This window comes from Candidatus Wallbacteria bacterium, assembly GCA_028687545.1.
Lineage (GTDB): Bacteria > Muiribacteriota > JAQTZZ01 > JAQTZZ01 > JAQTZZ01 > JAQTZZ01.
Window position 1 is genome coordinate 1 of sequence record JAQTZZ010000019.1, and the last position, 57,671, is coordinate 57,671.

Annotated in this window: 59 protein-coding genes (1 of these 59 running past the window's edge); 41 read left to right on the forward strand and 18 right to left on the reverse strand. The window is 46.5% G+C overall.

All coding sequences use genetic code 11. The annotated features are described in order from the left end of the window. The coding region (locus tag PHW04_09505) for an ATP-binding protein (protein ID MDD2716118.1) at positions 1 to 380 on the reverse strand (380 nt) is incomplete at its 3' end. A gap of 219 nt (positions 381 to 599) precedes the next feature. After that, positions 600 to 1,880, reverse strand: coding sequence for a class II fructose-bisphosphate aldolase (locus tag PHW04_09510; protein MDD2716119.1), 1,281 nt, complete (start codon positions 1,878 to 1,880; stop codon positions 600 to 602). Positions 1,881 to 2,196: 316 nt separating this feature from the next. Between PHW04_09510 and hisC the strand changes: the two genes are divergently transcribed. Both hisC and PHW04_09520 read left to right on the forward strand, forming a co-directional pair. Further along, a complete protein-coding gene (gene hisC / locus PHW04_09515; GenBank protein MDD2716120.1) occupies positions 2,197 to 3,252 on the forward strand; it encodes a histidinol-phosphate transaminase in 1,056 nt (351 codons plus the stop codon). A 2-nt stretch (positions 3,253 to 3,254) separates the two neighbouring features. Further along, a complete protein-coding gene (locus PHW04_09520) occupies positions 3,255 to 3,575 on the forward strand; it encodes a hypothetical protein (protein MDD2716121.1) in 321 nt (106 codons plus the stop codon). Between the two features lie 107 nt (positions 3,576 to 3,682). On the opposite strand, the gene PHW04_09525 is transcribed toward PHW04_09520, so the two are convergent. The 7 genes from PHW04_09525 to PHW04_09555 are packed head-to-tail and all read right to left on the reverse strand — an operon-like array spanning position 3,683 to position 9,178. Further along, entirely contained in the window at positions 3,683 to 5,035 is a 1,353-nt protein-coding gene (locus PHW04_09525; protein MDD2716122.1) for a hypothetical protein, read from the reverse strand. 9 nt (positions 5,036 to 5,044) lie between these two features. Beyond that, positions 5,045 to 5,542 (reverse strand): hypothetical protein, encoded by a 498-nt coding sequence (locus PHW04_09530; GenBank protein MDD2716123.1) that lies wholly within the window; start codon positions 5,540 to 5,542, stop codon positions 5,045 to 5,047. Next, the gene (locus tag PHW04_09535; GenBank protein ID MDD2716124.1) at positions 5,539 to 6,030 is read right to left on the reverse strand and encodes a hypothetical protein; all 492 of its coding nucleotides are present in this window, start codon (positions 6,028 to 6,030) and stop codon (positions 5,539 to 5,541) included. The genes PHW04_09530 and PHW04_09535 overlap by 4 nt, the downstream gene beginning before the upstream one ends. Further along, positions 6,020 to 6,496: a PilN domain-containing protein gene (locus PHW04_09540; protein ID MDD2716125.1), complete on the reverse strand. Its 477-nt coding sequence runs from the start codon at positions 6,494 to 6,496 to the stop codon at positions 6,020 to 6,022. Before PHW04_09540 ends, PHW04_09535 begins: the two co-directional genes overlap by 11 nt. After that, positions 6,489 to 7,148, reverse strand: a complete 660-nt coding sequence (locus tag PHW04_09545) for a hypothetical protein (GenBank protein MDD2716126.1) — start codon at positions 7,146 to 7,148, stop codon at positions 6,489 to 6,491. Before PHW04_09545 ends, PHW04_09540 begins: the two co-directional genes overlap by 8 nt. Beyond that, positions 7,117 to 8,757, reverse strand: a complete 1,641-nt coding sequence (locus PHW04_09550) for a GspE/PulE family protein (GenBank protein MDD2716127.1) — start codon at positions 8,755 to 8,757, stop codon at positions 7,117 to 7,119. Before PHW04_09550 ends, PHW04_09545 begins: the two co-directional genes overlap by 32 nt. Further along, the gene (locus PHW04_09555) at positions 8,747 to 9,178 is read right to left on the reverse strand and encodes a hypothetical protein (GenBank protein ID MDD2716128.1); all 432 of its coding nucleotides are present in this window, start codon (positions 9,176 to 9,178) and stop codon (positions 8,747 to 8,749) included. Before PHW04_09555 ends, PHW04_09550 begins: the two co-directional genes overlap by 11 nt. A 174-nt stretch (positions 9,179 to 9,352) precedes the next feature. On the opposite strand from PHW04_09555, the gene PHW04_09560 reads away from it, so the two are divergent. Genes PHW04_09560 through PHW04_09575 form a run of 4 tightly spaced genes read left to right on the forward strand, consistent with a single transcriptional unit; the run spans position 9,353 to position 10,395 of the window. Continuing rightward, positions 9,353 to 9,562: a hypothetical protein gene (locus PHW04_09560; GenBank protein ID MDD2716129.1), complete on the forward strand. Its 210-nt coding sequence runs from the start codon at positions 9,353 to 9,355 to the stop codon at positions 9,560 to 9,562. Beyond that, positions 9,549 to 9,770 (forward strand): hypothetical protein, encoded by a 222-nt coding sequence (locus PHW04_09565; protein ID MDD2716130.1) that lies wholly within the window; start codon positions 9,549 to 9,551, stop codon positions 9,768 to 9,770. The genes PHW04_09560 and PHW04_09565 overlap by 14 nt, the downstream gene beginning before the upstream one ends. A gap of 30 nt (positions 9,771 to 9,800) precedes the next feature. Beyond that, positions 9,801 to 10,028, forward strand: coding sequence for a hypothetical protein (locus PHW04_09570; protein MDD2716131.1), 228 nt, complete (start codon positions 9,801 to 9,803; stop codon positions 10,026 to 10,028). Then, a complete protein-coding gene (locus tag PHW04_09575) occupies positions 10,018 to 10,395 on the forward strand; it encodes a type II toxin-antitoxin system VapC family toxin (GenBank protein ID MDD2716132.1) in 378 nt (125 codons plus the stop codon). The genes PHW04_09570 and PHW04_09575 overlap by 11 nt, the downstream gene beginning before the upstream one ends. Before the next feature lie 89 nt (positions 10,396 to 10,484). Here the strand turns inward: PHW04_09575 and PHW04_09580 are convergent, their stop codons facing one another. After that, entirely contained in the window at positions 10,485 to 12,116 is a 1,632-nt protein-coding gene (locus PHW04_09580; GenBank protein ID MDD2716133.1) for an ankyrin repeat domain-containing protein, read from the reverse strand. A gap of 783 nt (positions 12,117 to 12,899) precedes the next feature. Here PHW04_09580 and PHW04_09585 point away from each other — a divergent pair. Both PHW04_09585 and PHW04_09590 read left to right on the forward strand, forming a co-directional pair. Beyond that, positions 12,900 to 13,373 carry a type II toxin-antitoxin system VapC family toxin gene (locus PHW04_09585; protein ID MDD2716134.1) on the forward strand — a complete coding sequence of 158 codons (474 nt, stop codon included), beginning with the start codon at positions 12,900 to 12,902 and terminating at the stop codon, positions 13,371 to 13,373. Then, a complete protein-coding gene (locus tag PHW04_09590; GenBank protein MDD2716135.1) occupies positions 13,360 to 13,539 on the forward strand; it encodes a hypothetical protein in 180 nt (59 codons plus the stop codon). Before PHW04_09585 ends, PHW04_09590 begins: the two co-directional genes overlap by 14 nt. Before the next feature lie 37 nt (positions 13,540 to 13,576). On the opposite strand, the gene guaA is transcribed toward PHW04_09590, so the two are convergent. The 3 genes from guaA to PHW04_09605 all read right to left on the reverse strand — a co-directional run bounded on the left by guaA (position 13,577) and on the right by PHW04_09605 (position 17,621). Beyond that, a complete protein-coding gene (gene guaA / locus PHW04_09595; GenBank protein MDD2716136.1) occupies positions 13,577 to 15,097 on the reverse strand; it encodes a glutamine-hydrolyzing GMP synthase in 1,521 nt (506 codons plus the stop codon). A gap of 2 nt (positions 15,098 to 15,099) precedes the next feature. After that, on the reverse strand, positions 15,100 to 16,347 hold the full coding sequence (gene purD, locus PHW04_09600) for a phosphoribosylamine--glycine ligase (protein ID MDD2716137.1): 1,248 nt from the start codon (positions 16,345 to 16,347) through the stop codon (positions 15,100 to 15,102). Between the two features lie 80 nt (positions 16,348 to 16,427). Further along, entirely contained in the window at positions 16,428 to 17,621 is a 1,194-nt protein-coding gene (locus tag PHW04_09605; protein MDD2716138.1) for a metallophosphoesterase family protein, read from the reverse strand. 219 nt (positions 17,622 to 17,840) lie between these two features. Here PHW04_09605 and PHW04_09610 point away from each other — a divergent pair, with 219 nt between their 5' ends. From PHW04_09610 to PHW04_09715, 22 genes are all read left to right on the forward strand, one after another. Further along, positions 17,841 to 19,586: a proline--tRNA ligase gene (locus PHW04_09610; GenBank protein MDD2716139.1), complete on the forward strand. Its 1,746-nt coding sequence runs from the start codon at positions 17,841 to 17,843 to the stop codon at positions 19,584 to 19,586. 30 nt (positions 19,587 to 19,616) lie between these two features. Continuing rightward, entirely contained in the window at positions 19,617 to 20,468 is an 852-nt protein-coding gene (gene hisG / locus PHW04_09615; protein MDD2716140.1) for an ATP phosphoribosyltransferase, read from the forward strand. Between the two features lie 57 nt (positions 20,469 to 20,525). Beyond that, the gene (hisB, locus tag PHW04_09620) at positions 20,526 to 21,167 is read left to right on the forward strand and encodes an imidazoleglycerol-phosphate dehydratase HisB (protein ID MDD2716141.1); all 642 of its coding nucleotides are present in this window, start codon (positions 20,526 to 20,528) and stop codon (positions 21,165 to 21,167) included. Next, positions 21,151 to 21,747 (forward strand): imidazole glycerol phosphate synthase subunit HisH, encoded by a 597-nt coding sequence (gene hisH, locus PHW04_09625; protein ID MDD2716142.1) that lies wholly within the window; start codon positions 21,151 to 21,153, stop codon positions 21,745 to 21,747. Before hisB ends, hisH begins: the two co-directional genes overlap by 17 nt. Further along, positions 21,734 to 22,486, forward strand: a complete 753-nt coding sequence (gene hisF / locus PHW04_09630; protein ID MDD2716143.1) for an imidazole glycerol phosphate synthase subunit HisF — start codon at positions 21,734 to 21,736, stop codon at positions 22,484 to 22,486. The genes hisH and hisF overlap by 14 nt, the downstream gene beginning before the upstream one ends. Further along, on the forward strand, positions 22,483 to 23,721 hold the full coding sequence (gene hisIE, locus PHW04_09635) for a bifunctional phosphoribosyl-AMP cyclohydrolase/phosphoribosyl-ATP diphosphatase HisIE (protein MDD2716144.1): 1,239 nt from the start codon (positions 22,483 to 22,485) through the stop codon (positions 23,719 to 23,721). The genes hisF and hisIE overlap by 4 nt, the downstream gene beginning before the upstream one ends. Then, positions 23,718 to 24,728: an anthranilate phosphoribosyltransferase gene (gene trpD, locus PHW04_09640; GenBank protein MDD2716145.1), complete on the forward strand. Its 1,011-nt coding sequence runs from the start codon at positions 23,718 to 23,720 to the stop codon at positions 24,726 to 24,728. Before hisIE ends, trpD begins: the two co-directional genes overlap by 4 nt. Beyond that, entirely contained in the window at positions 24,725 to 25,501 is a 777-nt protein-coding gene (gene trpC, locus PHW04_09645; GenBank protein ID MDD2716146.1) for an indole-3-glycerol phosphate synthase TrpC, read from the forward strand. Before trpD ends, trpC begins: the two co-directional genes overlap by 4 nt. Further along, entirely contained in the window at positions 25,498 to 26,583 is a 1,086-nt protein-coding gene (locus tag PHW04_09650; protein ID MDD2716147.1) for a prephenate dehydrogenase/arogenate dehydrogenase family protein, read from the forward strand. The genes trpC and PHW04_09650 overlap by 4 nt, the downstream gene beginning before the upstream one ends. After that, positions 26,580 to 27,179 carry a phosphoribosylanthranilate isomerase gene (locus PHW04_09655; GenBank protein MDD2716148.1) on the forward strand — a complete coding sequence of 200 codons (600 nt, stop codon included), beginning with the start codon at positions 26,580 to 26,582 and terminating at the stop codon, positions 27,177 to 27,179. The genes PHW04_09650 and PHW04_09655 overlap by 4 nt, the downstream gene beginning before the upstream one ends. Positions 27,180 to 27,318: 139 nt before the next feature. Next, positions 27,319 to 28,098 carry a shikimate dehydrogenase gene (locus PHW04_09660; GenBank protein ID MDD2716149.1) on the forward strand — a complete coding sequence of 260 codons (780 nt, stop codon included), beginning with the start codon at positions 27,319 to 27,321 and terminating at the stop codon, positions 28,096 to 28,098. Next, on the forward strand, positions 28,083 to 29,225 hold the full coding sequence (gene aroC, locus PHW04_09665; GenBank protein MDD2716150.1) for a chorismate synthase: 1,143 nt from the start codon (positions 28,083 to 28,085) through the stop codon (positions 29,223 to 29,225). The genes PHW04_09660 and aroC overlap by 16 nt, the downstream gene beginning before the upstream one ends. A gap of 237 nt (positions 29,226 to 29,462) precedes the next feature. Continuing rightward, positions 29,463 to 30,695 (forward strand): M20/M25/M40 family metallo-hydrolase, encoded by a 1,233-nt coding sequence (locus tag PHW04_09670; GenBank protein ID MDD2716151.1) that lies wholly within the window; start codon positions 29,463 to 29,465, stop codon positions 30,693 to 30,695. Between the two features lie 138 nt (positions 30,696 to 30,833). Then, the gene (locus tag PHW04_09675; protein ID MDD2716152.1) at positions 30,834 to 31,031 is read left to right on the forward strand and encodes a hypothetical protein; all 198 of its coding nucleotides are present in this window, start codon (positions 30,834 to 30,836) and stop codon (positions 31,029 to 31,031) included. A 362-nt stretch (positions 31,032 to 31,393) separates the two neighbouring features. Beyond that, the gene (locus PHW04_09680; protein MDD2716153.1) at positions 31,394 to 32,710 is read left to right on the forward strand and encodes a DUF3696 domain-containing protein; all 1,317 of its coding nucleotides are present in this window, start codon (positions 31,394 to 31,396) and stop codon (positions 32,708 to 32,710) included. After that, positions 32,700 to 33,164: a hypothetical protein gene (locus PHW04_09685; GenBank protein ID MDD2716154.1), complete on the forward strand. Its 465-nt coding sequence runs from the start codon at positions 32,700 to 32,702 to the stop codon at positions 33,162 to 33,164. The genes PHW04_09680 and PHW04_09685 overlap by 11 nt, the downstream gene beginning before the upstream one ends. A 446-nt stretch (positions 33,165 to 33,610) precedes the next feature. Then, positions 33,611 to 34,507, forward strand: a complete 897-nt coding sequence (locus PHW04_09690; GenBank protein MDD2716155.1) for a hypothetical protein — start codon at positions 33,611 to 33,613, stop codon at positions 34,505 to 34,507. Between the two features lie 24 nt (positions 34,508 to 34,531). After that, a complete protein-coding gene (locus PHW04_09695; GenBank protein ID MDD2716156.1) occupies positions 34,532 to 35,662 on the forward strand; it encodes a toll/interleukin-1 receptor domain-containing protein in 1,131 nt (376 codons plus the stop codon). Positions 35,663 to 35,673: 11 nt separating this feature from the next. Next, entirely contained in the window at positions 35,674 to 38,421 is a 2,748-nt protein-coding gene (locus PHW04_09700) for a class I SAM-dependent DNA methyltransferase (protein ID MDD2716157.1), read from the forward strand. Positions 38,422 to 38,429: 8 nt separating this feature from the next. Continuing rightward, positions 38,430 to 39,101, forward strand: coding sequence for a hypothetical protein (locus PHW04_09705; protein ID MDD2716158.1), 672 nt, complete (start codon positions 38,430 to 38,432; stop codon positions 39,099 to 39,101). Then, complete coding sequence (locus tag PHW04_09710) at positions 39,098 to 39,715, forward strand: DarT ssDNA thymidine ADP-ribosyltransferase family protein (GenBank protein ID MDD2716159.1); 618 nt, start codon at positions 39,098 to 39,100, stop codon at positions 39,713 to 39,715. The genes PHW04_09705 and PHW04_09710 overlap by 4 nt, the downstream gene beginning before the upstream one ends. Beyond that, positions 39,712 to 40,764 (forward strand): macro domain-containing protein, encoded by a 1,053-nt coding sequence (locus PHW04_09715; protein MDD2716160.1) that lies wholly within the window; start codon positions 39,712 to 39,714, stop codon positions 40,762 to 40,764. The genes PHW04_09710 and PHW04_09715 overlap by 4 nt, the downstream gene beginning before the upstream one ends. A 183-nt stretch (positions 40,765 to 40,947) precedes the next feature. Here the strand turns inward: PHW04_09715 and PHW04_09720 are convergent, their stop codons facing one another. From PHW04_09720 to PHW04_09735, 4 genes are all read right to left on the reverse strand, one after another. After that, on the reverse strand, positions 40,948 to 41,889 hold the full coding sequence (locus tag PHW04_09720; protein ID MDD2716161.1) for a hypothetical protein: 942 nt from the start codon (positions 41,887 to 41,889) through the stop codon (positions 40,948 to 40,950). Positions 41,890 to 41,965: 76 nt separating this feature from the next. Continuing rightward, positions 41,966 to 42,805 carry a hypothetical protein gene (locus PHW04_09725; protein ID MDD2716162.1) on the reverse strand — a complete coding sequence of 280 codons (840 nt, stop codon included), beginning with the start codon at positions 42,803 to 42,805 and terminating at the stop codon, positions 41,966 to 41,968. 196 nt (positions 42,806 to 43,001) lie between these two features. After that, positions 43,002 to 45,929 (reverse strand): hypothetical protein, encoded by a 2,928-nt coding sequence (locus PHW04_09730; GenBank protein MDD2716163.1) that lies wholly within the window; start codon positions 45,927 to 45,929, stop codon positions 43,002 to 43,004. A 48-nt stretch (positions 45,930 to 45,977) separates the two neighbouring features. Next, positions 45,978 to 46,919 (reverse strand): hypothetical protein, encoded by a 942-nt coding sequence (locus PHW04_09735; protein MDD2716164.1) that lies wholly within the window; start codon positions 46,917 to 46,919, stop codon positions 45,978 to 45,980. A gap of 226 nt (positions 46,920 to 47,145) precedes the next feature. Between PHW04_09735 and aroB the strand changes: the two genes are divergently transcribed. The 11 genes from aroB (at position 47,146) to PHW04_09790 (ending at position 57,370) form a co-directional block, all read left to right on the forward strand. Next, complete coding sequence (gene aroB, locus PHW04_09740) at positions 47,146 to 48,714, forward strand: 3-dehydroquinate synthase (GenBank protein ID MDD2716165.1); 1,569 nt, start codon at positions 47,146 to 47,148, stop codon at positions 48,712 to 48,714. Continuing rightward, positions 48,696 to 49,124 (forward strand): type II 3-dehydroquinate dehydratase, encoded by a 429-nt coding sequence (gene aroQ / locus PHW04_09745; protein ID MDD2716166.1) that lies wholly within the window; start codon positions 48,696 to 48,698, stop codon positions 49,122 to 49,124. Before aroB ends, aroQ begins: the two co-directional genes overlap by 19 nt. Position 49,125: 1 nt before the next feature. Further along, on the forward strand, positions 49,126 to 50,307 hold the full coding sequence (trpB, locus tag PHW04_09750; GenBank protein ID MDD2716167.1) for a tryptophan synthase subunit beta: 1,182 nt from the start codon (positions 49,126 to 49,128) through the stop codon (positions 50,305 to 50,307). Then, positions 50,304 to 51,068 (forward strand): tryptophan synthase subunit alpha, encoded by a 765-nt coding sequence (trpA, locus tag PHW04_09755; GenBank protein ID MDD2716168.1) that lies wholly within the window; start codon positions 50,304 to 50,306, stop codon positions 51,066 to 51,068. Before trpB ends, trpA begins: the two co-directional genes overlap by 4 nt. Before the next feature lie 97 nt (positions 51,069 to 51,165). Further along, a complete protein-coding gene (locus PHW04_09760) occupies positions 51,166 to 51,705 on the forward strand; it encodes a nucleotidyltransferase family protein (GenBank protein MDD2716169.1) in 540 nt (179 codons plus the stop codon). Next, positions 51,689 to 51,886: a hypothetical protein gene (locus PHW04_09765; protein ID MDD2716170.1), complete on the forward strand. Its 198-nt coding sequence runs from the start codon at positions 51,689 to 51,691 to the stop codon at positions 51,884 to 51,886. Before PHW04_09760 ends, PHW04_09765 begins: the two co-directional genes overlap by 17 nt. 43 nt (positions 51,887 to 51,929) lie before the next feature. Continuing rightward, positions 51,930 to 52,736 carry an alpha/beta hydrolase-fold protein gene (locus tag PHW04_09770; GenBank protein MDD2716171.1) on the forward strand — a complete coding sequence of 269 codons (807 nt, stop codon included), beginning with the start codon at positions 51,930 to 51,932 and terminating at the stop codon, positions 52,734 to 52,736. 95 nt (positions 52,737 to 52,831) lie between these two features. Continuing rightward, entirely contained in the window at positions 52,832 to 53,860 is a 1,029-nt protein-coding gene (gene aroF, locus PHW04_09775) for a 3-deoxy-7-phosphoheptulonate synthase (protein MDD2716172.1), read from the forward strand. A gap of 41 nt (positions 53,861 to 53,901) precedes the next feature. Next, positions 53,902 to 55,206: a 3-phosphoshikimate 1-carboxyvinyltransferase gene (aroA, locus tag PHW04_09780; protein ID MDD2716173.1), complete on the forward strand. Its 1,305-nt coding sequence runs from the start codon at positions 53,902 to 53,904 to the stop codon at positions 55,204 to 55,206. Then, positions 55,184 to 56,581, forward strand: a complete 1,398-nt coding sequence (gene trpE / locus PHW04_09785; GenBank protein MDD2716174.1) for an anthranilate synthase component I — start codon at positions 55,184 to 55,186, stop codon at positions 56,579 to 56,581. Before aroA ends, trpE begins: the two co-directional genes overlap by 23 nt. Before the next feature lie 228 nt (positions 56,582 to 56,809). Further along, positions 56,810 to 57,370, forward strand: a complete 561-nt coding sequence (locus PHW04_09790) for an aminodeoxychorismate/anthranilate synthase component II (GenBank protein ID MDD2716175.1) — start codon at positions 56,810 to 56,812, stop codon at positions 57,368 to 57,370. Positions 57,371 to 57,458: 88 nt separating this feature from the next. On the opposite strand, the gene PHW04_09795 is transcribed toward PHW04_09790, so the two are convergent. Further along, positions 57,459 to 57,671: the final stretch of an adenylate/guanylate cyclase domain-containing protein gene (locus PHW04_09795; GenBank protein ID MDD2716176.1), read on the reverse strand. 1,728 nt of this gene lie beyond the right edge of the window; 213 of the gene's 1,941 nt are visible here — the last part of the coding sequence; the start codon falls outside the window, past its right edge; it ends in the stop codon at positions 57,459 to 57,461.

Consider the following 57,671-nt stretch of genomic DNA (forward strand, 5'->3'; position numbering starts at 1 on the left):
AATCCAACTCCGAACTGGCCGATCAGACGCATGTCAGTCCCTGCATCTTTCATTTTGGAAAGAAATGCCTTAGAGCCTGAATGGGCGATTGTACCCAGATTTTCCACTATTTCTTCAGCAGTCATGCCGATGCCTGTATCAGTAATGTTAAAAGTTTTGTTTTCTTCGTTGCAGCCGATCCGGATCTCGAGCGGCAGGTCTTCTGACTTGTATGATTCGTCCACCAATGCCTGATGATGAAACTTTTCCAGGGCATCCGAGGCGTTCGAAATCAGCTCTCTGACAAAAATCTCTTTTTCCGTATAAAGAGAATGGATCACAATGTCCAGCAGTTGCTTGACCTCTGCCTGGAATTCCATGGTTTTGACGGTTTCGTCCATTCTTCCTCCTTCAAGGCAAGTTATTATTTGCTTTAATAGTTAATTAATTTTTAAAGCATATCATAGAATATTGTCAAGAGTAATAAAAAAGGACCTGAATCAGGTCCTTTAATAGTTTTGTTTGTGTTTTTTTAACATTCTCTAATCCTATTGCGCTTCGCACAACAGGATAAACGACTGTAACGAAATCCTCGCAGTAGCTCGGATTTCTAACAGTCGTTAATCATCAAAATTCCCGGTCGCCTCGTTCTGCTTTTCCAGCAGTCTCTGGCCTTCCTTATTGATGTAATCGACAGTCCAGAATTTCTTGTCTTCCAGCACCTTGTCGAACAGCTTGATCTCAGGGGATTTGGCTTCCAGCAGGGCGTCCACAGCCAGGTCCGCGGTATTGCTGCTGTTGAAGATGTTCACGAACAGATTGGTGACAAAATCCTCGACCCCCTTGACCATCCTGTCCTGGATATTCTTCGGCAACTTCTTCAGCTCAGGATCGATATCCTTGTTCAGGTTCTTGTAATCATTGCCTTTCCACCCCTTGGTTTTGGCGATCTCGATCATTTTCTGCCAGGCTTCGTCCGTGACCCCCAGATCTTTGATTTTGATGAAGTTCTTATCGCCGTCCAGTTCCGCATTGCCGAATTCATTGACTTTGAGTCCCCATGAAATCATCTGCAGGGCAGTAGCCACATTGGTTTTGGTTGTATTGGTCTTCTGCACAATATCGCGCAGCTTGTCGTAGTTGTTGCCGCTGGTGCCGTGCTGGGCGCCGTAAACGCCGTACTTCTGAATGGCTGCATGAATCTCTGCTGTGCGGCCGACATGGATGTTCCCGCCTCCGACTTTCAGGCCATGCACTGTTCCGTTGTTGAGCGCGATCCAGACCGGAAAAATACCGTTGGCATTAAGGGCTTTGATATGGAAAAGAGCTTCTTCGACAGTGGAAAGACCGATGTCTCCCTTGATCTCGCCGACTTCGGTTTCCATGGACATCCAGGTGGGGATGATCTTGCCGAGTTCAATGTTGTAAAGCACGTTCTGGTTGTGAGGCATGTGCGAGGCATCGATGGCAAAAGAAGTGGTGCCTGCCTCGATCAGCTTGGGAATATCTGTCTTGGCTTTGTTGAAGTCTTCTTCCTTCTTGATCCCGTAATGGTCGGCATGGATGGCTACCACTACCTGCAGCCCGAGTTTTTCCATCAGATTATTGACTTTCTGGGCCAGATTCAGGGAATTGACTTCGCAGTAGCCTGACTCAGACTTGGCGATCTCGATGATCACAGCGGAATTCGTCCTGGCCGCTGCGCGGAGCACGCCCTCGATCACCCATTCATTACGTCCGTTAGCTGCGATTGCAGTGGCATGCTGCCCTTTTTCCCTCATTTTGAGCATGGCAGCGTGAACGGCCTTCCCGCTCACGATCAGAGCCTTGGATTTCGGAAACAGCTTCTGGATGTTTACCGGCCTGTACTGAAGAGCCTGTTCATACCTTTTCTTGTCCATTGATCCTCCTTGGGTTTATTGAAAACTCATGCACAAACAAATTCGTTACTTTCGGAAGATATTATATCATAATTGCATTTCTCTCAATATCACTTCAGATGAAATTCCGGTCTTTTGAATTTCCTTGCAGCGGTGATATTATATTTTCAAACTTGTTGACCTTTGACTTGTTAATGAAACAGAAAAAGCATGGATGTGATGGGGTCAAGTCGTAATTGTGGCAAAAGATTGGGAACGACATTGACCCCGAACATCAGCTTCTTTTGTGAAGGCATAGGTCAATAATATTTTTCAGCAACATGCATGAGGTCCATCCATGGTCAAAGCCCGCAAGCATCTGGACGCCTTCGCTCCTTACCTGCTGCCTTCAGGCACCTGGAAAGGCAAGCTCAGGCTGAACATGAATGAAAGCCACTGGCACTGTTCGCCGAAAGCGCTGGAAGTGATCCGTAATTTCGATCCTGCGGATCTCAGTAATTACCCTCAATACGGCGAACTGGTGGAAAAGATTGCAGTCCATCACGGAGTGGGCACGGATCAGGTCGTGGCAGGAAACGGGGCAGACGACGTGATCACCCTGATCATGGAAGCCTTCATTGAACCCGGCGACGAGATCGTGGCCCAGTGCCCGACCTATCCCATGTTCCCGATCATGGGCAGATTGAAGCAGGGAAAGATCATCGACGTCCCTTACGGTCTTGACCTGAAATTCCCTGTGGAGCGGATGCTCGACGTGATCAATGACAAGACCCGCATGGTGACAGTGGTCAATCCGGCCAACCCTGCCGGGACTTCAATTTCACGCCAGGATCTGATCAGGATTTTCGAGAAAGCAAAGAATTCCATCCTGATCCTGGATGAAGCATACAGTCAGTATGCGGGAATTACTCACATCGACCTGCTGTCAAAATTCCCAAATCTGATCGTGATCTATTCATTCGCCAAGGTTTACGGCATGGCCGGCTTGCGCCTTGGCTACGCGGTTTCGCACAGGCAGAACATCGAAGCCCTGCAGAAAGTGGTGCTGCCGCTGGCAGTGAATTCGCTGGCAGTGAAGGCCGGAATTCAGGCGATCCAGGACCAGGATTTCGTGAAAAAAGTAGTGGCCGAGATCCGGTCTGAGAAAGAATTTCTGATTGCAGAAGCGGAAAAGATCGGATTGGAGACTGTCAGAAGCGATACCAATTTCCTGCTCTTCAAGTTTGGAAAGCACTGCCTGACAATGCTCGCGGAACTGGAAAACAGGAACATCCTGGTGCGTAATACCTGCAAGTTCCCTGAACTCAAGGATTATCTGAGGGTCACAATCGGGCGCAGGAATGAAAACATGCAATTCATCAAAGCTGTTGCGGAAATCATGAAAAAGCTGTAGCTATGGACAGAATTGACAAACACAGGATTTACGAATTGATCGATCAGTATGTCGGCCTTCTGAAAATGAACGGGATTCCGCTCTGGCGGGTCTATCTTTTCGGCCCATCCGCAGGAGAAAGCCGGCAAACCGGCTGCGACATAGACCTCGCAATTTTCTGGGACCTCGAAACACTGGATGGAGTAGACGAGGATGTGATCCTGCGAAAATTCAAGCGGGAAATCGACCAGAGGATCCAGCCCTATTCCTTTGCCAGGACGGATTTCGACGAGACCCACCCTTTGATCAGAGATATCATTGAAAATGGGGAATGGCTATATTAGTGGCTCTTACAATTACTGTTGTTAGAGCCACTTATCCAAAGACCAAAGGTCTTTGGATTTGGTCTTTGGATTTGGTCTTTGGATTTTCCGTTATCTCAGTTTCATCTTCAATTCATGAAATACGGCGTAATGAAAATCATGATTTCAGTCTTGGTGATATTCCCACTGTGATCCCTGAAAAGCCTGCCGATTATCGGGATGCGTGACAGAGGCGGCTTAGTCTGGCGGGTATTTTCATCAAACTGATTGATGAGGCCTCCCAGGATTACTGTTTCTCCGTTCTTCAACCTGAGCTTGGTGTCAGCCTCCCTGGTCTTCAGTTCCGGGGCTCCGCTTTTGGTAGTGGTGCTGGTCGGAGTTGAAACCTCTGTTTTGACGGAAATTGTAACCTCATTCGAGGCATTGAACTGAAGCAATTCAGCTTCAAGCTTGATGCCTGAATCCACCCAGTCGATCCTGTTGTTCTGCCGATTTACTCCCTCTGCGGTTTCTGATGAGATGATTTCCACCGGAGTGTGAAGTCCGAGCCTGATCTTGGCGGTTTCCTTGGGCATCAGGATGATCTTGGGTCGAGCCAGTGTTTTCGTCGTGGTGTCACTTTTCACTGATTCATATACGAGATTTGGTGAAATTATGGTGAGATGTTCTTTTCCGGTTGTTCCGACTGGCTTGAAATCTGCCAGACTTACCTGGGCCAGCGGATCAGAGACAGAAAGCCCGAGTTTGTCGACTGTGGCGGAAGAGACTTCCAGCAGCTTCATGTCCAGCATCACCTGGGGTTTTTTCTGGTCCAGCTCCTTGATCAGTTTGTCAATCTGGACCATCTTGTCCTCAGGGGCAAACACGACCATGTAATTGGATTTTTCACTGACAAAGGCTTTCACAGTCCTGTCCACGGATTTTACTATCGCAGAAACCTGCGTCGCATCTGAATACTGGAGGATGAATGTCCTCTGAACTTCATCGCCCATGTAATTGGCGTCTTTCTGAGCAGGAAATATGAAGAGATTTTTCCGATCCACGAATTTGTATTTAAGTCCATTGGAAATGCAGATGTTTTTCAATGCTTCCTTTGGCACCAGGTCCTTCACGATCAGCTGCACGCTTTTATCCGGTACCGCCTCATCCAGGAAAAGGTTGTACCCGGCGAGTTCCGAAAGACTTTCCAGAACTTTCCGCAATGTGTTTTTGGAAAGGGAGAGCTGCGTGAAATTTTCACTCGCTTTAGTCCCGCTTTTCTTTGAATCACTTTTTTTTGGAGTCCCAGGCTGTATGAATTCGCTCACCGGCTCATTCCGGATGGCATCACTGCCTGCCGCTGGTGCTGAGCCAGCCTCCTGGGTGCTGCCGCTGCCGGGATTCAACAGTGAGTTGAAATCCTTGATTATACTCTCTTCAAGCTCCTCGGCCAGGACAGGCAGGGCTAAAATCAGGGCAAGCAGAATCGCAAGTTTATGCACAGGTCCTCCTTATTCCAGGTCCAGATTGAATTTTTTTTTGGCTCCGTCTTTGATGTCTTCGATTTCCACTTCTTCTGATGCTGCAGACAGCACCTTGAAATGCTCAAACTCTTCTCCCACTCTGACTTTCATGATCATGTCGTCGTATTCCCAGAGCGTAATTTTTTTCCCGTGATCGCTGTAGATTCCCAGCAGGCTGAGTTTGCCGAAATCTCCTTTGGGGACAGGTGGCGGTAAAGGTTTAGGCAGTGGTTTGGGCGGTTCGACTTTTTTCACTTCAGGAGTCGGATTAGCAGGTTTAGGAGGTTCGACTTTCCTGAAATCAAAGATATTCCGGATCTCATGTGTCGATTCCACAGCCTGAGTTGGAAAAGTTGCTTTCAGGACCGGGAGTGCTGGCATCTCAGCCCCGAAAATTCCTGCAGTATCCTGAAAATTTCCGATCAGCCTCTGCCCGAGTGTGACGACCATTATTATCAAAAAAGACAGCATAAAAATATTTTTCACTTTTTCAATATCAGAACCCCGCCGAATTTCAGGTTAACATTGCCTTCTCCGGAATCTCCCAGCTGATCTATGGTATCGATGATCATGAAGGGAAACTCTTCCTCAGCCTTGCGCACAATGTTTCTCACTTTTTCATAATCGCCGGAAGCTGTGATCAAAAAACGCCTGGTTCTGATCCTTGACCCTTCCCTGGCTTCCTGGTAAGTGATTTCGGAAGCGACAAGCCTGCTTTTTTCACACAATCCATTGAATCGGAATCCGAAATCAATGAAGTTTTCCGCAGAAAGGAATTTAGCGGACAACCCCGTAAGCCTCGCTTCCAGCGTACCCAGGTCCTTGTTGTAATCAGCCCACTGCTCCTCACTGGTCTTTTTCTCCTGATTTTTCGCCTGCAGCGAAGAATGGTATTGATAGAAAGGTGCAAATATCTGCCAGTAATAACTGAGCGTGAATACGGCGAACAAGATGGTTATTTCTCTAAGTTTCAAAGCTGCACACCATCCTGAAAATGATCTTGTTTTCCAGCAATTTCTGGTTTTCCACCAGGGCATCTGAAAACGGTTTCCGGCTCAATCGCTCAAGCAGCAGCTTGAGATCCACATTGGTTTTGCTCTCACCCTTCAGGCTGATCAGCCCTTTGGGATTCACGCTGACTTCCTTGATCAAAACACCATCTGGCAGTATTTTCTCAAGTTCCGAAAAAAGCGAACCCATCCGGAAACCGATACCTGGAATGAAATCATTGTATTCCTTGACCAGCAGGCTGATGGCTTCAACTCTTTTCAGGTCAGGCCTGAAAGGCTGTACTCCCTGACGGATTTCCCGGAAATAAATCCAGGTACACAGAATCAGGCAGCAGTCGGTCAGGATGAGCGCTCCCAAAACATAGGGAAGGAAGACCTCAGTGAAGTCCATTTTTTCTGCAGTCAGCAAGTTGAAACTGACTTTACGCATGGAAAATCTCCTTCAATACTGACTCGTTTTTCAGATCCATCGCTCCGTCCATAGCCGGCCCTGCAGTATAGACAAGCTTCCTGTCCGGATCAAAATTATAATATGAAAGAGTGGCAAGAAGCTCCTGGCTAAGCCTCTCGCCTGTCTCGGCCTGGATTTTCCTTACAAAAACCGGAGCATGGTCGGAGATCCCGGCAAGCATGATCTGTTCATGCGCAAAGATCAGCAGAATCCGCCCTGCTGACTCCATGGCTCTGCAGAGCAAGGGAGTGAGCATGCCGTCCAGTGCCAGCAGGACTCCGTATTTGGCAGAATATTCGCTCCAGAACAGGATGGTTTTTTTTTCACAGGCAATCAGCAGAATGTTTGACTCAGAAAGCTGCTTCCAGCAGACGGCTGGATCAGACATGAACAGTTCCTGCTTCACAGTCCATTTGAAATATGCTGACAGCTCCGCTTTCTTCGCAGGCAGTCTGGCAGCCGGGAGCACCAGGTATTCTACCTCTGACGGCGGGAGATGCAGCCTGAACTTATGCCCCTGCTGGATCTGTCTGGACAATCCGGTTTCAGGTCTGTAGAAAACCAGTTCCCTGCCGGATAGTATCAGCGCATCGCTGCCTTTATTTCTCAAAAGTGACACGATTGAGTTCAAAAACAGTGGTCACTCCTTCCTTCAGCTTGCGAATTCCGGAATCCCTGATGCTTACTATGCCTTCCAGCCTTGCCTTGGCTTCAATCTCCAGCGGGGAAGTTTTACGGATGATCAGTTCCTTGACCGTGTCTGAGAGCGGAAAAACCTCCATGATCGCTGTGCGTTCAAAATATCCGGTATAATTGCAATGTTCGCAGCCTGCACCCTTGAAGACATCGAATCCCATGTATTTTCCATCAGCCACCTTGCAGAACGGGCAGATTTTCCTGACCAGACGCTGGGTAAGAATCAGGTTGAAAGCTGCAATAAACTGGTATGATTCGATGCCCAGGTTGATCAGACGGAAAATACTGTCAATGACATGATTGGCATGAATAGTGGAAAAAACGAGATGTCCGGTCAGTGCTGCGTTGATGGCAATGTCTGCAGTCTCAAAGTCGCGGATTTCACCCACCATGATTTTATCCGGATCATGCCTGACTATTGATCGCAACCCTTTTTCGAATGAGAGGCCTTTCTTTTCATTGACCGGGATCTGAACTATGTCCGGCAGCTGATATTCAACCGGGTCTTCGATGGTGATGATCTTATCTTCAGTCCGCTTAATGAATTTGAGGGCTGAATAAAGTGTAGTGGTTTTCCCTGAGCCGGTAGGTCCTGCTACCAGTATCATTCCGTAAGGCAGACGCACATTTTTCTTAAACACTTCGAGCTGCTCAGGAAAAAAACCAAGCTGTTCCAGGTCAAGTGATAGATTCTGCTTGTCCAGGATACGGATTACGATCACTTCGCCGAAAATGGAAGGCAGCACTGAAACACGGAAATCGACGCTGCGTTCCTTGAGGTTGATCCGGAATCTGCCGTCCTGGGGCGTGCGTTTTTCCGCGATATCAAGATTTGCCATGATCTTGATCCTGGAAACCAGCTGTTCGTGGATTGAGCGATCAAGGTCCCTGGCGATTTCCTGCAGAATACCGTCGATCCTGTATTTAACCTTGAGATTGTTCTCGTAACACTCGATGTGAATATCGCTCGCCCTTTTTTCCAGGGCATTCAGGATCAGGCTGTTCACCAGCTTGATGATTGGATTCTCTATGTTTTTCAGATTTTCCACGATCACTTCGTTGTCTTCCTGGGTGGCAATGTGGCCCCCGAAATCCTTGACCATCTCGTCAATCACAGACTGGGCCGAAAAATTCAGGCGGATGGCCTTGAAGATCTCGTTTTCAATACCGGCCGCAGGTGTGATCCTCGATTTGAGCATCCGGCTCATGCGGTCCCTGCTTTTAACATCCAGAGGGTTGGCCATCACCAGAGTGACTGCATCGTCCCTGCGTTCATAGGGGATCATCTTCTCAGCGATCAGAAGTGAGGGATCAAGGTTTCGAAATTCTTCAGGAAGTATGATGTCTGAAAGCCTGATCAGCGGAATTTCAAGCGCTTCAGCCAGGGCGGCAGCCAGCTCTTCCGCAGTGAGATATCCCTGGTTGACGAAAAAATCGTAGAGTTTGCCTGCCGGCACTTCTTTGAAATACTCGAGCTGATTTCTGGGAATTATCCCTTTTGTCAGAAAATATTCCTTGATGCTGGAAGGTTTTTCAGTGCTCATCGAGGATTTTTGTCTCCTGATTCAGTCTTTTTTCCAGCCTGGTGGTTTTTCTGGAAATGGTGTCGATTTTTTCAGGGAAAAGGGAATAGATGTCTTCAGCAAAGCAACTCAGCAGGTAAAGCAGATCTGTGAGGTCATCGAAGGTAAGAAAATATCCGAGCCCGTAATCCTTGATGTCATCGACCTTGATCAGGAGCGCTACAGAAATGATTGCCACATCCTTGCGGGTCAGAATCAGATCAGGTTTGTAAAATTCCTGCTTGCCGAGGAACTGCTTTTGATGGAAATTTCTGAGTATTTCGCTCTCACGCGCGTTCTCAGGTATCAGCTGCAGGATATCAGGAACATCAGCGTTTTTCTCTTCGCAGCTTATACGCGAAAACAGACAAAGCAAAAACAGAATGGCAAAAATCTTATACATGGCAGAGATATTATCGGTTGACTGGACTGAAACTTGAATGCATTAAAGATAGGAGGTTCGCTTTTCCAATGGATCATCTTCCACTATGTCTCTCTTGAATTTTCCATATTTCTTATGTAAAATAAAGCTGGTGCATGGCTTAATAGCCGTGTCTCGGGGCTGGAGGTTTGAATCATGTTGAAAATGCATAAGAAAATCGTTCTGGATGAGAATCAGATCCCATTTGCCGTCCAGATCCCGATCGATGAATTCGAGCGACTGGAAGAAGTGATCGAAGACTATGGTTTGGCAAAGCTGATGGATGAGGTTCAGGGTGATGAAGTATTATCTCTGAAGGATGCCAAGAAACATTATCGGTCATTGAAAAAAAATGTGGAAGGTTGAATTCACCAAACGATTCCTCAAAGAACTTGCAGAGCTCCCGAAAGAAATACGAATCAGAGTCGAAACCATTGTTTTTAAGGAATTGTCTGATAATAACCCCTTTGCGCTTGGTTACAATGTCGAGATGCATCCCCTGCTTTCCCGGTGTAAAAGCAGGGCAGACACCGGTATGTTTCCCGATAATCTTGATTTTTTCCCGAGAAACTAGTAAAATTATTAATCTGGCAGTGAGGATAAAATGTATAAAGCGATACTCGCAATTTATGACAATGGCAAAATATTCCCGATCGACAATGAAAAGATCACTGTCAAGAAAGGCAAAGTTCTCCTTACTTTTCTTGATGATGCTGAGATTTCTGAAATACCGGCTATCACAACTCAGGAGATCCTGAAATTCAAAGGCACTCTAAAGAGCTTTCCCGAAGATTCGCTTCAGTTTCAGCGCGAGATCAGAAATGAGTGGTAATTATCTCCTTGATACCAACGCCATCATTGACCTTCTCAAAGTTAATTCCATCTTTTCCAAACTGGAGAAATCAGCGAAATTCTCTCTTTCTTTCATTTCTGAACTTGAGCTTCTTTCCTATAAAAACATCGAACCTCTTGAAGAAAAAAGCATCAGAAATTTGATCGGAAAAGCAGGCATAATCGACATCAATGACAAAATCAAGGCGGAAACGATCCGTCTGAGAAGAAAATACAATCTGAAACTTCCTGACGCCATCATCTGCGCCACAGCTCTTTCCCATGATCTGACTTTGATCACTGCCGATGAAAAACTGAAAAACCTCCAGGAAATCAAATCATTATCTCTGAATGACATCTGTTCATAGGGATTTTCGGAACTCCCTATTGATAACCAATCAGCCCCGATTTCACTAACAGTCCGCTGCCTGGCAACTTCGCCGTTCTTCTCTCGGCTTCACGCAAAATAAATTCTGAGCAGCGCAATGCTCCACCCGGATAGTGCCATGATTGCTGAGCCTGATACTGCCAGTTTATTCCAGTTGTTAGAACAAGCCTCTTCCGGCATCCTTCTGCTGAAGTGACCAAGCAGCATAATCAAACCACCGACTGCGAACATGTATATCAAAAAGAAAATCGTGCAATTCATAAAAAGTTCAGCAGATGAAAAGTTGAAGTTTGGAAAAATAAAGTAAAGCTGCAATACAAGGGTTGTGATAATAGAAAAAGTTATTCCATGACCCATTGAGTAAAACAACGGTAGTTTCAATCCGAGAGACTCCTTTTCCTGGTCTTTTTGGCTGCAGCCAAGAGTTCCGAACAATCTCCAGAAAGATAACAACAGCATCAGAAGCATGAAACCTGCCATTTGTAAGTTAAACATAGTAGTTACGTAAAAGCGGCTTCTATTAATAAAGGATGAAAATGGTTTGATTTTACTTCGATAGCCTGTGCCTGAAAACCGCCAATCTTCATGATGCAGCCAGGACCAATCGAATACAGGTGCATAATGAGCGCCTTTGCTGATCAGATATCTTGTAACTTCAGGAAATTTCGCGGGCAAGAACCAGGCTCCTCCATCATTCAATACATAAAGAATCGATTTATTTTCATCATCAACTGCACTGACATCAGCACCCGATTCCACCAGTGTTTTTACATAATCCAGAACCCCACTAAATTTCCCACCACGACAATAAAAAAGAGGAGTGCGTCCATTATCGTCTCTTGCATTTACATCAGCGCCATGTTCGAGCAGGCACTTTAAAATTTCCGTGTCATAGTATAGATTAAAAAAATTAGCCATCAAATGAAGTGCACTATATCCACCAAAGCATCTAAAATTAACATCTGCACCTGATTCGATAAGCAATTTAGCAGCCATCTCATTATGAACACGAATTGCCATACTAAGAGGTGTTTCATCACAACCAGGGATGTTTGGCCCATTGGGATTTATACCAGCTTCTAAAAGTGACTTGAGTAGACTTGTATCAGATTTTATCCAATAGGTTTTTTGCAATCTGCTGTCCCATTTTTCTGGTGGGTCTGAAACGATAGAGCTAACACTAGAGGTATCGCTGGAGTTTCGATCATTGCCATAATATTCATAACTACCAGCAGATATTTCTTTTAAAAAAGGCCCAACTTTAAATACAAAAGGTAAATTTTTCAAATGTCGAGTAAACAAGCCCATGAAGCCTTGCTTGGACGAAAAATCTAGTATCATACTATATACGTAAGGATTTTCTAGAGTCATAGCAATATCCTTTTTACATGCCACTCTGTATAGAAAATAATATGTGTCATAATCACGGTCCAACAGCAGAGAGTACAATATTTTTTTCAACCTGTTGAAATCGTCTTCTGTATGAAAATCGCTATTGATCAAAGCAGTGAATTCCCTGATTGCTTCAGTCCTGTCTCTTTTCACAGGTTTTTTATTCTGGATCAAGTCACTGTATAAAGAGACTTCAGCAGAAGAAATGATGCAAAAACTATACTCAAATGGTTTGAAATCATGAGGTCTGATCAGAGAGGCCTCGGCATTAATTGAAATCAGTATGAGAATCAGAAAAATCTTTATCATCGCAACATCCTAAGGATTTATAGGGGTTGTCATTATTGAATAAACCAGCATCCCTATAACATAAAATGTTATGCTCGAAACGAGAATCCAATAAATCGTTCTGTTTTTTATTTTAAAATTATCGAATAGTTTCGTAAAAAATGCTGCTGGCAAATTACTGAATACCCCGGCGCAAATCAGATTCAGAGCCAGAATAAATGCGATCATCAGCAACAAATAAACTACAGCAGGAACCATAAAGCCCTATAAAATGAAATTCTATATTTATTATTTCAGTTTACAGAAAATAAACAATAGCGGCAAGGTCATTGAGAATTCGCAGAGCTCGGGAACGCATGATTTGGATATTTCTTATCGCTATTGATGGGGACACGTCGTGGCTTAGGAAAGGAGTTTGGGAACGACATGTCCCCTGTCCCTAACTTCATCTTCTCTTTTTCCCTACTTAACCCCTCTTAGCCGCTCCCAGATCTGGCGGGTCCCGCTCCGCTTTGTAGAGGCTCTTCAATTACCGTTGTTAGAGCCTCTCATCCTTTAGGATGCTTCGGGGATTAAGAAGCTATAAATCTTCGCTACGCTCAGATTAACAGCTTCTAATTTATCCCTGCTTTCGCAGGGATGACGTAGTGTGCTGAGCGCTTAACGATAGGGTCAGGTCTTGAAAATTAGCGTTTAATTGTGGAACAGAAATAGCAGACGCACTTGAACTGGCGACAAACACAGGTCAGTTGCAATTCTGCAGTAACCAGCGATATTATTGATAGTATCTGAATGAGAGGGGTCATGAAATTAAAACTCTATCTTGATACTTCAGTCTGGAATTTCTTTTTTGCGGATGATTCACCGGATAAAATGGAAATCACCAAAAGGTTTTTCAAGAATATCCAGAATTTTGACATTTTCATTTCGTCTGTTGTCATTGAAGAAATTGAACAATCGCCCAATGAAAAAAAGCTTCTTTTGGAAGAGCTGATCAAGAAACATCAACCGTCAATCCTGGAAATTAATTCCGAAATCAGACGTTTGGCAAAATTATATGTTGCCAAAGGAATTATTCCTGCGAAAAGCATCAATGATGCTATTCATATCGCTTGCAGCACATATTTTGGAATCGACGTATTGCTGAGCTGGAACTATAAACATCTCGCAAATATCTTCAAAAAAAGGAAAGTATCGATTTCAAATCTTGAGGAAGGATATCTGAAACCTCTGGAAATAACGACACCAATGGAGGTCATAACCGATGAAAAAGAATAGGTATCCAAAGTCTTTATGTGATGTCTGGAAATGGAAAGAAAAACTCATGAAAAAAACCGCTAAAATGAAGGATGTTTTCACTTTTTATGAAGATGATGCTGCAGAAATCATAAAGAAGCTCGGGCTGAAGAAAGTTTCCGACTTAAATTTTGGCGATAATTCATAATATGGCAATTGCGTCCCGCGTGAGAAGTAGAATCGCTTTATTCCCATTCAATCGTAGCTGGGGGTTTGTTGCTGATATCGTAAACGACCCGGTTGATGCCTTTGACTTCGTTGATGATCCTGGTGGATACAGCTCCCAGAAACTTGTGAGGGAGCTTGCTCCATTCGGCGGTCATGCCGTCCTGGCTGTTGACTGATCTGATCGCCAGCAGTGATTCGTATGTACGCTCGTCACCCATTACACCCACGCTCTGGATAGGCAGCAGCACGCAGAATGCCTGCCAGACCTTGTCATAATTTCCGCTCTTCTTCAATTCCTGGATAAAAATGCCGTCCGCAGCCCTTAGAATTCTCAACCGCTCCTCTGTGACGCTGCCGATGACCCGCACAGCCAGGCCAGGGCCGGGAAACGGATGCCGCCGGATCAATTCAGGCAGGAGACCGATTTTCTTCGCCACTTCCCGCACTTCATCCTTGAACAATTCGCGGAAAGGTTCGATCAGTTTGAAGGAAAGACGCTCAGGCAGGCCCCCCACATTATGGTGGGATTTGATCTTGGCAGCCAGTTTATTGCCGCCCGCGGACTCGATCACATCCGGGTAAAGAGTACCCTGGGCGAGAAATTTTGCGTTTTTTACGCTTTTCGCTTCCTTCTCGAACACCTCGATGAATGTATGGCCTATGATCTTGCGCTTTTCTTCCGGCTCAGTCACGCCGGCGAGGCGGGAGAGGAAAAGATTTCTCGCATCAGCCACCTTGATTTTGACTCCATATTCCTTTCTGAAAATCTCAGGTATCTTTTCATCTTCTTCCCTGAGCAGTCCAGTGTCGACCATGATGGGAAAAATCTGGCCTGGAATGGTCTTGTGCAGGAAAAGAGCCATTGTAGAGCTGTCCACTCCGCCTGAAAAAGCCAGGATCACGTTCCCGTCTTTCACAGTGTTGCATATCTCATCCTGCTTCTGGCGGATGAAATTCCCGATCTTCCAGTCCCTTGAAATCCCGCTGGCAGTCAGAAAATTGCGGAGAATCCTGACCCCGTTCTTAGTGTGCACTACTTCGGGATGGAACTGCAGCCCGTATATTTTCCTGGTCCTGCTCCTGATCACCGCATAGGGGCAGTTTTCCGTTTCGGCGATTGCCTCGAATCCTTTGGGAAGGCTTGTCACCTTGTCTCCGTGTGACATCCAGACTGTCTCACCGGATGAAAGACCCTCCAGGATGGGATCTTTTTTTACTCCCCGTAAGACAGCAAAACCATACTCCCTCTTTTCCGATCGTTCCACCCGCCCGCCGAGCAGGTGGGAAACAAGCTGCTGCCCGTAACAGATGCCCAGAATCGGGATTCCCATTTCCAGAACAGCTTTTGGGAGCAGCGGTGAATCAGGATTATAAACGCTGGATGGTCCTCCTGAAAAGATCAGGGCTTCCGGCTTATATTCTGAAATGGCAGTAAGAATTTTGTCTGGAGTGATGATCAGGCAATAAACTCTGAGTTTGCGGATGTTACGGGCGATCAGCTTAGTGTATTGTGAACCAAAATCTACAATCAGTATCATGTTTACAACCCAATATCCTTGCGGTAATACATTTTTTCAAATTCCACGGACTTGATGGCTTCGTAAAGTACTTCTCTGCAGAAGTTAACGTTCTTGGCAGTGGTCACCAGGTTCAGGACACGGCCCCCGTTCACCAGGAGTTTTCCATCCTTCCGCTCAGTACCTGCATGGAACAGGAACACATCATCTGGAATCTGGCCGAGCTTGATCTCCTGCCCCTTATCGTATTGTTCCGGATACCCTCTGGAAGACATCACAACACCCAGGCTGACCTTGTTCTTCCAGGTCAACTTCATCTTTTCCAGATTGGAATGGATGGTGGCCAGGAACAGGTCCGCCAGGTCGTTCTCTAAAAGCGGCAGGATTACCTGGGTTTCAGGATCACCGAAGCGGCAGTTGAATTCCAGCACAAATGGTTCGCCGTCTTTGAAAATGATTCCTGCATAAAGGATTCCCTGGTAGATTATGCCTTGTGCCTTCAATCCCTGGATGACCGGCTGCAGGATTGTGCTGATGATTTTTTCCTGCATGTCCGGAGTGAGCAGATTCATGTCTGCGATTGCTCCCATGCCTCCTGTGTTCTTCCCCAGGTTCCCCTCCAGGGCACGCTTGTAATCACGGGCAGGCACAAGAGGAAGAATCGTATAACTGTCTGTCAGCGCAAGCAGCGAAACTTCTTCACCCTGGATGTATTCCTCTATCACCACTGATTTTCCCGCCTCGCCGAACTTGCCGGCAACAATCATCTCTCTGAGGGCGTCCCTGCCGGACTCGATGTTCTCACAGATCACCACTCCTTTTCCAGCGGCCAGCCCGTCAGCTTTTACAACCAGCGGAAATTTCCGTCCCTCGAGATAGGTGCAGGCTTCCTTGTAATCCGAAAAAACAGCAAACTCTGCTGTTGGAACTTGATATTTGCGCATCAGTTCCTTGGAAAACACCTTGGATGCCTCGAGCCTGGCAGCGTCCTTCACAGGACCGAAAACCTTGACTCCCCTCTCCATGAGATAATCCACAATTCCCTCTGACAGTGGAAGTTCAGGCCCCACAACTGTCAAGGTGATTTTCCGTTCCTGGATGATCTGATAAACTTGTTCAAAATCCATGGGATCAGCCGGGATATTTATACCTATATCTTCTGCCCCCCCATTACCAGGCAGAATGAAAATCTGGTCGACTTTCCTGCTCTGGGAAATTTTCCAGGCCAGGGCGTGTTCCCGGGCACCGCTTCCAATGATCAGAACCTTCATGGAAACTCCATTCTCAAATTTTCCCTAATTATATGGGCAGGGAAAAAGTATTGCAAGAGGCACAATAGAACGGCTTGTTTTCAGTTCGTTAGCGAGTCTTTCTCTTTATCAATGCCAAAGGAATCTATCAGAGAACCGTCCTGTTTCAGAATTCTTACCGCAAGTTTGGCGTCAGTTGCCGTGATCACCACATAATCAGGCTGATCCTCAGGGTTGAAGAAAAAGTCGTCATGGCTGTTCTTTTCGAGATCGCCGTATATCTTGCCCCCGCTGCGCCCTGCGGTCAGATAAACCGTTCCCTGCGAAGGCCGCTCGACTGCTTTTCCATTTCTGAGCACCTTAGTCCTTGCCACGCCATGGTCATGCCCGTTGATCACCAGGTCAGCGTGCCGCCCTTCAATCACAGGGCAGAATGCTTCCCTGACATCTTCAGTACTTCTGAATCTTTTCAGGCAGTAAGGATTTTTATGGAATACCACTATTTTCCAGGCTGCGCCGGATTTCAGGTCGGATTCAAGCCAGGCTTTCTGCGGCGTGAAAATGTCACCGGATTTCTTCTCCTCTGTCTGCTGACTGTCCAGCACAGCGATGTGCAGAGGTCCGTAATCAAAGGAATAGGCCTGTTCGGCAAGGACGGATGGACCGTTTTCCGGCAGGGTAAACTGGCTCAGAAAATATACTGGTCTGCCTCTGGTTCCCCCACCCATGGTCTCGTGATTCCCCTGCACTGCCATTTCCGGGATTTCGTCGATCACACCTGCAGCCGCGTTGAACCAGGCGTTCCAGTGGGCTGCACTCTGGCCTTCATCCACCAGATCACCCACGTTCATTATAAATCCGGCATCCGGATTCGCCAGATATGCATTGTGCACTGTGTCATGCCAGGCACCGTATGGCTTGCTGCCCGACAGCCCGCTCTGGCTGTCGCCGAAAACCAGGAACTTTACTGCCTTCCTGCCGCCGGCAGTGGCAAAAGTGTGTTCACTGCTCCAGGATTTTCCGTCCCCCACTCTGTATTCGTATTTCGTCTCAGGTTTCAGGTTGCGGATTTCCGCCGAGTAGATAAACTCACTGCCCAAGCCTGTATAAAATCCCGTTCCAGCCGCCTGCATCGACTTCACTTCTGATGTGACTCCTGACTCCTTCCAGCTGACAATGCCTTCGGCTGAATCGAGACTGCGCCAGGTGACGGTCATCGTGGTCACAGGATCCCCTGTCCAGGAGAGGGCGATATGGTCAGGCTGCCCTGCTTGGATGATAAACGAAGTCAGCATAAACAGCAGTATTGATTTGATCTTCAACTTCCTGCCCTTCATCCGGATTGATTTGCCATCATCCTATCATCATCTCGGGAATGAGGCAATTCCGGGTATGAGGGGAAAGCCGTAATACTTACGCCCCTTTACTTGCTGACCCGGAAAAAGTACAATTAAGGGCAGGCCCTCTGAAGATGCAGGCCGTGATTTTTATATTGATCTCTATAGGAGGCTTTCATGAGAATGAGCCAGCTGGTTGGAAAAAGATACAAGGAACGGCCGAACGAGGCCTCACTGGAGTCTCACGCATTCCTGCTGCGCGGAGGTTACATCCGCCAGCTGGCCAACGGGATTTTCTCCCTGCTTCCCCCCGGTGTCCGCGTCGTTTCCAAGATCGAAGGCATCATCAGAGAAGAAATGAATCGGATCAACGGCCAGGAAGTGCAGATGCCTGTAGTACAGACGAAAAACCTCTGGGACGAGTCCGGCAGGTATACGGAAATCGACGAAACCCTCGTCCGTTTCAACGACAGGAACGGGCAGGAGCTGGTGCTCGCCATGACCCACGAAGAAGCAGTGCTGCATCTTTTCCGCAATGAAGTCACGAGCTACCGTGACCTGCCATTCATGGTCTACCAGATCCAGACCAAGTTCCGCGACGAAATCCGCAGCAGAGGCGGTCTGATCCGCGTCAGGGAATTCACGATGAAAGACGGATATTCGTTCCACAGAACCCAGGAAGACCTGGAGCGTTATTATACTGAATGCATGAAGGCTTATCGACGCATATTTGCCAGAGTAGGGATACCTGAAGCAGTGATGGTCAGATCCGACAGCGGCTTCATGGGCGGGAAAATCGCCCATGAATTCATGCTGCTCACCGAGGTCGGAGAAGACTCCCTTGTCTATTGCAGTAAATGCGGCACATACGCCAATGCCGAAGTGGCTGAAGTCAAGATCGAGCCTTATGTCGAAATTCAGGAAGGACTTCAGAAAGTCCATACACCGTCCACTGCCACAATTGAGGAGGTGGCCGAATTTTTGAAAATCACGCCAAAGCAGACCGCCAAGGTTGTTTTCTATGAGTCTGACATCAACGGCAAACCGGTAATGGCTGTGATCCGTGGTGACCTTGAGATCAATGAAGCCAAGCTCGAGCACTTCATCGGAGTAATGCCGCAGAAAGCGTGTGAAAAAAGCATAGAGAGAACCGGAGCAGTGCCGGGATTCGCATCCCCGCTCGGATTGTCGCATATGAACGTACGTGTGCTCATAGATCACAGCATACGCACCTCCAGCAATCTGGTCTGCGGTGCCAACGAACGCGACTACCATTACCTGAATTTCAACCTGGAACGCGATCTGCCTGGCACCACTACAATCGACATCGCCCGAGTCAGGGAAGGAGACCATTGCCAGTGCGGTGGGAAAATCGAGCTGAAACGGGGAATTGAACTTGGCAACATTTTCCAGCTCGGCACAAAATATACCGGAAAAATGGGGATGCGCTATCTGGATGAAAATGGCCAGGAAGGCACCCCGATCATGGGCTGTTATGGCATCGGAATCGGCAGGCTGATGGCCTCGGTGATAGAAGCCAGGCGCGACGAAAACGGTCCGATCTGGCCGATCTCCATCGCTCCCTGGCAGGTGCACATCAATGCCGTCAAAATCACGGATAAAGAAGTGGCTGACGCAGCTGAAGAGCTTTATTCAGACCTTCAGGATGCAGGGATCGAAGTGCTGTATGACGACCGCAATGAGAGGCCGGGGGTTCAGTTCGCAGAAGCGGACCTCCTGGGCACGCCGTTCAGATTTATTGTTGCCGAGAAAAACCTCAAGAATCATGAGGTGGAATGGAAATGCCGGGAAACCGGTGAGACAGGCAAAGTTCTTCTGGAAAATGCAGTAGCCTTCATCCGCCATAGAATCGGGATGGCAGTGAACAAGATTGAAGCAGAAGCCGACAAAATAATAATTTAGGAATCCTCTAACTGATTTTACGGAGTAGCTATGAAATTGAAACTCGTAATACCTAAGGGACGCATGTTTGAGAAAATTTCCGCCCTGCTCAATGACATTGGTGCAGGCATTGAACTTTCCGCCCGCTCCTATCTTCCTATGGTCGCAGATGGTGAGATCGAAGCCAAGATCATGAAATCTCAGAACATCCCAAAACTGCTGGAACTTGGCTCGCACGATGCCGGATTCGCCGGACTGGACTGGATCCTGGAAACTGGAGCCGATGTCGTGGAAATCATGGATCTCGGATTCAACCCTGTGAAAATTGTAGCCGCTGTTCCGGAAAAAAGCCTGGATTCCGGACTGAAAAAACGCAGACTGGTTGTGGCATCCGAATACGAACAGCTTTCCAAGAAATTCCTGCAGAAGGAAGGATATGATTATGTTTTTCTGCGTACATTCGGTGCCACGGAAGTCTTCCCGCCTGAAGACGCCGACATGATCATCGACAATACAGCTACTGGCCGCACCCTGCGCGAGCATGGCCTGTCCGTAATTAGTACAGTCCTGGAGTCAACCACCCGCTTCATCGCGAACCGCAAAGCATACGAAGACCCCTGGAAACGGGAAAAAATGGAAAGACTTAAAACACTCATCAATTCAGTGCTGAATGCCCGTTCCAGGGTTATGCTGGAAATGAATGTCCCCAAAGACAGATTTGAGGAAATCGTGAAAATCCTGCCCTGCATGCGCGCACCCACAGTTTCTCCTCTTTATGCGGACGAGGGATTTGCGGTCAAGGTGGCTGTGAAATCCTATGAAACATCACGTCTGATCCCGCTCCTCAAAAAACTTGGCGCGACTGACATCCTGGAATATGACATCAGGAAGGTGGTCATATAGATGAGACACAAGGTAGAGACCTGCCATTGTAAAGGCGCGCAATGGCGCACCTCAACAATGGCAGGCCCTGGCGCATCTGGACAAAATAATCGGAGTCGAAAAGCTTCGATCCACAGAAAAACCAAAGAAACCGATATTTCGGTGGAACTGAACCTTGACGGCACCGGTGATTCTTCCATCTCTACTCCGGTCGGCTTCTTTACCCACATGCTGGAAAATCTGGCACGCCATGGCAGATTCGACCTGACAGTAAAGGCTGAAGGAGACCTGCACGTAGACCAGCATCATCTGTTGGAAGACTGTGGCATCGTGCTTGGTCAAGCTTTCAACAAGGCTCTGGGTAATAAAATGGGTATCAATCGGGCCGGTTTTTTCGTCTATCCTATGGATGAAGCTCTGGCAGTAGTGGCAGTTGATTTCGGCGGCAGACCGTTTTTACAGTATGACGCAAAATTCAAGCGCAGACTCTGCGGGGATCTGGACACAGATCTGCTGCAGGATTTCTGCCAGGCGCTGGCTGCCGGGATGGGAGCGAACCTGGTCGTACGCATGCAGATCGGCCGCTCAGACCACCATAAAATAGAAGCCATCTTCAAGGCCATGGCAAAAGCGTTGCAGATGGCCTGCAGCGTCGACAGCAGGCTGCTGGAATATATCCCGAGCACTAAGGGGGCAATCGGCGATGATAGCGATCATTGACTATGGCGCCGGGAATCTGGCTTCCGTAAAAAAGGCCTTTGATTACATCGGTGCTCCATCGGAAATTATTGTATCCCCGGAAGGTCTTTTGAATTGTGACAGGCTGGTGCTTCCGGGTGTGGGTGCTTTCGGAGCTGCTGTATCCAGATTGAAGGAAACCGGCCTTTTTCAGTCCGTGGAGTCCTGGCTTCAAAGCGGCAGACCGTTTTTAGGCATCTGCCTGGGGATGCAGCTTCTGCTGGAGGGCAGCGACGAGTCACCCGGAGCCTGCGGATTCGGTTTTTTCCGGGGGTTCTGCAGGAAGTTCACTCAGGGAAAAGTCCCTCAGATAGGCTGGAACACTGTCAAACCATCCGGCAGGTCAAATCTGTTTTCCGACGGAGAATATTTTTATTTTCTACACGGCTTTTTCGCCGATCCTGTGGACAGGTCTGCAATTGCAGCAGAAACAGACTATGGCATCGTCTATCCTTCAGCCCTCTTGTCAGGAAAAGTGCTGGGTGTCCAGTTCCATCCTGAAAAGAGCGGAGATCCGGGTCTGAATCTGCTGAAAGGATGGCTTTCCCATGATCACAGTTAGGATCATCCCCTGCCTTGATGTGGAAGCAGGCAGGGTGGTCAAAGGAGTCAAATTCAAGAACCTGCGGGATGCCGGAGATCCAGTTGAAATGGCCAGGTTTTATTACGAACAGGGGGCTGATGAACTCTGTTTTCTGGATATCGGAGCCACACATCAGAAGCGCGACATCCTGCTCGATGTAGTCGAGCGGGTTTCCAGGCAGGTTTTTATTCCATTGACGGTTGGAGGCGGGATCAGGAATGTAGATGACATCCGGAAAATTTTGGCCGCCGGGGCTGACAAGGTCTCCCTCTGCTCTTCGGCCATCAGGAACCCGGAATTGATTTCAGAAGGCGCAGGGATCTATGGTTCGCAATGCATGGTGCTTTCGATAGACGCAAAAAAGTGCGGCAGCTCCTGGCATTCCTATACCGACGGCGGCAGAACTGATTCCGGATTTGATGCGATTGAATGGGCGAAAAGAGGTGCCAGCCTCGGGGCAGGAGAAATTCTTTTGAATTCCATCGATCAGGATGGCACACAGTCTGGTTACGATCTCGAACTCACCAGGCTCGTCTCAGAAGCGGTGGATGTGCCTGTGATCGCATCAGGCGGTGCTGGTACCCTCGAACAAATGCACTCTGCTGTTGCTGAAGGTCGTGCTGAAGCGTTGCTGCTCGCATCCCTCTTGCATACCGGCAGATACACGATCCTGGAAATAAAAAAATTCCTCCGGGAGAAAGGAGTGAACATCAGATGATTATCTCTTCGATAGACATCATGGGCGGAAAAGCCGTGCAGCTTAAACAGGGGTCTGAGCTTGTCCTCACCAGGGACAATCCTCTCGACCTGGCTGCGGATTTTAATCGCTTCGGGGAAATCGCAGTGATCGACCTGGATGCTGCACTGGGAAAAGGGGAAAACGAAGGCCTGATCCGGGAAATCTGCAACATTGCAGATTGCAGGGTGGGAGGAGGCCTGGACCTGGTGCGTGCAAAAAAAATGCTCACTTATGGTGCCACTAAAGTCATCATAGGGTCGAATGCTTTCACTGATTCCAGTATTGCCCGGGAATTTCTGGCTGGTTTTACAAGCCAGATCTGCAAAGACAGGGTGATCATTGCCATAGATTCCAGAGCCGGTCGAATCGTGACAAAGGGCTGGAAGCATGAAACCGGCATTCCTGTAGAGTCAGCCATTACAGAACTCGAACCTTTCTGTTCGGAATTTCTCTTCACCTGCGTGGAGCGCGAAGGCTGCCTGGGTGGAACTGATCTGGAACTCTGCAATAGGTTGCGCAATCTCACTAAGAACTCTCTGACTGTCGCAGGCGGGGTGACAACCATTGATGAAGCCAGAAAGATCAGCCGATTCGGGGCGGACGTGCAGCTCGGGATGGCGTTGTACACAGACAGAATCAAGCTTCCTGATGCTTTCGCTGAATGCCTGAACTGGAAAGAGCCGCTGCTTCCCGCCATCACCTGCGACGAATCGGGTCAGGTTCTGATGCAGGCCTTTATGAATAAGGAATCACTCCTTCGGACATTTGAAACCGGCGAAGTCTGTTATTTTTCCAGATCAAGAAATTCACTCTGGCATAAGGGTGAAACTTCAGGCAATATCCAGAAATTCCTGAAAATCAGGACAGACTGTGACAGGGATTCTCTCCTCATCACCGTAAGGCAGAGCGGGGCGGCCTGTCATCAGAACAGCTACTCCTGTTTCGGGGACCGCAGATTCAGCCTGTACGAATTGTATGACGTGGTCCGTGACAGATTCGAAAACCCTAAACAGGGATCCTATACATCTTCTCTCACTGCTGAAATGATTTGTGAGAAGATACTGGAAGAAGCTCAGGAAGTGGTAGAAGCAAAGAAGCGGGATGAGATAATCTGGGAAGCCGCAGATGTGCTCTACTTTGTCACTGCTCTGCTTGCCAAAAAGGGCGTCAGCATTGATGATGTGCTGCATGAATTGAGAAGGCGACGCAGATGAACATCCGTGAAGCTATCAGAGCAGTCACAGAGCGACACGATCTGACGATTGAAGAAGCCTGCTCATCGGCGCTCGAAATCATGGAAGGACATGCTACAGATGCCCAGATTGCAGCCCTGCTGATCGGCCTGAATATGAAAGGCATCCAGCCTTCGGAAATCACCGGCTTCGCCCTCGCCATGCGGGACAAGGCTACAAAAATCGAAATTCCCCGTACCGATCTGATCGATACCTGCGGAACAGGCGGAGACATGTCAGGCACATTCAATATCTCCACTGTCTCGGCTTTTGTGGCGGCCGGGGCGGGATGCTGCGTGATGAAACACGGCAACCGCTCGGTTTCCAGTGGTTGCGGCAGCGCGGATCTCCTGGAAAAACTCGGAGTGAAACTGGATGCTTTGCCGGAAAAACTGAAAGCCTGCGCAGAAAATGCAGGCATCGCCTTTCTGTTTGCTCCGTCCCTGCATAAAGCCATGAAATACGCGGTCGGACCTCGCAAGGAAATCGGAGTACGCACGATTTTCAACGTGCTTGGCCCTCTCACCAATCCGGCAGGTGCCAGACGCCAGCTGATCGGAGTTTTTAACAGGGACCTGACCCTGGTTGTGGGTGAAGTGCTCAAAAACCTGGGATCAGCTCATTGTCTGATCGTGCATGGCACAGACGGGCTGGATGAGATCACCCTGACTGGCAATACTGCTGTCTGCGAGCTGAAAAACGGCGGAATCAGAGAATTCCTCATCAATCCGCTGGAATTCGGATTCGAACTGTCTGGGCGTGATGAACTGAAAGGCGGAGACAGCACGAGAAACGCAGAGATCACTCTGGAAATACTTTCGGGTAGACCGGGTCCTGCCAGAGACATTGTGCTTCTGAATGCCGGGGCCGCAATCTATGTAAGCGGAAAAGTGCCGGACATCGCCCGGGGAGTCGAAGCTGCCAGGGTTTCCATTGACTCCGGCAGAGCAGCGTTTGCTCTGAAAAAACTCCGGGAGCTCTCCAATTGAATATTCTGGAAGAAATCATTGCCCATAAAAAGGAAGAAGTGGCCGAACAGCGCAGACTGCTGCCGCTCGAATCTATTAAATCTACGATTAAGCCGGTAACGAGCAGGTTCGGAGAAATCCTGTCCTCAAAATCTTCGATCAGGATCATCGCTGAAATCAAGCGTAAATCTCCCACTGCAGGCATCATCAGGGATGACTTCGATCCGGCTGAACTGGCTTTACTTTATCAGTCTGGAGGAGCTGCCGCGATTTCAGTGCTGACCGACGAGTTGTTTTTCGGGGGTAGTCCGGCAGTTTTCAAGGAGATCCGGAAAACATCCATCCTGCCGCTTTTACGGAAGGAATTCATCATCGATGAATACCAGATCTATGAGTCCTGCCTGCTCCAGGCTGATGCAGTGCTGCTGATTGCAGCTATTCTTGAGGGTCCTGTACTCCGCCATTTCATCACTCTGGCGAATCAGCTTGGTCTCTCCTCACTTGTAGAAGTTCATGATCCGGCTGAGCTTCAGAAAGCCCTGCACTGCGGTGCCAGGATCATCGGGATCAACAACCGCGACCTGAAAACATTCCGGACTGACCTGAAAATCTCCCTGAAACTTAAGAAGCTGATTCCGCCGGGTTTCATTGCAGTCAGCGAGTCTGGTATCAAAGACAGGTCCGATCTGCTGGAACTTGAAAAGGCCGGATTCCAGGCTGCCCTGATCGGTGAAACCCTGATGAGATCTGAAAACATTCCCAAGACCTTGTCGGAATTGCTGGGGGCAACATGACAAAGCTGGAAGAATTGAGAATAAAAATCCGCGAAATCGACAAGGAACTCGTAGGTCTGATCTCGGAACGACTGAAACTGGCTTCGGAAATCGGAGAAAAGAAGCAGAAACATGGCATCCCTTTAAGGGATTTCACTGTGGAAAAAAACGTGATAGATAACGCCGCAGCCGAAGCCTGTAAAAAGAACGTCCCTGACGAACTCGTGAAAAACATCATGCAAATGCTGATCAGTGAATCGTGCATCAGGCAGGAGCAGCTTCATTATTCGGCATACAGCGGCGGCAGGGAAAAAATTCTCGTGATCGGAGGTCTTGGAGGGATGGGGAGATGGCTCTGCCATTTTTTCCAGAGCCAGGGCCACAGTGTTACAGTCTATGACCTGCAGAAAAGCGATTCGGAATTCCGGCAATGCGATTCTATGGAAGAAGGCCTGGAAAATTCCACATGTGCAGTGCTTTCAGTATCCATCGACGCCACCCCGGAGCTGATCAAAAAAATCACTGATTTCAAGTACACCGGCGTGGTCTTCGACATCACCAGTCTCAAAGCTCTTCTGCTGGAACCTATTACGGAAGCAGTCCGAAAAGGGATCGCCTATACCAGCATTCACCCGATGTTCGGTCCGAATGCCAGGACCCTGTCGGACAAGATAATCTGCTTCTGCAGATGCGGAAGCAGCGCAGCAGACAGAAAAGTAGAAGGATTTTTCGCGGAAACATCTGTTTCCAGAATCCAACTGCCTCTTCTTGAGCACGACCGTCTGGCAGCCTGCGTGCTGGGGCTTTCCCATATCATCAACATCATTTTTGCGAAAACTCTGCTGAATTCCGGTTTCACCCATGCCGAACTTTTGAAAATTGCCAGTACCACCTTTATCTCCCAGATGGTTACGACTGAAAGTGTAATCAGGGAAAACCCGGAATTGTATTATTCGATTCAGAAGAACAACCCGTTCAGAAGCGAACTTTACGATCATCTGTCCAGCGCTGTGGCAGAAGTAACCGGAACAGTTCAGGACGGGCGCAGGGAAGAATTTGTCCGCATCATGCAGGAAGCCAGGGCCTGGATGGAGAACTCATGACCAGGGTCAAGATCTGCGGAATCACTTCGGTAGAAGATGCCCTGTTCTGTTCCGAAGCAGGGGCAGACGCCTTGGGATTCATCTTCGCACAATCCAGGCGCCGGATAAGTCCTGAAGCCGCTGCGTCCATCATCAGAAAACTTCCTCCCCTGATTACGGTTGTCGGAGTATTCCTGAATCAATCTCAGGATGAAGTGAAAAAAACCTCCGCAATCTGCGGCCTGGACGTGATCCAGCTGCACGGCGATGAAAACCCCGAGTTCTGTGCCGGGCTTGGCAGGAGAGTGATCAAGCGCATCGCTGTGGCGGAAATCGATTCCAGTCCTGAACTACTTAAAAAAATCAAGAGCTATTCCGGATGCACTATCCTGCTTGACCCTGGCTGTGGAGACGGCAGGTTATTCGACTGGAAAAAAGCTGAAAACCTCGAAGTCCCGGTCATAATAGGCGGTGGCCTTACCCCTCAGAATGTCGGATCAGCAATCAGGGCTCTTAAACCCTATGGGGTTGATGTGGCTACAGGCGTAGAAAAATCACCGGGCGTTAAGAATCCGGAACTTGTCAGAAGCTTCATCGCGGAGGTCAGAAAATGGTGACACTTGCAAAACTCGATTTTCAGTATGATACTGATCGTTACAAGCTACTTCGATGTATGAGTTTTGTTAGTGCTCCAAGAGCCTCTAACAAAATATCCATCCAAGATATAGCGAATAAATACATTTTGTAAGAGGCTCTATGCTCTACACAGGCATCATAGGTTATCCCCTTGCAGTGACTTTTTCACCTGTCATGCAGCAGGCAGCCTTTTCCCATCTAGGGATTGAAGGCGTCTACCAGCGCTTTCCCGTGCCGGCCCAGAAACTGAAAGACGCTGTCTTTGGTCTTGCGGCTTTAGGCTTCCGAGGGGTAAACGTGACTGCCCCGCATAAGGAAGCTGTGTATCGGTTACTTCAGCTTCTTAGTCCTGAAGCTGAAGCTGTCGGTGCAGTGAACACCATCCTTTTTGGCGAGCGGATGCAGGGATTTAACACTGATGTCCATGGATTCCGCGAATCGCTGAGAATCATGGATATTGGTCTGCAGGGCAGGTCGGTTCTGCTGATCGGCTCCGGAGGTGCGGCCAGGTCCTGCGGTTATGTGATCAAAAATCTGAAGCCCGCGAATTTCATGATCACCAACCGCACAGCTTCCCGGGCTAAAAATCTGGCTTCAGCTCTTTCCGCCGAACCTGTTCCGTATGATCTGCTTGACTCATGCGCGTCCCATGCCGACCTGGTGGTGAACTCCACTTCTGAGGACATGCTGGCAATGATTAAGAAATTCAAGTCAGGCGCTGTCTATTATGACTTGAATTACAGGTTCCCGGCACGGGACTGCAGGGGATTCAGGGCAGTGAACGGACTATTGATGCTGGCACTTCAGGGTGCGGAGTCGTTTCGCATCTGGACTGGACAGCCGGCACCGCTCGAAATCATGAAAAAAGCATTGGAGAGTGTATCATGCTCAGATTTTTGACAGCCGGCGAATCTCACGGAACTGGTTTGACGGTAATTGTGGAAGGTCTTCCTGCAGGTCTGCCTGTCTCCGCTGAACTCATCGATAATGAACTCAGGCGCAGGCAGCTCGGTTACGGTCGGGGCAAGCGCATGGAAATCGAACACGATGCCGCGCTGATCCAGTCCGGCGTGCGGAATGGTTTAACCCTCGGTTCGCCTGTTTCCATCTTCATCCAGAACCTGGATCACGGTAAATGGACTGAAATAATGAAAGTCTCCGAAGGTATCTCAGGAGTTCCTGTTACTCTTCCCAGACCTGGCCATGCGGATCTTGCCGCAACCCTGAAATACGGTTTTACAGATATCCGCAATTCCCTGGAACGGGCTTCAGCTCGTGAGACTGCGGCCAGAGTAGCTGCTGGTGCTGTTTTCAAACAGCTGCTGTCGCAATTCGGCATCACTGTAAGTTCCCACACTGTTAAAATCGTAGACACAATTATCAGGGAAGTGAAATTGAGCTTCAATCAGGCTGAAGATTCGCTCCTTCGCTGTCTGGATCCGGATGCAGAGCTCGAAATGATTTCAGCCATTGATAATGCCGCGAAATCAGGCGACTCTTTAGGCGGGGTTTCGGAAATATCGGCTGCTGGAATGATTCCTGGACTCGGCAGTCATGTGCATTTCGACCGCAGGCTGGACAGCCGCATCGCAGCAGCCCTGATGTCGATTCCATCCGTCAAGGGCGTGGAAATCGGACCTGCCTTTGAAAATGCCGGAAAATGCGGTTCTGAAGTACATGATGAGATCTTCCATGACAGGCAGAAAGGATTTTTCCGCAGACAGAATCGCGCAGGCGGAGTTGAAGGCGGAATCTCCAATGGCGAACCGATCGTAGTCCGCCTGGCAGTCAAGCCGATTCCGACGCTGCAAAAACCGCTGGCTACTGTTGATATCAAGACCCTGGAACCGGGCAAAGCCTTCCGCGACCGGGCCGACACCTGCGTAGTCCCTGCAGTAGGCGTGATCGGTGAAGCCATGCTCGCCTATGTCCTCGCAGACGCCTTTTTGGAAAAATTCGGCTGTGACTGCCTGGAAGATATCAAAAAAGCCTATGACAGCTATCTGAAGCGAATCGCTTCAGACTGAAGACAAAGCCGCATACTAAGTCCGGGGTCTGGTTGTACCCAAAATCACACCCAAGCCACAACCTGACCCCGTCACTATGGGTTAGCTTCAAACATCAAATCCAATTTTCTCATGCGTTTCATGCAATACAGAATTGTTTCCAGTGAGAAATTCGGGTCACTTTGCATATCAGATTGCAAACCCGTTTCCTTGAAGTTATAATAAGCACGTATTCAGTCTTATTCAGTGGGGAGCCGTATGAAATACCTGTTCTTTTTCTGTGCAGTCGTTTCATTCACCGCATATGCTTCGCAGCAATATCTATACACCGCCAGCCCTGACGATTTTGACGCATTGACCAGGTCCTGCCCGGCGTGGGTCGAACTCGGGGACAAAATGCTGATCTTAGGGGATGGTCCTGACATGCTGATTCCATCATGCGGGTCAAAGCAGCAGGTGGAAGCGCCCCTGTATCTCGCCATGAGCAAGGACAGGCCAGTGGCTGATTATCTCTCTTCCGCCAAAATCTACGCCGCATATCGATGTTTCGCCGTTTTCTCAGCAGACCCATCAGCGCTGCAGGACATTTTGCGGACCCAGAGCTACCTGTTCAGGGTTCAGGCCCTGGAATTCGGGCAGACCGTCGTAACCCGCAGAGCGGTCAGGTCTCAGGAAAAAGCCGACCCGGAAATTCAGGCAGTCCTGGATGGAATCAACAAGGACATTGTCAGGGATACCCTTCAGAAGCTCGTCGACTATGCGACAAGGCATACATTTTCCACAAAGGCCGGGACAATCGCCAATGACATGAGGGCTGCTTTCGAAGCCCTGGGATACAAATCCGAAGTCGTGGAATTCACGAGCAGCGGCAGGACCGGTTACAGCATCATCGCCAGAAAACCCGGAACAGGCCAGAAGAAAATTCTGGTCACTGCGCATCTGGACAGCACCTCTTCCGGGGACGCGGCCAGACTGGCACCCGGGGCAGACGACAACGGCAGCGGATCAGCAGGAGTGCTGACCATTGCCAGGGCTGTCAGGGACATGAAGCTCAACCAGAACGTGGAATTCATTCTTTTTATGGGCGAGGAGCAGGGCCTGCTCGGGAGCCGCGCCTATGTGGCGAAGCTGGCTGAAGACGGTGCCATTGCAGGGGTTCTCAACATGGACATGATCGGATATTACGGAAACGATCCGGACACAGTGATGCTTGAATCTCTCAGGTTCGCCGACCCTCTTGTGCAGGAGCTGAAGGCGTCTGCCGAGCAGTATGCGGGTATGAAAACCGAGATAAGCTACAATGCCTGGGGATCAGACCATGAGCCGTTCCTGAGCAGGAACATTCCGGCAGTGCTCACCATCGAAAATGAATGGGACAGCAATCCCGGATACCACAATCCCAAAGATACGATGGAAAACATCAGGCCAGACTTCATGCTCAAGCTGATCAAAATCAATCTGGCGACTCTGCTGAAACTCGATCAGAAGTAAAAACTCATCAATCCAATACAGGGTTCGGGATCAAGTCTTTCACTATAGCCCAAACCCAAATTATGACTTGATCCCGTTGGTAGGGAGATACTTCAAACATTAAACCAAATAGAAATCGAGGCAAAAGACAATGTGGCAGTGGTTAAAGTAATAGTCCGCCTGATCCGCTCAAACGGCAACATTCTCGAAGAAGGCCAGGCAGTTAACACATCTTCCGACCAATACATTTACACAGCCCGGAACTACAGACGCTCTTCCAAACTGACCATCGAAATCATTGCTTATGGGCTGTCGGACGATGAAACCAGAATAAAGCAAAATCTCGAAAACTGCTGAAAGCCTATGATATTCCAAGGGCGGGGGTAACCCCGCCCTCTTCTATTCCCCTGTTCAGCCACCAGGTTTACCTGCAAAGATGATTGCACAGGAGTAAAATCACTATACAATTAATGTGTCGGAAAAAAGGGGTAACCGTGACTGAATTGAAACATAACATCTCTTCTGGACTTGCTGGTGGACAGATTTCTCAACTGTCTTTGAAGATCAAAAGATTGCATACCATGAATGAACTGTAGAAAAAGGCATATGGTGGTAAATTGTATTTTAAGATTGCAGAGTATAGACTATTTTACGGTCATGTGTATTTGACTATGTTTATAACAATTTGTAGCTATTCGTAATGCTTAATGGAGGAGAAAATGTCTCCAGTCCCGAGAATATCAGGGCTTACTGTAAAAGGCTTTAAATCGATCAATCTCGAAAAAAGTATTGAGATTCGTCCTTTGACGATTCTTGCCGGAGCAAACAGTTCTGGTAAATCCAGCTTTTTACAACCTTTGCTATTGTTGAAACAAACACTGGAAGCTTCAGGTGATCCAGGACCTCTGCAATTGTTTGGCAATCACGTGCGTTTTACTTCGACAGACCAACTTCTTTCTCGTTCTAGTAGTAAAAAACAGTGTAATACATTTTGCATCACGATTAAATTAAGCGGTGGTGAATCACTAACCAACCATTTTGTAAAAGAAGATGGTAAGAGTCTTGAACTGAACTGCATGGAATATAAATCAACAAATGAGAATTTCAAAATCAAAATGAATATGTCTAACGAAGATATTCTAAAGATTATCCCAGAGCCTTGGAAAGACTATCAAAAAACTATAAAAGACAATGAAGTAAAATGGACTGTTGTGCGCGACAGATGCTTTTTAGAATTTGCTATGGTTAAGGATGAGGCATCTAAACACAGATTTCACTATGGTCCTGGTATTTCACCAAGCACATTGTTTCTACCACATATTCTAAGTTTGATTCACCTGCCAGGTTTACGAGGTAATCCTCAACGAACTTACTCTAAAACCACAGGTGGTCCAAATTTTCAAGGGAGTTTTGAGCAGTATGTTGCCAGTGTAATCGCTCAGTGGGCTGTAGAAAAAAGCGCAAAGCTAATTAAATTAGGAGATAATCTCGAAGAACTTGGTCTTGCCTGGAAAGTTACAGCCAAACACATAGATGACGCCAATATTGAGTTGAAAGTTGGTAGACTTCCACACAGCAAACAAGGTGGCGCACAAGATTTAGTCAATATTACAGATGTCGGTTTTGGCGTCTCTCAGTCTTTACCAGTGGTTGTAGCTTTATTGGTTGCTAAACCAGGCCAACTTGTCTATTTAGAACAGCCTGAGATACACTTACATCCTCTTGCCCAGCGTAGATTAGCCTATATCTTGCGTGATGCTGCAAAACGGGGCGTAATTACTGTTGTTGAAACTCATAGTGCATTGCTGCTTCGAGAAATTCAGACTCTTGTAACGAAAGAACAAATATCTAAAAATGACGTGAAACTGCATTGGTTTACACGTGATGAAGACGGTTATACGACAATCTCATCTTCTGATCTGGATGAATTTGGTTCTTATGGGAAATGGCCGGAAGACTTCGATCAAACTGAGCTTGATGCTGAAAAAGAATATCTCGATGCCGTGGAAATAAAACAATATAATCATGATGGTTAAAACAACCAAATTATTAGTTGTCGATACATCGGTAATCAGAGCAGCAGGTGAGACAAACCACCCGGTTTCTTCATCTTGCCGGGGAATATTAGATCAGATTCTCAAAATCTGCCATCGGGTGGTGGTCACGGATAGTATTCGGGCAGAATGGATTAGACATCTAAGCAGGTATTCTCGCAAATGGTGGCGTTCCATGGCTGCCCATCACAAGGCAACCGAAAAAATAGAGCTGATTCCAGTCATTATTAACGAAACGGATGTTACTGAAAGTGACCTTGCTGCGATTAAAAAGGATCTACATTTGATCGAAGCTGCATTAGCAGCAGATAAAATCATCATCACGCATGACCTTGCATTACAAAAATCATTAGGAAGTTCAAAAAATACCGTGGAACTCTTAAATTCAATAACATGGATAGACCCAGTGACTCAACCAATATTGAAAATAAAATAGCGGGAACTGTATGCTGTGTAGGGAAGTGACGAGAGAGATAAAATTAACTGTAAGTCACAAAATACCTTGATTCTGAAAAATAAGCATATATAATGAGTTTATATGTTGATGTGAAGTTGTGCATCCTTACTTCCGCAACAGTGTTTTACTCTCTGCTATTGTTAGCTGTACATGTCATGCAACGGTCCTGTATGCAATCCTCAGCGTAGAGCAATGGACGAAAAAAACAGGAGGTAAAACAATGAAATGTATTAAATTAGCAATGGCTGTGTTAGTGGCTCTTGTGTGGAGAGGAAATGTTGAACTACCACAGACATAGATAGGATGCACAACTTTATACATACCGGAGCCAAAAGAGGGGGTCAACTCCCCCTCTCCATACCAATCAATACACCATGAAGTTTATATGTCCCTGTTTATCTAATCAGGAGTAAAATATGTCACTATTGACTGAAATCCATGATGCCTCTGTAAACGCGGGTAGCGATCTGGGAACAATCCTCAGAAAATGCAAAGTTTTAGCATCAAAATTAAATTGCTCCGAGTTGGGGGATTGGCTGATTTGGGAGTCGAATGGGTATCCAGAAAATGTCGAAGTACCGAACTACAGAATATGGCGACTTGAAATGAGAGGGCATTTCTCAGGTGTTTGTGGTTCTGGTCTTAGAAATGCCCCCGTCCCTATGGTCTCACTCCCGGAACACATTCGTGCATCTTACGAAAGATATAAGTGTCGTAATAGTATTTCGAATATTGAAGCTACTTTACAGGGTTTAAAATCAGCTAAAACATTACAAATCAGCACGGGTGATCTAAATCTTGTTTTAGGAAAAACTGTTTACCAGTATATGAATTGCTTAGAAGTGTGGGGCGAATTCAACTCACTTGAACTTGTCGAAGTATTGAACACCGTCCGCAATAGAATTCTCGACTTTACTCTGAAATTTGAAAAAGAAATTTCTACAGAGAATGGTGAAATTGCAATTAGGCGTTCAGAACAAAGTGATAATAAGATAGCTCATATTTTCCATACGACTATTTATGGAGGGTCTCCTACAATTGGAACATGTGACTATTCTCAAAATTTAAACATCACATACCTTAGCCCGGATTCTCTTGAAAAGGAACTAATACGAAATCATGTTCCGCAGGATGATATTAAAGAACTACTGAAAGCAATCAATGAAGATGTCCTACCTGCTGAAAAGAAAAACCCTGGTCCCAAAGTCACAGATTGGATATGCAATATGATGAAAAAGGCTGCAGATGGAACTTGGAAGGTCAGCTTGACTGTTGCAGGGAATGTTCTGACACAGGCTGTAATGAAATATTATGGATTTTGAATTCATCCTTTTAAGAGGTCTAAAGTGGATCAATTAAGCAAACCGATTATTTTCTTCAGCCACTCTTCAAAAGATAAAGATGTTTTATGCCGCCTTAAAGATTTGTTTGTCGAAAAAACTGGTGGATCTATTGATGTATTTCTATCGAGTGACGGACAAAGCATACCACTAGGGAAAAATTGGGTGCATAAGGTCGAAGAAGCGCTAAATCAGGCTAAACTGATGTTCATTTTTATTACACCTAATTCTGTACGGTCAAGCTGGGTTTGTTTTGAAGCGGGTTTTGCTTATTCAAAAAAGATTCGAGTTGTTCCTGTAGGATGCCTTGGTACAGATATTGCAGCTATGAATCCGCCACTCAGCCTGCTTCAAGGTTTCAACATTTCTAACAAGGACGGTCTTGATAATTTAATCGCAATTTCAAATGATGAGTTTAAGCACAAACACAATTTATTTTTTTCCGAGAATGAATACAAAGAGTTTATGTCAAATAGTAGTGGTTCTTCATCTCATCCATTAGGCAACTATTTACAAATTGTTGAAGATATTAGTGTGCTAATAAACGTAAGAGATTTCTCCTTATTATGCGGAGAATCAGATGTTTTAGAAAGAGCCAAATCATCGTTCAAGAATTTTGCTCTTGAATCAAAAGATTGTATTAACGGCATTGAAAGTTTTGGAATTTCGATAAAAACATATGAAGGCTCTTTTCCAAAACCGATTGATTTTATTCTCGACCCTAATACTATAGACAAAACTCTACCTTGTTTGATTGAAATATTTAAAGCCATTAGAGCGGATGGAATAAATTGTATTCCGATAAATTTTGTTTTTTCTGATGGAATTACTTGCATTGAAAAAAGACATAAACTTACTGCTCGCTTAATTGATACTGATGTAGTATTAGAAACAGAAGACTTCCTTGGGTTTAAAAACTATTCCTTTTTACTTTCACACTTTTCAAAAAAAGTTCCGTTTAGTAATCCCCAGAATCCACTATATGAAAGAGGAGCGACCTATATCTCTATTTTTCCAAAAAAAAATAATATTTATCTAGAAGATGTAAAAGAACTTTTAGATTTACTTTTCAGTAAAGGAGTATTTTTTGATCGGCTTGGTAAGGAAATTTGGAATATTGATCACTACTCGACATAGAGTGACCTAACATGGTTGAAATTAAAATCAAACAAGACAGGCGATCAACTGTTCCTTTGAGCATTAACGAGATCAGAAGTCGCGCGTTAGCATTTTCCAAAGAATGGGCAGAAGAAAAAAGTGAAAACGCTGAAGCTCAGACTTTTTGGAATGATTTTTTCCATGTGTTTGGTTTTAACCGCCGAAGGCTTGCAAGTTTTGAAGAACCTGCAAAAAAGTCTGATGGGCAAGGCGGCTTTATCGACCTGCTCTGGAGAAGCGTGCTGTTGGTTGAACACAAATCGCGTGGGAAGAATCTTGATAAAGCTTTTAACCAAGCACTTGATTATTTCCCGGGGTTGAAAGACCGAGATTTGCCTCGCTATATTCTGGTGTCAGATTTTGCCAGATTCCGGCTTTATGATCTTGAAAATAAAGCACAACACGAATTCCAGCTATCCGAACTTTATAAGAATATTAAGCTATTTAACTTTATTGCAGGATATAGAACAGAGGCCTTAAAACCGGAAGATCCTGCTAACATTGAAGCAGCCGAACTCATGGGGAAGCTCCATGATCAACTAAAAGAGGTAGGATATGCTGGGCATCACCTTGAAGTGTATCTTGTACGCTTGCTTTTTTGCCTGTTTGCAGATGATACAGCTATTTTTGAAAGAGGACACTTTCAGGACTACATTGAGACTAAGACGCAAGAGGATGGAAGCGATCTTGCTCAACACCTTAGCACAATTTTTTATATTCTAAACACGCCAGAGGAGCAGCGATTGACGAATCTTGATGATCACTTGGCTTCTTTTCCTTATGTGAATGGCAAACTTTTTTCAGAGCAGCTGCCCCCTGCTGCCTTTGATTCAAAGATGAGACAAATACTTCTCGAATGTGCTGCATTGGATTGGAGCCGTATCAGTCCGGCTATATTTGGTTCGCTGTTTCAGTCTGTCATGATTCCCGAACTGCGGAGGAACCTTGGTGCGCACTATACTACTGAGCAGAACATTCTGAAAGTCATTCACCCTCTATTTTTAGACAAGTTAATAGGTGAATTCAACAAGTTAAAGACTAAGCGCAGCAAGGCAAAGTTGGAAGAATTCCACAAACGTCTTGCAAAGTTGAAGTTTCTTGATCCAGCATGTGGTTGCGGAAACTTTCTTGTTATCAGTTATCGTGAGTTGAGAATGCTGGAATTGGAAGTGTTAAGAGAGATTTACAAGAAGGAAAAAAATGCTGTGTTGGAGATTTCGCATATAGTTTTGCTGGACGTAGATCAGTTTTTCGGGATTGAGATTGAGGAATTTCCTGCCCAGATAGCTCAAGTTGCGCTCTGGATGACTGATCATCAAATGAACATGCGCATCAGCGAGGAGTTTGGACAGTATTTCAGCCGTCTTCCACTTACAAAAGCACCAAGCATTGTTTGCGGTAATGCATTACAAATAGATTGGTCCACAATTATCAAACCTACAGAACTATCCTTTATTCTTGGAAATCCTCCATTTATTGGGCACCATCTCCAGATTCCATCACAGAAAGCTGAAATGCTGGCAATTTATGGAAAAGAAGAGAAATCAGCAGGAGTGATGGACTATGTCACAGCCTGGTATTGCAAAGCAGTTTCATACATTAAAGGTACTGCTATAAAAGTTGCCTATGTTTCTACAAACTCAATCACTCAAGGGGAGCAAGTTGGCATACTATGGCGCGCCCTCTTACGGCACAATAAGGTTTCAATACATTTTGCACACCGCACTTTTAAATGGACCAGTGAGGCAAAAGGAAAAGCAGCGGTTTACTGTGTAATAATTGGCTTCGCTGAATTTGATTCTGATAAAAAATGGCTTTATGAGTATGAAAGTCCAGATGGAGAGCCACATAAAATCAAGGTCAAAAATATTAATGCATATTTGGTTGACGCACCATGGATATTGCTTGATAACCAGTCCAAAAACCAATTCGGAATGCCGGAAATGATGTATGGCAATAAACCAACTGATGGAGGGCATTTCCTTTTTACAGATAGCGAAAAAGAGGCTTTTCTTTTAGATGAACCCTTAGCAGCTCAATTTATAAAGCCCTTTATTAGCGCTAAAGAATATTTACATGGAGAAAAAAGGTGGGTTGTCTGGCTTGTAGGTGCATCACCAAGTGAAATCAGTTCTATGCCAAAAGTAAAAGATAGAATTAAAGCTGTTGAAGCTTTCCGTAAATCAAGTAAGGCTCCAACCACACAAAATTATCCTTATCCATCACTATTCAGACAAGTGACTCAACCAGAAGAAAAGTACGTATTAATACCACGACACACTTCCGAAAATCGTGTATATATCCCATTTGGTTTTTTTGATAAAGAGAATATCGTTGCAGATAGCTGTCTATCACTTCCAGGTGCGACACTTTTCCACTTTGGAATCCTTCAGTCAGCCATGCACATGGCCTGGGTAAGAGCAGTTTGTGGCAGACTGAAAGGCGATTACCGATATTCCAAAGATATCGTATACAACAATTTCCCCTGGCCAGAAACATCTGAGAAAAATATACTTGAAATTGAAAAGGCGGCTCAGCAAGTGCTTGATGCTCGTGCTCAGTTTCCTGAAAGCTGCCTGGCTGATCTTTACAATGTACTCACAATGCCGCCAGTGTTGATGAAAGCTCATAAAGAACTCGATAAAGTCGTGGATGCGGCCTATGGGAAAGTCAGATTTAACAGTGAAGCGGAGAGGGTGGCTTTTTTGTTTGAAATGTATAAGGAAAAGAGGAGTTAGAAAACATAATGGGAAGCAAAAAGCACAACATACTCAATTTTTTAAACTCAATTCTCGTTTTAATCATCCTTGTTTGGGCTGCCATCTTGTTTTTCATCCCGCGAGAATCATCTGTATTATGGAGTTTTACATATCCACTGACCGGTGATGATACACTCCAGACTATTACGGTAGAAATCAATATTACAAGTAAATATGTAATTTCAGATCAAATCCCAGCTTTTATTTGTATTAATATTCAAACTCCTATTATTGACACTTTTGAAGTTACCATACAACACACTAAGTTTACAGCAACTGCACCCATACTTGTCTCTTCCCTACACAAAGAAGGAACTCTTTTTACAGGCAAGTATTATGGGAAAATCCTCTTCACTAACCCCGGTTTAGCCTCTCTCGAAGGTAAACTTCATAGTTTGTATAATAAAAAGCCTTTTGAAAAAGAATTTCGATATTTTGGACAAATTGAAACTCAAAGATATATGGATTATCAGATGGTGCACTTGACTAACATTCTTGCAGCACTAACTTTATTAACTTTTGGCCTAACGTTCTTACTGGCAAAACAAGAGCTGAGAGAAATAGTGGCTTGCATTGGTTGCTTTTCTAAAATATCTAAGTCTGTCTATGGTTATCTCATTTCTTTATTCTGTAAGAATAAGCAGAAAGTGAAAAAATGACTGAAAAAAAAAGCATCAGAGATCAGAAATTAATTTACCATCTCACGCCATTGGAAAACCTGCCGTCAATTGCTGAAAATGGTCTGTTGCCCCGTTCCAAAGTACAGGCGCTTGAACTTGAATACACTGATATTGCAGATCAGGAGATTATAGCATCCAGGGTTCCCTACAATCTTGATCAATTCGTTCCCTTTCACTTTTTCGCTAAAAATCCTTTCCAGGGAGCGGTTATTAAAAAACATCCTGGTGAAAGTTTTATCCTGATAACAATACATAGGAACTTTGCCCGCAAAAACAATTTCAAAATCCTGGATAAGCATCCGCTTTCCCTGCAACCTTTTGAAAAACCGGAATTAATTGACTATGCTGAAGGCTTTGAAAAGATTGATTGGAAAGCCATGGATAAGCGTGATTATACTGATCCCAACTGCAAGCAAGTATGCATGGCTGAATGTTTGTCTCCTGTATCATTGAAAATTACTGACTTTCACAGTATCTACACTGAAACAGAGGAAATCCAGCTTGAAATTTACAGGTATTTCAGATCAAAGCATATACATTATAATGATGTCCTTTTCTTTCCTAATATGTTTGTGAAAGTGAGCGAGCAGTGATTTTTTATAAAAAAGGCGACATCCTCGAAGAAAAGACCCAGGCGCTGGTGAATACTGTCAATTGCGAAGGCTATATGGGCAAGGGTATTGCCTATAAATTCAAGTGCAGATTTCCTGAAAACAACGCAGATTATCAGAAAGCCTGCAAGAGCAAGACGCTGACTATCGGGACATTACATTGGTTCAAAGAAAACGGACAGTTGATCATCAATTTCCCTACGAAAGACAAGTGGAGAGAAAACTCGAAACTTGAGTATATCGAAAAAGGCATGGCTGAACTCGTAAAACTGATCAAGGAGCTGGGAGTCAAATCCATTGCTATCCCACCCCTTGGTTGCGGCAATGGCGGCTTGAGCTGGAATGATGTGTTGAAAATTGTCGTGAAACATATCAAACCCTTACAGGAAGAAATTGATTTTGTTGTTTATGAGCCTTTTCAGCCTGCACGCATTATTAATGTAGATGATGCACTATCCAAAGCACCGAAACTGACAATCTCGCATTATTTCCTGATCCAGATTAAAAAGAGGCTCAAGAAATTCACCAAGACCAGGCTTCAAAAAGCCGCTTTTTTCATGAATTATTTCTCCAGGCAGGACTTTTTCAAATTCGATGGATATTTATACGGGCCGTATGCTCATTCTATTGACATTCTATCCACGCAGATCAAGGAATATCAGGATTACTACAAGGTAAAATCAGCGACAGCCGCAGAAAATCTTAAGGACACACTGATAAGCAACCAGACGCATGATAAAATGGAGTTTTTTGAGCCGTTTATTTCAAAGGCTGCTGAATTTATCGACTCACTGACTGTAGACCGTGACCTTGAGCTATATTCCAGTATCTGCTATCTGGTGAATAAGTCCAAATCTGCTTCAGCCAAGGAGATATTCAACTCCCTGCAGAAATGTTCGCCTGAAAAAGCCGCCAAATTTACCTGGCAGGATGTGGAAGCAGCCATCAATGTTTTGACTGACAGAGGCATACTCACAACTGAACTCATGACAGTGTCTGTGCCGGAGCAATTCATGCTGAAGGCATTATGAGCTGTGATCTTAAAACCAGTTTGATCGTGAAACTTTTGCAAAGATTAGGTCTTAAGTGAGATAAAAATTCAGATCCTTGACGATTCTCGTGACAGCTTTAAATGGGACTAACGTGATGGTTTGTTAACTCGAAATAAATCTTCCCAGCATGATTGGAGAATGAATAGGGCACGCTGTGACTGCTCAACGACCAAGAAGTTGATGATACTTAGCGTACACTTTCTGTTTTGTGGCTTCGTCCACGCGATACATTTCCAGAGGGGACAACGTTTCGGCAACATTGGATTCCATCCATCTGACCCAGACTTTTTTGTCGCAATACATATCTATGCGGTTATTTGAAGACTCGAAATGACCACCCGTGTCGTGAGCAAACCAGTAGCCGTCGTGTGCTTCGCCATTGGGAAGCTTCAGATTTCTCGTTTTTGGGATGTAATACACTCCTTCATAAGGTATTTCTTTCTCATTTACAGCCAGAGTGTGGAAGGGGACCATCCAATAGCGTCGGGCAGTGATGCCTTTGCATCCGCTGGGCAATATATTAAAGCGGTAACCTTCAAACTTCACACAGCTGCCATCTTTTAGAATTCCACTGCCTGTCTTACAGAGCACCATGAAGAATTTACTGCTCACTCTAGCAATCACCTTTCCTGAAGTGGACATAACTGGCCTGGCGCTACCTGTTGGAAAATCACTCTCTTTGGGAATATTGATGTCCTTACAACCATTGGGTTTAATGCTGAAGCAACGATTGGCAAAGTTCAAGCACAGATTGTTTTTATTGAGAATTCCGCTGCCTTCCATGCAGAGAGCCTTGTAAAATTTACTGCTCACTTTGGCAATCTCCTTGCCAGTGGTTCCCAAAACCTGTGAGTCGCTACTAACTGAAAAATCAGACTCCCTGGCTGTAAAGTAAAAGCTCACCTTCTGGTCCTCTATCCTGCTAAATGCACTTATATTGGGCGGGATTTCGTTGGAAGAGATTCTGGGTGCTGGAGTGTTGATGGATGATGTTTCTTTTTGCTCTGCTCCGGTACCACGCTCCGTCGTAGTTAATCTATCTTTTTGAGATGTAGATCTGGCTTTTTCCTCACCGATATCAGGTGGAGACTTTGGTCCTGACATAAAAAATGTTCCTTTCTAAAATTTATTGGTAAGATGATTTATGATTAAATTAAATCGTTGTTTAAAATAAATCTTCTTATTTGCCATTGTCAGTAGGATGATAAACCCAATATTGTGTAGTAGGATTTTTAATAGATTCCCTAAGAGGGCGCCCATATTCATAGTTATTGGTACCAGCTTGAGCAACTGCAGGCCCATCTGGCAATGCTATTTTTTTCTGGGGATTCTTTTTTTTGTGTGCTTTTCCACTTTTAACGAGAGCCTTCCGATCATTTCCATTACTATTTAGTAAAACATTCTTAGTGGTTTCGTCGTCTGGAGTAAGGTAGTTTCTGCCTAGCGTTAATGCAACCGCTTTTAGTAAACTCTCTTTTTCATTATCTTTCGGACGCACAACCCACACATGACTATTATGAGCAGCCCTTAACATTACACCAATGGCAGGATAACCATCATCAGCTTCTGCCTGAGCACGTTTCCAATCCACTTTAATCCAGCCACGCTTCTTACCCCAACCCCTGAGCCAATACCATAGACAATTTGCTTTTATATCAGGGTAAATTGCTTCCCCCTCATGTTCTGATATTTTAAGACCCATATTTTTCATGACGTCACGTGCGAAGTAATTGCAAAAAGTATTTACCCCGTCTGATTGATATTTTTTTGTGACATGACAATCAAGTATCGCTTTTAAATATTTATCTCTGCGTTCATTACTTTGTTGGACAGTTTGCTTGACTTGTTGAGTACTGTTTTCAGTAAGTTTTGGACTTGTGCTTGTTGCTCTGGCTGGAGTATTGTTGGCCACAGTTTTTTGCTGACCTGCTCCAGTACCTCGCGCTTCAGTTGTCATTCTATCTTGTGGTGACGTTGATCTGGCTTTTTCTACGCCAGCATCATTTGGAGGATTTGACATGAAATGTACCCTTTTTGTTATTTATAGTTTGGAAGTGTCCCGCCATAGTTGCCTAAAACCTTAATTACTGGCGGAACTTGCTTTAGTGCAACTTATTCTCTCTTTCTGCAGACGCAGTGTGTAAAAAGGTGCACTTGGACACCCCACGTGGATTTCAGCGCATCTCCTTGACTGATTTGCCAAAATCAAATATCAATTATTGGTTGGGGTCAATCGATATACCTACACCTTTATCTACCAATATCCGACGCTCGATTTCCGGGTCTTCAAGCTCACCGGCCACCAATCGGGCTGCCAGACGCAAATTTTCCAATTCCGCATGCCTCACTTCAGCTTTCACCTTGCGCACATCTTCAACCCGATGTAACAGTTTGAAATCCTCTAGCAAAGGATGTGAACCTGGCAGTGCTTCAATAAACAATTGACCCACAGGAATACTAATATCGTCCCAGGTACGCCTGGCTGCCGTCAAATAGTCCAACAACTCAGCACACAGATTATGTCGTTCCCTTTCACTAGCTGCTTGCCATCTAGAATCAAACTTCACCCAATCAAATTCAACAGCCTGGTCAGGATCGCGCACCCCCAGATAATCATCAACAAAATCCTGGAGCATAAAATCAGTTAGATCGGTATTTTTCTTTAAGGGAAAAATCATGTAATTACCCTTATATCCAATGGGATTGTCCAAATCAGCGATCTCGTTAAGTTGAACTTTATCTTTAGGTAATGGAAGAACTCCTCCCCCCTTATAATCCCCCTGAATTGTAATATACTTTTGAAATTGCTTAACTGCATCTGGAATCGTTACTTTTTGATCACCAGCAAGCACTGGATGCTGTGGTTTTGCTACCGCAGACCCGGAAACCACTGAAAAATCCGAGAGTTCTGGATTAACCCCGGGGCATGTAATTTCTTGTTTATAAAGCCTGAAGAATCTTTGGTCAGGTGGTTCATGATCCCATATCGCCTGCATGTAATACAAAATATTTTGTTTGACATGAATACGGAGCTGATCAATTGCCACATGGCGGTTATACTGCTGCTGGAGGGCTGCCTCATATTTCTGGGTAGCTTTTTCATACGCATCGGTTGTCTGTTTTAATCTGTCCTGAGCATCCGCAAGGGCTGCTTCGGCATATTCCAGGCGAGTTTTAATTGCCTTGCGGTATGCCTCCAGTTTGTCTGCCTCTAATTCCTCAATCTTACCCGCTACTCCAAACGAAAATATCTTTGCAACAGTAGGTATATCACTTGCAGCAGCTTTTACAAGATCTTCTTTTTCAGTTGTATCAGTCAGCCAGTTGCGAAGTGTGTCACGCATGTCGATTTGAGCATTAACTTTGCTCTCCAAAGCTTTTGCAAGTCCCAACTGATTTTTCCAATGCGCTTTTAAAACTTCAATTGATACTTCATCGCCTGCCATTCCCGATGTAAGATACTCAAGTGCCGGTCTGAAAGAATCATCCAACAAAACTCGAGATAGAATCCATTGATATTTAATCAACCAGGATTCATCAATTTCATTGGGGGCAGGGACATCTTGTGCTACTAAAATAACAGCCTGGGCGCGGTAAATAGATTCACTAATTCGATATCTACGCTGCAATTCATAAAATAAATAAGTAACAGTAATTTCATTGTTTGGGTTGGAAATCTCTCCGGAAGTGGTTTCTTCTGTTTCAGTTGATGAGATGCAGTCAACTTCAACCGATCTTTCAAGGCGATATTCTTGTGCTGCCTTTAGGGTGGCTTCATGGAATTCTTTCTTGTTCGCGACAGATTCCGTGGCTTGACTAAGTGAATATTCGGAAGACGTATCCATACTTCCTATGCCTATATTAAACGAACCATGCGCAGTCATCTTGAAATTTGTAGCAGTATTCGCTTTTTGCATGATGTCAGCTTCGGCACGGCTTGTTTCTGAGGATTGTTCGGAGTGGGAAGACATGGATTTTTCCAGCTCCTTAACCGCGCGGGAGGTCTTTACATTTACTTTCTTAGAATATTTACGCGTTTCTCCTGGCGCCAGAGGGATAGTGGCAACCAAGTCTCCTGCCTGGTATTCACCTGGTTCCCATTTTTGCCGATAGGTGAGCATAACCCCAAAATTGTAAGATCCAGGAGCGAAAACATCGAATGCATATGGCTCGGATATTGATTTTCCGATCTCTCTGATCAGTTTCTGTAGACGGCCTCCCTGCGTTTTAGCAGACTCAATAATATTCGCAACGGTATTCTTATCTGTTTCACTAACTTCTGATGGTGCTGACCAGCTAGTATAACCACCTCCAACTGAACCATCGGCTGCCGGACTTGTGTAAGAATAATGTTGCTCTTGATAATACTTCGCTGCTATCCGGATAATGGCTAGACGCTGCTCATCATTCATGATACTCCAATAAGGTTCCGCATCAGGGAATATTAAACGGACAGCGTGTGGCATCGGTGGTATAGATGATGTAATCATATTTTCAACATCTCTGATAAATTCATTAAGATCATCTATGTCCATTTCGCTTTCATCATCGCTTTTACATGGATTTAATAAAAAACCGGGCAATTGGATTCCGAGATTGTGACATCCTATTACAGCTTCCCGGAATAATTGTTCAACCTGTTTTTTTAAGCTGGCATCAAAGGCATGAACCCAGATATTTTCAAAGGCAAGTTGAAGAACATGAAAATCATGAAAAGAAGTTGCATCTGCCGGACCGCCCTTGAGGTTTTTTATTGCTTGGAGATCGCCTAGAACAGATTCGACATCTGGGCGAGACGGCAAAAGTTTCATGACTTGTTCGGACACACTGAGTAAAATTGCATTGCGCGGATCATCGGGTGTTGCAGAAGCAGCCATCAATTTACAAAGCGTATCAAGATGACCCAACGCTTCGCCTGCATCTTGCAGCTTGATTGTACCTTTGTTAACTTCCGTAAATTGATCAATAATCGCAACCAATATCGGAAGTGCTGTGCTATCAGCAGGACTGTTAAGAAAGCTTTTAAGGTCCTTTAGTTCGGTTAATACAGCATTTATCCCTGTCTCTTTAAAGATAGGAGTCTGTAATTCTTTGATTTGTTCAACAACACAATCCATCACTGCCTGATTATTATTAATTGGCATATTCTCCTTCTCCTTTACTTAGTTAATTTTGCCTGAGTTTGCATGAAATTATTTTTCATGCTCTGCGATGTATTTATTCACAAGGTCTTCCGCGGATGGGATGTTAATATCACGGACCCGGATAAGGTCAGTCACGCCGCGATTAGCTTCAAACTTTTTTTTCAGCTCGTCTTTCTCGATTCTTCCTGTAATTTTACCGTTATCAATTTTTAACCCAATCGTTTGTAAATCATCTTCGCTAAGAGTCAGACGAAATTTGCCTTGAATCTCATTGAAACGCTCACAGCTCTTAATTATGACCTCGTTCTGCATACGTTCAAGGTGAGAGGGATCCTTGAGAAGTCGCTTACGATTCTTTAAGTGCTTTGGAATAGCTGATAAGTTTTTAAATTTCTCTTTTGCCGATGCCCTTATTTCTGCCGCTTTATCTGATTCAACTTGCATTCTAGGTGCTAATTTGACCTTTAAGTTATCGCGAAAAATATAGGCTTGTTCAATCGCATTAAACAAATGCAGACTGGCAGTTTCACTCTTGTTATCGATTCTCTGGGAAGTATTTGATGGAATTTGATGTTCATCAAGTTGTGCCTGTAATAACCGGATGATATAAGCTTCTTCTGAACCGGCATCATTTCTAGGTATTGATGATATATAGAGTATTCGCTGCTCTGGAGGCAATGGATAAGGGCGCTTAACGTCTCGAATATCTTCAGGGGCGAATACTACAATAAGCAGATCAGGACGTGTCTCATTGCCGGAAAAATCTAGCTCATCACTGCTAAAGGCAAATACCCCATCCTGATTTGTCAAAACCGATCCAATTCTTTTGCCTAAATGCCCCAGACTTTCTGGCATAGATTCTCGAAGATTTAGGCTGCTAATAGAAGCAATTCCTTGTGTGGTTCTATCTGAGTCATAAGCTGCAATCACTAAATTGGGGATACCTGCATTGGACTCTTTTACCAGTACACGCCCATAAATTTTCTTCATAGATTCACCTCAACTTTAGATTTTGTGAACTGATCAGGGGAATTTCAACCCAGTCAATCATAGAATCGGACGGGACACTCACTCGCTATCTTTTTTTATCAGCAAACATGATGCTACTTAGTCTATACTGGGTTTGAATGTATTGCAAATCATACTCAATAGCTGTTGCTGTCAACCCAACGTAGGCCCAATTGCTAAACAAACACAAAATCTGTATGATACTTCCATGCCTGGAAACATCATACTCACCGGTTTTTTCGGCAGCGGCAAAAAAACGATCGGCAGGATCCTGGCCGAAAAATGCGGCTTTTCTTTCCTCTCCACCGACCTTTTCATGGAACTTGAAGAGCGAGCCATACTCGGCGATGCTTTTTTTCCGGGCGAGGAAATCCTCTATCATCCCTGTTCCCTCGAACTTGCTGAAAAAATTTCCCCTCTCTCAGGGACTGTGATCGCCTGGGGCAGCCGCGCACCGTTCGATGAGGAATACAGGAAGCTGTTTTCGAAAAGCGACCGGATAGTCTACCTTCATGTTGATCACGATATTTTTCTGGACAGGGTCGAGCACCGCCTGCTGCCGCTTGAATGGGACAGGCAGAAGCTCTCAGACCTTTATCAGGAACTGTCGGAATCGCATGTGCAGGCGGACCATACCTGCGATACCTCGATGCGCGAAGCCGGACAGGCAGCAGAGGAGATCGCATCAGCTCTCAATCTTCCCAGGGCTTCTGAAGAAACTTATTCAGAAGACATCAAAACCGATGCCTCAGGGAAGCATGTGATCCAGGTAGGAAACAAGCTGTCTTCTTTCCTGTCCGATCGAGTGAAAGAGTTAGCTCCCAGGAAAGTCGCCATCATCTCCAACCCGCTGGTAGCCTCCCTTTTTTTCAACAAGATCGCCGGCCTTTGCGGGGAGACCGAAATTCAGGCCTTTTGCGTGCCTGACGGCGAAGAATTCAAAACCCTTTCTACTGCTGAGCGCATTTACGGTTTCCTGCTCACAGAAGGTTACTCCAGGTCAGACCTCCTGATCGCGCTGGGCGGAGGTGTAATCGGCGACCTCTGCGGCTTTGTGGCCTCTACCTATAAGCGCGGAATGCCGGTGATTCAGATTCCCACCACACTGCTCGCTCAGGTGGATTCCGCGATCGGCGGCAAGACTGGAATCAATCACTCCAGGGGCAAGAATATGATCGGCACCTTTTACCAGCCTGAAATGGTGATTTCAAGCACAGCTTTCCTCCAGTGCCTGCCTGAGCGTGAATTTCGGAACGGCCTGGCAGAAGTGATTAAATACGCAATCATCCGTGATCATAAACTTTTCTCGTTTTTAGCGGACAGAAAATCAGACATCCTGGCGAGGAAACCGGAAACTCTGCAGCAGATCGTTTCCTGCTGCTCGAAAATCAAGACCTGCATAGTATCAAAGGACGAACGCGAAGAACTCGGCATCAGGGAAGTGCTGAATTTCGGGCATACAGTAGGTCATATGATCGAAACCCTGACCGGTTATACCCGCTATAGACATGGAGAAGCCGTGGCGATCGGCATGGCTGTGGAAGCTCAAATCTGCAGAGACAAGGGATTTTTGAAGAAAAAAGACTGTGAGAAAATCCTGACCCTGATTTCTGATTATTCGCTTCCTGTCTCAATTCCTGAAGATATTGATTCCACAAGATTCAAGGAAATGCTCACCCAGGACAAAAAAGTCAGGCAGGACATGATCAGGCTGCCTGTGCCGGAAAAGATCGGCAGAGCGGAAGTGAAGGAGGTAGAATGCGGAAAATTCTTGTAATCCACGGTCCTAATCTGAATCTGCTGGGAGAAAGAAAACCTGAAATTTACGGCAATCTGACCCTGGATCAAATCAACCGGAAAATCGAACAATCAGCGAAGCAGTTCAAAATCTCTGTCCTGATTCTGCAGTCAAACAGCGAAGGGGAAATCATCGATGCGATTCAGACTGCCGGAGACTGTGCTGGATTAATAATCAATCCTGGCGCATACACCCATTATTCCTATGCGATCCGCGACGCCATCGAAGCCATCAAAATCCCCACAATCGAAGTGCATCTAACAAACATCCACGCCAGGGAACCCTTCAGGAGTGAATCGGTGATCGCTCCGGTCTGCACTGGTCAGATCAGCGGACTTGGATGTAAGGGCTATCTGCTGGCTCTGGACTGTCTCGCCAAAGGCCTCTGAAATGAAACGGCAGACTCCGGACAAGTCCGGCTACTTCGGGAACTTCGGTGGCAGATTCGTACCTGAAACGCTGATGGGAGCCCTGTCTGAACTGGACGAGGCATTCAACTGCCTGCGGAGCGATAAAAAATTCAATCAGGAATTCAAAAACCTGCTGGCTGAATATGTAGGCCGTCCTTCCCCGCTTTATTTTGCCGCCAGGCTGACCGAAGAAGCTGGAGGCGCGAAGATTTACCTGAAACGCGAAGACCTTCTGCATACGGGTGCGCACAAAATCAATAATGCAGTCGGTCAGATACTCCTGGCTCGCGCTATCGGCAAAAAAAGAATTATCGCCGAAACAGGGGCCGGCCAGCATGGAGTAGCTACAGCTACAGCCTGTGCTCTGATGGGGTTGGAATGCTGCGTTTACATGGGATCTGAAGACATCCGCCGCCAGAAAATGAACGTTTTCCGGATGAATCTGCTCGGCGCAAGGGTAATTCCTGTGGATTCAGGCACAAAGACACTCAAGGACGCCATCAATGAAGCAATCCGGGACTGGGTGACCAACGTAGGAAACACGCACTACTGCATCGGCTCTGTGGTCGGTCCTCACCCTTATCCATTCATGGTACGGGAATTCCAGTCTGTGATCGGGAAAGAAGCCAGAAAGCAGATCCTCAAACTGGAAGGACGACTGCCTGATGCTGTGATCGCCTGCGTAGGCGGAGGCAGCAATGCGATGGGTATTTTCCACCCGTTTGTAAACGACAAGGTCCGCCTGATCGGAGTAGAAGCAGGGGGAAAAGGCCTTTCCACAGGAAAACATGCCGCTACGCTTGCGACAGGCAGAATCGGAGTGCTGCATGGCGCCAGAAGCTACCTGATGCAGGATCAGGACGGGCAGATACTTTCCACTCATTCGGTCTCAGCAGGACTGGATTATTCAGGAGTAGGCCCGGAACATTCTTATTACAAAGATTCCGGACGGGCTGATTACACTTCAGCAACTGACAAGGAAGCTCTGCAGGCTTTCAGGACTCTCTGCCGGCTGGAAGGCATCATCCCGGCTCTGGAGAGTTCCCATGCAATCGCCCATGCCCTGAAGACAGCCAAAACCTTCCGAAAAAACAGCATTCTCATCGTTAATCTCTCAGGCAGAGGCGATAAAGACCTTGAAATCATGGAAGGCCTGGCATGAAAATCAGCGAAAAATTTCAGGAACTCAGAAAAAAAAGAGCAAAAGCCTTTATTCCATATTTCACGGCCGGCTTTCCGGATCTTAAAAAAAGTCTTTCACTCCTCCGGATGGCCGCTGCAAACGGTGCAGACATCATTGAAATTGGCTACCCTTTTTCAGACCCTGTGGCAGACGGGAAAACCATCCAGCAGTCTTCACAGTCCGCACTTGAATCAGGCATTACCTTACCAGCGCTTCTATCAGGCGTCAAAAAGCTCAAGATGACTGTCCCGCTAATTCTGATGTCATACCTGAATCCTCTGATGGCTTATGGAGAAAAGCGGATTTTCGGCGATCTTCAGGCAGCGGGCTTTTCAGGGCTGATCATTCCAGACATGCCGCTTGAAGAAACCTCAGACTGGGCTCTGAAAGCTGAGAAAAGCGGAATCGCACTGATCCTTCTGGCTGCTCCTAATTCCACACCGGAAAGGATCAAGAAAATCGCTGATATTTCGCAGGGTTTCATTTACTGCGTCAGCATCACTGGAGTGACCGGAGGAAGGAAAACGCTTCCCGCAGGACTCCGCGATTTCCTGCTGCAGGTGAAAAAATGCACGGACAAAGCGCTCTGTCTTGGTTTCGGTATCTCAAATCCTGATCAGGCTGCGAAATTTTCCCCTCTGGTGGATGGAGTGATCGTGGGCAGCAGGCTGGTGGAAGCAATAAAAAAAGGCGAAGACCTGGAAAAACTGATCAGGGAATTCAAGAAGGCTCTGCTGTAATCTTTCCTACAATTTATTAATCCCTTCCGATTACTCGGCATTTTTCATTTACCCCATCTGTCTTCCGTTGAGGAAATTCTAATGATATAATATTCCCATGAATTTTAAAGAACTGCTTTCTCAGCTTGCCTTTGCTTTGGGATCTCAGAAAGTCGATTATGCCTTGATCGGAGGAGTCTCCCTCGGATTCTGGGGAGTGAACCGCTCCACCTTAGACCTTGATTTTCTGATCAATTCAGATGACCTGGGAAAGGCCGAATCAATACTCTATGATCTGAAATACAAGTCGTTTTATAAGACGGAGGAAGTGGCCCAGTATCTGCCGGAGGCGGGTGGGGTCGCAGTGGACATCCTCATCGCCAGGCGCAAATACACGCTGGAAATGCTGAAACAGTCTGAAATACATCATGTTTCCGGATTCAGCCTCAAAGTGCTCAGACCTGAAGGCATCATCGGCTTGAAATTGCAGGCTATGGGCAACGCGCCTGAAAGGGAGGCGCTTGAGCTTTGCGACATTGAGAGTCTGCTGAAGAGTAATCCGGGCTTAGACTGGAATCAGTTGAAAGAATATTTCCTTCTATTCAAACGCGAGGATTTGTTTCAGGAACTGAAGGCAAAATATGAAGCTGACAGATGAAATGAAGCGCGAGATGCTCGAAGATATGGCATCTCAGTCCCGCAGATATGATTTTGAGAGGCTGCGCAGGAAACACACTGTCCCGGTCGAAGTGTTTCTCGATTTCTGCAGTCAATGGCATAGGCTGTTAGGCGGGAGATTCGAGCACAGGAAGATAAAGGCTGACAAGAACTTGCTTTGAAGAAGCTGTTGCTTGAAATCTATCTTGATCAACCGGAGACGAAATGAAATGTTTTATTCTCTTTCTGCTGAATGTCTTCATTCTGTCCGCAGTGACAGCATCCGCAGCTGAAACCATGAACACCGCTGAAATCACCCGGGCCTCGTCATCGGATATCTGCTTTTCGGCAGAAGTATTCTTCTTTGGCGGGCACAGCCTTCCATACAGAATTCACGTGCCTCTGAACGGAACAAAATCCGGACTGCCGGTGATCCTTTTCCTGCACGGTTCAGGCGAGCGGGGCAGTGATAACCAGATCACTCTTGTGAATGGCCCGCTCAAGATCCTGGAATTCACCATCAGGAAGAAAATGCCGGCTATCATCATTGTCCCGCAATGCCCGGCTGATCTCAGGTGGGTCGACGTGGACTGGGCTACCGACACTCACGAAATGCCGGTCAATATCTCCTGGCCGCTCGATCTGGCCGTGAAACTTGCGGATAGCGTGATCGAAAGCCGGCAGGCTGATAAGTCCCGCTTCTATCTGACCGGACTTTCCATGGGCGGTTTCGGCACCTGGGACCTGCTGCAGAGAATGCCGGAAAAATTCGCGGCAGCCCTGCCTCTCTGCGGAGGTGGAGACACGAAACTGGCCGCGAAAGTCGCCACAGTACCGGTCTGGGCCTTCCACGGAAGCGTTGATACCACCGTAAAACCAGTCCGTTCCCGCTCCATGGTGGAGGCTGTAAAGGGAGCGGGTGGCAGCATAAAATACACTGAATATCAGGGAGAAGGGCACAATGTCTGGGCGCAAACCTATGCTTCCAGCGAAGTCCTGCTCTGGCTCTTTGATCAGAAGTTAAAAAAATGAAACTGGGTTCAGTTACTTTCTGGTATAATTCTTAACCGACAGCTAAGCGCTCTCAGAGGCGCCCTGTCCAATATCGAACCTGTCAGGAGAACCAAATGCTTATAGTAATGCAGGTCAAAGCTACTGAAGAACAGATTAACCGCGTCTGCGAGTCCATTCGTGAGATGGGTCTTACGCCTCACCCGATCCCCGGCTCTCTGCGCGTGGCGATCGGAATCACAGGCAATAAAAGCCGGATCGACGAAGGCCGGATTATTTCGCTCTCAGGAGTTACGGAAGTAATTCATGTCACTCAGGAATATAAGCTCACCAGCAGAGAAATGAAACCTGAAGATACTGTGGTTAAAGTTGGCGGAACCAGTTTTGGTGACGGAAAGATCGCAGTGATTGCCGGGACCTGCGCAGTAGAGTCACTGGATATCACCATGGAAGTGGCTGAAGAAATCAAAAAAATGGGCAGCGTCATGCTGCGGGGCGGGGCCTACAAACCGCGGACCTCACCCTATTCCTTCCAGGGACTTGGGGAAGAAGGCTTGAAAATCCTGGCTCAGGCACGCGAACGGACCGGACTGCCCATCGTAACTGAGGCAGTGGATACAGACACGTTCGATGTGGTGGCCGAGTATGCGGACCTGGTGCAGATCGGAGCCCGCAACATGCAGAACTATTCCCTCCTGAAAAAAGCCGGCAGATCAGCAAAGCCGATTCTATTGAAACGCGGCATTTCCGCCACGATCAAGGAATTCCTCCTGGCCGCTGAATATATAATGTCTGAAGGAAATTACAATGTGATCCTCTGTGAACGCGGGATCAGGACATTCAGCGACTATTCCAGGTATACCCTGGATATCAGCAGTATTCCTGAATTGAAGATGCTGACGCATCTGCCAGTGATCATTGATCCGAGCCATGCGGCAGGCCGCTGGGGAATGGTGCTGCCTCTGGCCAGAGCTGCGATTGCAGCCGGGGCTGACGGCCTGATCGTGGAAGTGCACCCCCATCCGTCCAAAGCCCTGTCCGACGGAGCCCAGTCGCTGAAACTGGATTCGTTCCAGCAGCTGATGCAGGAAGTGAAACGGGTCGCTTATGCCATAGGCCGGGAAATGGGTTCTCTTGGAAATTAATTGTTGTCTCCAGCGTGAAGTGATAAAGGAATTTTAAGATTATGAAGGTCAGAATAAAGGGTATCAACAGCGCTTCCGGTAAAATCATGCTGCCCGGAGACAAATCGATTTCCCACCGTGCAGCCATCATTGGAACAATTGCGAATGGTGTGACTGAGATAAGCAATTTTGCAAGCTCTGCCGACTGCGCCAGCACTTTGAAATGTCTGAAAGCCCTGGGTGTGAATTTTGAGCGGACCGATAATTTCGTACGCATCAAAGGCGTTGGATTGCACGGCCTGAAAGAACCGACTGCTGTGCTGGACTGCGGCAATTCAGGTACAACCACCCGGCTTCTCACAGGGCTCCTGGCAGCGCAGCCATTTCTCAGCGTTTTATCCGGTGACGAGAGTCTCAACAGCCGTCCCATGGCCCGAGCTATCGAGCCATTGCGCAAAATGGGTGCCAATATCTCAGCCCGTGAAGGCGGCAAATACGCGCCAATTGTAGTTCAGGGCAGTACTGCTCTCACAGCCGGGAATTTCGTGATGCCTGTTCCCAGCGCCCAGGTTAAATCAGCCCTGATTCTGGCCGGACTTTACGCTGAAGGATCACAGAAAATTTCAGAACCCAGCCTGTCCCGCGATCATACTGAGCGTATGCTTCAATATTTCGGGGTCGACATTCAGACAGAAGGACTCCTTGTAGCTCTTGGAAAGCACAGGCAACCGACTGGACGGAAAATGTCTGTCCCAGGCGACATCTCCGCAGCAGCATTTTTCCTGGTGCTGGGAGCGTTCAGAGGAGATGGGATCATATTGTCTGATGTGGGAGTCAATCCCACCAGAACCGGAATTCTGGAATATTTTCAGAGTGCCGGGGCAAGCTTCAATCTCGCTGGTCAGCGCGATACCTGCAATGAGCCTGTGGCAGACATTGAAATCAGCAGATCAAGGCTTTCAGGATCCAAAATTTCAGGTCCCCTGATCCCGCTCCTGATCGACGAACTTCCTGTTCTGGCTGTGGCAGCCACCCAAGCTCTGGGACTGACAGAAGTCAGGGATGCTGCTGAACTGCGGATTAAGGAATCAGACAGGATCAAAGCCATTGTGTCCCAGCTGCAAAAATTCGGGGCCGACATCAGCGAATGCCAGGATGGATTCACAGTGAACGGCCCTGTGCAGCTGAAGGGAGCCGAATGCGAAGGCTTCGACGATCACAGAATCGTGATGGCCCTCACCATTGCCGGGCTTCTCGCATCAGGGGAAACAGTGGTCAATGGCTGCGAATGCGTAAACATTTCTTTCCCGGAGTTTTTCGACCGGATCAGGGAGATCTGCGGGCATGAATGCATCAGCTTTGAGTAAACATCCTTTTTACAGGAAACTTCCGCTCAAGTCTTTTCCTGTTTCAGCCTATTCTCTGCTTTATTCGCAGGAGGAATACAGCTTCATCTATGAATCCCTGGAGTCGAGCGGAGAGCGCGGCAGGTATTCGTTCATCGGCGGACGGCCGTTTCTGATTTTCAGAAGCACAGGAAACAAAATTGAACTGGAAGTTGACGGAGTAAAATCGGAACAAGCAGGAAACCCGCTTGATCTTCTTCGAGAGCTCACGGGTAAATACAAGGGGCTGCCTGAAATCCCGGTCTTCTCCGGCGGAGCGCTCGGCTATATCAGCTATGACGCGATCCGGCTGATCGAGAAGATTCCGGATAAAAACCCGGATGAACTCGGCATTTCTGACACTTTTTTCATATTTCCCTCAGAAATCATCCTTTTCGACCATCTGGAAAATACAGTGACCCTAGTACTCTACGCCGAAACCGAGCCAAAGGATCGCTTCGGTGAAATCGTGACAGTGCTGGCAGGCTGCCTGGACGAGTCAGGTTACAAATCCCAGAAATCCACGAAAACCTGCACCTTTTCCAGTAATTTCACCCAGTCCGGGTTCGAAAAAATTGTGGAAAAATCCAAGGAATATATCCTGTCAGGCGACATCTTTCAGGTGGTTCTTTCGCAGCGCCTGTCCTTTGATCTTGATGCAACCCCTTTTTCAGTTTACAGAAGCCTGCGCAAATCCAATCCCTCGCCATACATGTATTTTCTGCGCCTCTCTGACATGCATATACTGGGTTCATCGCCGGAAACACTGATCAAGGTGCATGACGGCATTGTCGTGTCCAGGCCTCTGGCAGGAACCAGGCCCAGAGGTGAAACCGAGGAGCGTGATTTGGAACTGGAGCAGGAACTGCTGGCTGATGAGCAGGAGAGGGCAGAGCATGTAATGCTCGTGGATCTGGCGAGGAACGACATCGGACGGGTCTGCGAATATGGCAGTGTAAAAGCCACTGAACTTTTCCAGGTGGAACGCTATTCCAGGGTGATGCACATAGTCTCCAATGTTGTAGGCAGACTCGCATCCGAGAATGACATGTTCGACCTGTTCCGCGCCTGCTTCCCTGCAGGCACTGTTTCCGGAGCTCCCAAAGTACGGGCCATGGAAATCATTGATGAGCTGGAAAACAGGCGGCGCGGAGTCTATGCAGGCGCGATCGGCTATTTCAGTTTCACAGGTAATATGGATGTCTGTATCGCCATCCGCATGATCCTGATCAAGGGAAAAAAAGGCTACATCCAGGCCGGAGCCGGAATTGTGGCAGATTCAGTACCTGAGCGCGAATATCAGGAAACGCTGAACAAGGCCAAGGCTTTGCTCAAGACCATAGAGGCTTCGCAATGATGCTTACTATACTTTCGCCGTGCCCGCGGCGCTATGGTTTGGCAAATTTGCATTTTTGAGTCGCAAAAGCTTTGTGGGGTGGCCAGTGGGAACTTTTAGGCGCACTGAGCAAAGCGAAGGAGAATAAAAGTTGCCACAGGACAGGACCCGCCACAAATCAATGCTGACGCACTCCCTGTGGCTGCACACCACAGAAATTTGCCAAAGCCAGGAAATGGAGTTAATTCAATGATCCTGATGATCGATAATTACGACTCCTTTGTCTATAACATCGTGCAGTATCTAGGCGAGCTGAAACAGGAGATCCGCGTTTTCCGTAACAATGAAATCACGCTGCAGGGCATCGCTGATCTGAAGCCGTCGCATATCTTCATTTCTCCAGGCCCATGCTCGCCTTCAGAAGCAGGGATCAGCCTGGAAACCATCAGGGAATTCGCGGGAAAAATCCCTGTTTTCGGTGTCTGCCTTGGCCATCAGTCCATCGGCCAGGTGTTCGGAGGCCGGGTGATCAGGGCAGGAGCAGTTGTGCATGGCAAAGTGCACAGGATTTTCCACGACGGGAAAAGCATTTTCAGTGGTTTGCCGTCTCCTTTCCATGCAACCAGATATCATTCGCTGATCGTGGAACGAAAAAGCCTGCCTGACTGCCTGGAAGTCTCGGCCTGGACAGAAGACGGCCTGGTCATGGGTTTAAGGCACAAACAATTTAAAGTTGAAGGCGTGCAGTTTCATCCGGAATCTGTGCTCACAGAGCACGGCCACTCGATTCTGAAAAATTTCCTGTCCTGATGCCCAAAATCGCCAGCATGTATTCATCAAGTACAGGAACTTCAGATCTCTTGACTTGCAGTTGAATGAATTTTCAATGCTTAAAATCTCATTTAGTCCGAAACCGATTCTTGATCCTGTCATTATCATAATGCAATCTATCGAGTTCCCTTAGCAGTTCTTCAGCCTCAAAGGCCCGGACGTCACCGGCAATTTTCAAAGCACTCACCTGCTTGTCGAACCAGATTAACGCATCCTCCTCAATCTCGTTGATCTCTTTCTTCTGCGGAGATTTCAGGAAATAGTCGACAGCCATAGGCAC

Excerpts from the sequence above, each read along its gene's own strand:
- PHW04_09720 (MDD2716161.1), bottom strand. The coding sequence starts at position 41,889 with ATGTCAGGACCAAAGTCTCCACCTGATATCGGTGAGGAAAAAGCCAGA.
- PHW04_09570 (MDD2716131.1), top strand. The coding sequence starts at position 9,801 with ATGTATAAAGCGATACTCGCAATTTATGACAATGGCAAAATATTCCCG.
- hisH (MDD2716142.1), top strand. The coding sequence starts at position 21,151 with ATGATAGCGATCATTGACTATGGCGCCGGGAATCTGGCTTCCGTAAAA.
- PHW04_09540 (MDD2716125.1), bottom strand. The coding sequence starts at position 6,496 with ATGCGTAAAGTCAGTTTCAACTTGCTGACTGCAGAAAAAATGGACTTC.
- aroF (MDD2716172.1), top strand. The coding sequence starts at position 52,832 with ATGCTTATAGTAATGCAGGTCAAAGCTACTGAAGAACAGATTAACCGC.
- PHW04_09585 (MDD2716134.1), top strand. The coding sequence starts at position 12,900 with ATGAAATTAAAACTCTATCTTGATACTTCAGTCTGGAATTTCTTTTTT.
- PHW04_09560 (MDD2716129.1), top strand. The coding sequence starts at position 9,353 with ATGTTGAAAATGCATAAGAAAATCGTTCTGGATGAGAATCAGATCCCA.
- trpA (MDD2716168.1), top strand. The coding sequence starts at position 50,304 with ATGAAAATCAGCGAAAAATTTCAGGAACTCAGAAAAAAAAGAGCAAAA.
- PHW04_09710 (MDD2716159.1), top strand. The coding sequence starts at position 39,098 with ATGACTGAAAAAAAAAGCATCAGAGATCAGAAATTAATTTACCATCTC.
- PHW04_09760 (MDD2716169.1), top strand. The coding sequence starts at position 51,166 with ATGAATTTTAAAGAACTGCTTTCTCAGCTTGCCTTTGCTTTGGGATCT.
- PHW04_09685 (MDD2716154.1), top strand. The coding sequence starts at position 32,700 with ATGATGGTTAAAACAACCAAATTATTAGTTGTCGATACATCGGTAATC.
- PHW04_09550 (MDD2716127.1), bottom strand. The coding sequence starts at position 8,757 with ATGAGCACTGAAAAACCTTCCAGCATCAAGGAATATTTTCTGACAAAA.
- trpE (MDD2716174.1), top strand. The coding sequence starts at position 55,184 with ATGAATGCATCAGCTTTGAGTAAACATCCTTTTTACAGGAAACTTCCG.
- PHW04_09590 (MDD2716135.1), top strand. The coding sequence starts at position 13,360 with ATGAAAAAGAATAGGTATCCAAAGTCTTTATGTGATGTCTGGAAATGG.
- PHW04_09555 (MDD2716128.1), bottom strand. The coding sequence starts at position 9,178 with ATGTATAAGATTTTTGCCATTCTGTTTTTGCTTTGTCTGTTTTCGCGT.
- PHW04_09670 (MDD2716151.1), top strand. The coding sequence starts at position 29,463 with ATGAAATACCTGTTCTTTTTCTGTGCAGTCGTTTCATTCACCGCATAT.
- PHW04_09565 (MDD2716130.1), top strand. The coding sequence starts at position 9,549 with ATGTGGAAGGTTGAATTCACCAAACGATTCCTCAAAGAACTTGCAGAG.
- aroC (MDD2716150.1), top strand. The coding sequence starts at position 28,083 with ATGCTCAGATTTTTGACAGCCGGCGAATCTCACGGAACTGGTTTGACG.
- PHW04_09520 (MDD2716121.1), top strand. The coding sequence starts at position 3,255 with ATGGACAGAATTGACAAACACAGGATTTACGAATTGATCGATCAGTAT.
- aroA (MDD2716173.1), top strand. The coding sequence starts at position 53,902 with ATGAAGGTCAGAATAAAGGGTATCAACAGCGCTTCCGGTAAAATCATG.
- PHW04_09660 (MDD2716149.1), top strand. The coding sequence starts at position 27,319 with ATGCTCTACACAGGCATCATAGGTTATCCCCTTGCAGTGACTTTTTCA.
- PHW04_09770 (MDD2716171.1), top strand. The coding sequence starts at position 51,930 with ATGAAATGTTTTATTCTCTTTCTGCTGAATGTCTTCATTCTGTCCGCA.
- PHW04_09575 (MDD2716132.1), top strand. The coding sequence starts at position 10,018 with ATGAGTGGTAATTATCTCCTTGATACCAACGCCATCATTGACCTTCTC.
- PHW04_09725 (MDD2716162.1), bottom strand. The coding sequence starts at position 42,805 with ATGTCAAATCCTCCAAATGATGCTGGCGTAGAAAAAGCCAGATCAACG.
- PHW04_09580 (MDD2716133.1), bottom strand. The coding sequence starts at position 12,116 with ATGATAAAGATTTTTCTGATTCTCATACTGATTTCAATTAATGCCGAG.
- PHW04_09650 (MDD2716147.1), top strand. The coding sequence starts at position 25,498 with ATGACAAAGCTGGAAGAATTGAGAATAAAAATCCGCGAAATCGACAAG.
- PHW04_09790 (MDD2716175.1), top strand. The coding sequence starts at position 56,810 with ATGATCCTGATGATCGATAATTACGACTCCTTTGTCTATAACATCGTG.
- trpB (MDD2716167.1), top strand. The coding sequence starts at position 49,126 with ATGAAACGGCAGACTCCGGACAAGTCCGGCTACTTCGGGAACTTCGGT.
- hisIE (MDD2716144.1), top strand. The coding sequence starts at position 22,483 with ATGATTATCTCTTCGATAGACATCATGGGCGGAAAAGCCGTGCAGCTT.
- hisF (MDD2716143.1), top strand. The coding sequence starts at position 21,734 with ATGATCACAGTTAGGATCATCCCCTGCCTTGATGTGGAAGCAGGCAGG.
- PHW04_09655 (MDD2716148.1), top strand. The coding sequence starts at position 26,580 with ATGACCAGGGTCAAGATCTGCGGAATCACTTCGGTAGAAGATGCCCTG.
- hisG (MDD2716140.1), top strand. The coding sequence starts at position 19,617 with ATGAAATTGAAACTCGTAATACCTAAGGGACGCATGTTTGAGAAAATT.
- hisB (MDD2716141.1), top strand. The coding sequence starts at position 20,526 with ATGGCAGGCCCTGGCGCATCTGGACAAAATAATCGGAGTCGAAAAGCT.
- PHW04_09510 (MDD2716119.1), bottom strand. The coding sequence starts at position 1,880 with ATGGACAAGAAAAGGTATGAACAGGCTCTTCAGTACAGGCCGGTAAAC.
- PHW04_09610 (MDD2716139.1), top strand. The coding sequence starts at position 17,841 with ATGAGAATGAGCCAGCTGGTTGGAAAAAGATACAAGGAACGGCCGAAC.
- guaA (MDD2716136.1), bottom strand. The coding sequence starts at position 15,097 with ATGATACTGATTGTAGATTTTGGTTCACAATACACTAAGCTGATCGCC.
- PHW04_09705 (MDD2716158.1), top strand. The coding sequence starts at position 38,430 with ATGGGAAGCAAAAAGCACAACATACTCAATTTTTTAAACTCAATTCTC.
- PHW04_09735 (MDD2716164.1), bottom strand. The coding sequence starts at position 46,919 with ATGAAGAAAATTTATGGGCGTGTACTGGTAAAAGAGTCCAATGCAGGT.
- purD (MDD2716137.1), bottom strand. The coding sequence starts at position 16,347 with ATGAAGGTTCTGATCATTGGAAGCGGTGCCCGGGAACACGCCCTGGCC.
- aroB (MDD2716165.1), top strand. The coding sequence starts at position 47,146 with ATGCCTGGAAACATCATACTCACCGGTTTTTTCGGCAGCGGCAAAAAA.
- PHW04_09730 (MDD2716163.1), bottom strand. The coding sequence starts at position 45,929 with ATGCCAATTAATAATAATCAGGCAGTGATGGATTGTGTTGTTGAACAA.
- PHW04_09605 (MDD2716138.1), bottom strand. The coding sequence starts at position 17,621 with ATGCTGACTTCGTTTATCATCCAAGCAGGGCAGCCTGACCATATCGCC.
- aroQ (MDD2716166.1), top strand. The coding sequence starts at position 48,696 with ATGCGGAAAATTCTTGTAATCCACGGTCCTAATCTGAATCTGCTGGGA.
- PHW04_09700 (MDD2716157.1), top strand. The coding sequence starts at position 35,674 with ATGGTTGAAATTAAAATCAAACAAGACAGGCGATCAACTGTTCCTTTG.
- PHW04_09765 (MDD2716170.1), top strand. The coding sequence starts at position 51,689 with ATGAAGCTGACAGATGAAATGAAGCGCGAGATGCTCGAAGATATGGCA.
- PHW04_09680 (MDD2716153.1), top strand. The coding sequence starts at position 31,394 with ATGTCTCCAGTCCCGAGAATATCAGGGCTTACTGTAAAAGGCTTTAAA.
- hisC (MDD2716120.1), top strand. The coding sequence starts at position 2,197 with ATGGTCAAAGCCCGCAAGCATCTGGACGCCTTCGCTCCTTACCTGCTG.
- trpD (MDD2716145.1), top strand. The coding sequence starts at position 23,718 with ATGAACATCCGTGAAGCTATCAGAGCAGTCACAGAGCGACACGATCTG.